Below are 54,341 nucleotides of genomic sequence, written 5' to 3' on the forward strand. Positions count from 1 at the left end.
TGCCGCAGCGCTGTTCGGCCCTCCGGAGTCAGCGTATAGATGAGCTTATTGGGTTTGCCTGACTGCACGACCTCGCGGCCCTGGATGTAGCCGCGGTCGCGCAGCTTCGAGAGCTCGCGGTAGATTTGCTGGTGGTCGGCCTTCCAGAAGAAGCCAATCGAGGAGTCGAATGTCTTGGCGAGCTCGTAGCCCGTCATCGGACGTTCCGTCAGGCATGCGAGGATTGCGTCGCCTAGCGCCATGATCGGCCCTCCTGTTCTCGACCTTAACCAATTTGCTTGACTTTATGCGCATCGGCGCATATGCGTCAATGTGCATATGAGGTGACCCAAGAACGAGGGCCAACACCGCCCCGAAAACCCCAACAGGAACAGCGTCTTCGCTACTGTGCATGGGGTTGTTTTCGCGTTTTGCCCAAAACGGCCTTTAGGGAGGCACCCGAGAATGACCGGCCTCGATTCCTGGTACGGCTACATGAAGTCGCATGACCGGGCAGCGCTCTGGGATCTCCTGCATCCCGACGCCGTCTTCGAAAGCCCCGTCGTGCACGCGCCGCAGCGCGGCCGTGACATCACCTTCAAATATCTCGCCAGCGCCGAGAAGGTGCTCGGCGGTCCCGGCTTCAGCTATGTCGACGAGTGGAAGAGTGAGCGCGGCGCCGTGCTCGAATTCAAGACCACGATCGACGGCATCGAGATCAACGGCGTCGACATCATCAGCTTCGACAGCGAGGGACGCATCACGCATTTCAAGGTGATGGTGCGGCCGCTCAAGGCGATCAACATGCTGCATCGCCTGATGGCGGAACAGCTGGCCGCCGCTCAATCATAAGCCAACATCATCACTTCAAGGCCTGCCGGGAGACCACCATGCCGATCTACAAAGCCCCCGTCGAAGACGTGAACTTCCTGCTCAACGACGTCTTCCAGATCGACCGCTATGACAATCTGGCCGGCTTCTCCGATGCGTCGAGCGACGTGCGCGAGGCGATTCTGGGCGAAGCTGCCAAGCTTGCCGAAGAGGTGCTGCAGCCGCTCAATCGCGTGGGCGATCTCGAGGGCTGCAAGCGCGCCGATGACGGCAGCGTCACCACGCCGACGGGCTTCAAGGAAGCGTTCAAGCAGGTCGCCGAGGGCGGCTGGCTCGGCCTGTCGGCCCCGACCGAGTTCGGCGGCCAGGGTCTGCCGGTGACGCTGAGCCAGGCGGTCAACGAATTCCAGATCTCCGCCAACATGGCGTTCTCGATGTATGGCGGCCTTACCATGGGCGCGACTGCGGCGCTGATCGTCCACGGCACGCCGGAGCAGAAGCAGACCTACGTGCCGAAGATGGTGGCGGGCGAGTGGACCGGCACCATGAACCTGACCGAGCCGCATTGCGGCACCGACCTCGGCATGCTCCGCACCAAGGCGGTGCGGCAGGCCGACGGCAGCTTCAAGATCACGGGCACCAAGATCTTCATTTCGGCCGGCGAGCATGACCTCGCCCCCAACATCATCCACCTCGTGCTTGCCCGCATCGAGGGCGCGCCCGCCGGCATCAAGGGCGTGTCGCTGTTCGTGGTGCCGAAATTCATGGTCAACGCCGATGGTTCCGTCGGCGCACGCAACGGCGTGGTTTGCGGCTCGATCGAGCACAAGATGGGCATCCACGGCAATTCCACCTGCGTGATGAACTACGACAACGCCGTCGGCTGGCTGATCGGCGAAGAGAACAAGGGCATGCAGGGCATGTTCGTGATGATGAACGAGGCCCGCCTCGGCGTCGCCGTGCAGGGGCTCGCGCAGTCCGAGGTCGCCTATCAGAACGCGGTCGCCTATGCCCGGGATCGCATCCAGGGCCGTTCGCTCACCGGTGCCAAGGCGCCGGACAAGCCGGCCGATCCGATCATCGTCCATCCCGACGTGCGCCGCACGCTGCTGTCGATCCGCGCCTTCAACGAGGCCGCGCGCGCCTTCGTGATGTGGACCGCGCTGAAGAGCGACGTCGCCCATCGCTCCGAGGATCCCAAGGACCGCCAGGCCGCCGACGATCACATGGGCCTGATGACGCCGGTGCTGAAGGGCTTCCTCACCGATTACGGCTTCGCCAACGCGGTGCAGGCGCAGCAGATGTATGGCGGCCACGGCTACATCGCCGAGCAGGGCATGGAGCAGTTCGTGCGGGATGCCCGCATCGCCATGATCTACGAAGGCGCCAACGGCATCCAGGCGCTCGACCTCGTCGGCCGCAAGCTGCCGCGCGACGGCGGCCGCGCCATCATGGCGTTCTTCGGCGAGGTGATGGCCTTCGCCAAGGAGAACGGCGGCGACGAGGCGATGAAGCCCTTCATCACTCCGCTGTCGGCTTCGTTCGGCCATCTCCAGCAGGCCACCACCTGGCTGATGCAGAACGCGATGGCGAAGCCCGACAATGCCGGTGCCGCCGCGACCGATTACCTGAATCTCTTCGGCTTCGTCGCGCTCGGCTACATGTGGGCGAAGATGGCGAAGGTGACCCAGGTGAAGATTGCCGAGAGCGGGGCGACGCCCTATCTCTCGACCAAGCTCGTCACCGGCCGCTTCTTCATGGAGCGGATGCTGCCGGAGACCGCCGCCAATCTCGCGCGCATCCAGGCCGGCTGCGCCACCATCATGGAATTGCCGGCGGAAGCGTTCTGAGGATTTCCGCCCACGAATGATAGCGACCGCGCGGCGGTCCTAACCAATAACTGCAATCAGGAGGCTCCCATGGCAGATGCCTATATTTACGACCACGTCCGCACCCCGCGTGGCCGCGGCAAGGCGGACGGCGCACTGCACGAAGTCACCGCGCTCGCGCTCGCGACCGTGCCGCTCAAGGCGCTGAAGGACCGCAACAACCTGCCGGAAGATTCCGTCGATGACGTCATTCTCGGCGTGGTCGATCCGGTCGGCGAAGCCGGCTCCGATATTGCGCGCTTTGCCGCGCTGAAGGCGGGCCTCGGCGAAGCCGTGCCAGGCGTGCAGATCAGCCGCTTCTGCGCCTCCGGCCTCGATGCCGTGAATTTTGCCGCAGCCCAGGTGATGAGCGGCCAGCACGAGCTCGTGATCGGCGGCGGTGCCGAATCGATGAGCCGCGTCGGCATCGGTGCCTCCGGCGGCGCCTGGCCGATGGACCCGTCCATGGCGGTGCCGGCCTACTTCATGCCGCAAGGCGTCTCGGCCGATCTGATCGCTACCAAATACGGCTTCTCGCGCGACGACGTCGATGCCTATGCGGTGCAGAGCCAGCAGCGCGCGGCGAAGTCCTGGGATGAAGGCCGCTTCGACAAGTCGGTCGTCCCGGTGAAGGACATCAACGGCCTCACCATTCTCGCCAAGGACGAGCATATGCGTCCATCGACGACGATGCAGTCACTGGCGCAGTTGCAGCCGGCGTTCACGATGATGGCGCAGATGGGTGGCTTCGACGGCGTCGCGGTGCAGTCGCATCCGGAAATCGAACGCGTCAATTACGTGCACCACGCCGGCAATTCGTCGGGCATTGTCGATGGTGCCGGCGCGGTTCTGCTCGGCAGCAAGGAAGCCGGCGGCAAGTACGGCCTGAAGCCGCGTGCGAGAATCCGCGCTTTCGCCAATATCGGCTCAGAACCCGCGATGATGCTGACCGGCCCGGTCGACGTCACCGAAAAGCTGTTTGCGCGCTCCGGCATGAAGAAGTCGGACATCGATCTGTTCGAGCTCAACGAGGCCTTCGCCTCCGTGGTGCTGCGCTACATCCAGGCCTTCGACATCGACAACGCCAAGATCAACGTCAATGGCGGCGCGATCGCGCTCGGCCATCCGCTGGGGGCGACCGGCGCGATGATCCTCGGTACCGTGCTCGACGAGCTCGAACGCACCAACAAGGCGACCGCGCTGGTGACGCTGTGCATCGGCGGCGGCATGGGCACCGCGACCATCATCGAACGCGTCTAAGGCAGGGAGCAACCACCATGGCTTACAAGAATTTCAAGGTTGAGACCGATTCCGACGGCATCGCGCTCGTGACCTGGGACATCCCGGGGCGTTCGATGAACGTGCTCGACGAGACCTCGACCAGCGAGCTCGACGCGATCGTCAAGGCGACCACGGCCGACGCGGCGGTGAAGGGCGTCGTCATCACCTCGGCGAAGGAGGCGTTCTGCGCCGGGGCGGACCTGTCCATGCTCGAGGGCATGAACCAGGCCTATGCAAAACTGTTCAAGGAGCAGGGCGAGACCGCCGCGAACCAGATGCTGTTCGAGCAGAGCCGGCGCTTCTCGCAGGTGCTGCGCTCCATCGAGACCTCTGGCAAGCCGTGGGCGGCGGCGATCAACGGACTCGCGCTCGGCGGCGGTTTCGAGATCACGCTGTGCTGCCACTATCGCGTGGCGGCGGAGAATCCCAAGACGCGCCTCGGCCTGCCCGAGGTCAAGGTCGGACTGTTCCCGGGCGCCGGCGGCACGCAGCGCGTGCCGCGCCTGGTGCCGCCGCAGGACGCGATGACGATCCTGCTCAAGGGCGATCCGGTCACGATCGAGAAAGCCAAGGCACTCAATCTGATCCACGCCATCGTTCCCGCCGGCGAGCTCATCAAGGCGGCAAAGGACTGGATCAAGGGCGGCGGCAAGGCTATTGCGCCCTGGGACGAGAAGGGTTTCAAGCTCCCCGCCGGTCCGGTGTTCTCCAAGGCCGGCATGATGATGTTTCCGGCCGGCAACGCGATCTATCGCCGCGAGACCTACGACAATTATCCGGCCGGGCGCGCGATCATGAGCTGCGTCTACGAGGGCCTGCAGCTGCCGATCGACGCCGCACTGCGCGTCGAGTCACGCTACTTCACCTCGGTACTGCGCTCGAAGGAAGCGGCCGCGATGATCCGCAGCCTGTTCCTGTCGATGCAGGAATTGAACAAGGGTGCGCGCCGTCCGAAGGATGTGCCACCGACAAAGGTGAAGAAGATCGCCGTGATCGGCGCCGGCTTCATGGGCGCGAGCGTCGGCTACGTCTCGGCCCGTGCCGGCCTCGACGTTGTCCTGATCGATCGCGACCAGGAGAGCGCCGATAAGGGCAAGGCGCATGCGCAGAAGGTGATCGAGGAGCAGATCAAGAAGGGCCGCGCCAAGCCCGGCGATGCAGAAGCCCTGCTCGCGCGCATCACGCCGACCGCGGACTATTCCGCACTGAAGGACGTCGATCTCGTCATCGAAGCCGTGTTCGAGGACCGCAAGGTCAAGGCTGATACCTTTGCCAAGGCGCAGGAGCATATGAAGCCGGACGTGATCTTCGCGTCCAACACCTCGACGCTTCCGATCACTTCGCTGGCGGAATCCTTCAAGGACCAGGGCAGGTTCGTCGGCATCCATTTCTTCTCGCCGGTCGAGAAGATGATGCTGGTCGAGATTATCCAGGGCAAGAACACCGGCGATCTCGCGGTCGCGACCGCGCTCGATTACGTCCGGCAGATCGGCAAGACGCCGATCGTCGTCAACGACAGCCGCGGCTTCTTCGCCAATCGCTGCGTCGGCCGCTACGTCGCCGAGGGCAACGAGATGTTCCTCGAAGGCGTGCCGCCGGCGATGATCGAGAACTGCGCCAAGATGGCCGGCATGCCGGTCGGCCCGCTCTCGCTGTCGGACGAGGTCGCGCTCGACCTCGGGCTCAAGATCATGAAGGCAACGGAAGCGGACCTCGGCCCCAACGCCATCAATCCCGATCAGAAGAAGCTGATGGTGGAGATGGTCGAGAAGCAGGGTCGTCTGGGCCGCAAGAACAGCAAGGGGTTTTACGACTACCCCGAGAAGGGCAAGGGGCAGAAGAGCCTGTGGCCGGGCCTCTCCGCGCTGCAGCCCAAGCAGCTCGACCCCGATACCCTCGACGTCGAGGAGTTGAAGCAGCGCTTCCTGGTGGTGCAGGCGGTGGAAGCCGCACGCACGGTGGAGGACCACGTCATCACCGATCCGCGGGAGGCGGATGTCGGCTCGATCCTCGGCTTCGGCTTCGCGCCGTTCACCGGTGGCACGCTGTCCTACATCGACTTCATGGGCACCAAGAAGTTCGTCGAGCTTTGCCACAAGCTGGAGGCGAAATACGGCTCGCGCTTTACCCCGCCGAAACTCCTCGAGGAGATGGCCGCGAAGGGAGAAACCTTCTACGGCCGCTTCGCTCCGAAGAAGGCGGCGGCCTGAGCCGCCACCGGCTCCGCATCGAGGTCGTGAAACACAAAGGCCGGATCATCGATCCGGCCTTTTCGCGTGTCAGGCCAGCCTCATCACGGTTGCGTCAGATTGTTCCCAACTTGTGGAACCGGTCACAGAACTCGCGTAGGAACCGTGCCAAGGTCCCGCTGCCGATGTCGCGCAATTGTCATAGACGCGTCAAAGCGGCGCCGTTCTTTTGCTCGGCCCTGGCACTAGTTTCGCTCCGGGTCAGGGTCATGAAACCGGTCGGGACACTTGTCGATCCATCGGCAAGTTGAAGACGAAATAAGAAAGTGTCCTTGATGAACTCTTTGGTGCTGCGGAAGACCGCGCTTGGTCGCGATCTCGCCGCGAAATCTGCTGTTGTGTCCACAACTGGCCACCTGTTGCCGCAACAGAAGCCGGCGCGCCTGCGCCGCAAGGGGCCGGTGCTTTGGGCCGCGATGGCTTTACTTGTGCTGGCGGCGGATTTTCTGCTCGCTTGTCTCGCCTGGCTCGCCGTCGATTTCGTCATGGGATGAGGCGTCACGCGTGTGCAGCACATAGGCTGCCGCGAAATAGGCGAGCTGGCAGACGGCGAGGCAGCCGGCAATGACGATCACGCCCGCCATCATCCCGAACTCGTAAACGCGAAGAAGTATCGCGGAGAAAATTGCGATCAACGGCGAGATGACGACCAGCGCCCAGATCCTGAAAACGCAACCTGTCGCTATTCCCACCAAGGCGCTTGCAACGATCAGGACGAGGGCAATCGTCAACTTCAACTCCGATGCGAGTCCAAATATTCTTCAATCAATGCCGTCAAAATCGCCCGCTTCGCGGGTGGTGACAAGACAGCACCACTTACATTTCGCGAACAATAGTTCATAAGTCTGGCGCGAGGTCCGACGATCCGGCGGAGTGGCTTCGCCCTGCGCGGCCCTGCGGCAGCAAAAAGGGCCGGATCATGGACCCGGCCCTTTGGAAATTGGTTGCCGTCGCGTCTCACGCGGCCTGGATCAGCCCTTCCTTCCTCATCGCTTCCTGCACCTGCGGCCGCGCCGCGACGCGCGTCTTGTATGCGGCAAGGTTCGGCATTGCCGAGAAGTCGAACTTCATTCGGTCGGCCCAGGTCAGCATCGTGAAGAGATAGCCGTCAGCCACCGTGAACTGCTTGCCCATGAGGTAATCGCGGCCGGCGAGCTGGCCGTCGATGTATTTCAGCTTGCCCATGACGCGATCCCTAAAGAAGGTCTTGGCCTCGTCGTTCAGGGCCGGCGCGAACAGCGGACCAAAGCTCTTGTGCACCTCCGAGGTGAGAAAATTCAGCCACTCGAGGAGCTTGTAGCGCTCGGCGCTGTCACGGGCCGGCGCCAGCGCCTTGGCTGAGGCCTGATCGGCGATCATCTGGACAATCACCGGGCCTTCGGTCACGATCTCTCCGCTATCGAGGCCCAGCGCGGGGACCTGCCCCTTGGGGTTCAGCTTCAGATAATCCTCACCATTTTCGAGCTTCTTGGCCCGGATATCGACCTTGACCAGCTCATAGGGCAGGCCGGCCTCCAGAAGCGCGATGTGGGGGGATAGCGAGCAGGCACCGGGCGAATAGTACAGCTTCATGGAATTTCCTCCTCTTGATGCTTGGTTCAGGCGAAAGAACGACTACATGCATCTGCTTGAAATAGTCAAGATTGATGCAGCTGCATCGAATAGGGTAAGACACGGGCGACGAGCTTGAGTGGGACCATGAAACGCAAACCATCGACCGAGGCGACTTCCGCCTGGATCCGCCTGATGCGGGTACAGAGCCGCGTGCTCGATTGCGTCGAGCAGGACCTGAAGAAGGCCGGCTTCCCGCCGCTGGCATGGTATGACGCGCTGCTCGAACTGTCACGGGCGCCCTCGGGCGAGCTCCGGCCGGTCGAACTCGAACGGCAGATGCTGATCCCGCAATATTCGACGTCGCGGCTGATCGACCGCCTGGTCGACGAAGGCCTCGCCTCGCGACGTGAATGCAAGATCGACAAGCGCGGCCAGTTCGTGGAGATCACGGAAGCCGGCCGCGAGTTGCAGAAGCGGATGTGGGGCGCCTATTCGGCCGCAATCGAGAAATATGTCGGTTCGAAACTGTCTGATGCGGACGCCGTGAAGCTCAGCGGTCTGCTCGACCGCCTGGGCTGCTCGTGCGGCGAGATGAAGCTGCCGCCCGCCCAGGTCAACGAAACCACGCCGCTGCGATGATCGCGCGGCAAAACCAGCTCGTCCGTGCAACCGGTGGGTTCGCGGACTGTCCCTGTCACCCACGCGCGTTCGATCGAAGCGCTTTTGATTAGAGTTTGATATGGCGCGAGATCAGATCGATATGACGCCGCTGCAATCGCGCGACGAGCTCGTCGCGTGGTTCGAGGCTGGCTGCAAGGACCCGTCCGAATTCCGCATGGGCACCGAGCACGAGAAGACACCGTTCACGCTCGAAGGCCACCGTCCGGTGCCTTACGACGGCGCGCGCGGTATCGGCGCGCTGCTCGAAGGCATGAAACTCCTGCTCGGCTGGGAGCCGATCATGGAGAAGGGCAACATCATCGGCCTCTACGACGTCACCGGCGGCGGCGCGATCTCGCTGGAGCCCGGCGGACAGTTCGAGCTCTCGGGCGCCCCCGTCGAGAACGTGCACCAGACCCAGAGCGAGCTGATGGCGCATCTGGCGCAGGTGCGCGAGATCGCAACGCCGCTCGGCATCGGCTTCCTCGGGCTCGGCATGACGCCGTCCTGGTCGCGCGCCGACATCCCGGTGATGCCCAAGGGCCGCTACAAGATCATGACCAATTACATGCCGAAGGTCGGTCAATACGGCCTCGACATGATGTACCGGACCTGCACGGTGCAGACCAATCTCGACTTCTCCTCCGAAGCCGACATGGTCAAGAAGCTGCGTGTCTCGCTCGCGCTCCAGCCGGTCGCAACCGCTTTGTTCGCCAACTCGCCGTTTACCGAGGGCAAGCCGAACGGCTTCCTCTCCTTCCGGTCCGAGATCTGGCGCGACACCGACAATGCGCGCGCCGGCATGATGCCGTGGGCATTCGAGGACGGCATGGGCTTCGAGCGCTATGTCGATTACGCGCTCGACGTGCCGATGTATTTCGTCAAGCGCGGCGAGGATTACATCGACGTCTCAGGCTCCTCGTTCAGCGCCTTCTTCGATGGACGCAACAACAATTTGCCCGGGGAACGTCCGACGCTGTCGGACTGGGCCAACCATCTTTCGACGATTTTCCCGGAGGTGCGGCTCAAGCGCTATCTCGAGATGCGCGGCTCCGACGGTGGCCCGTGGGGCCGTCTGCCGGCGCTATCGGCGTTCTGGGCCGGGCTGCTCTACGACGATGTGTCGCTCGATGCCGCCTGGGATCTTGTGAAGCACTGGACCGCGCATCAGCGTCAGGCCCTGCGCGACGACGTGCCGCGCCTCGGCTTCAAGTCGCGGATCAAGGACCGCTATCTGTTCGAGATTGCCAAGGAATGCCTCGTTCTGGCACATGCCGGCCTGCGCCGACGCGGCCGGATCGATCAGCTCGGCCGCGACGAGACCCGGCATCTGGAGCCGCTCGATCGCATCATCGATTCCGGCCGCACGCCGGCCGAGGAGATGCTCGACAAGTTTAACGGTCCCTGGAACGGCTCGGTGGAAACCGCCTACGCGGAATACGCGTTCTAGACCTGAGCGGCCAACGATACGGATCGGGGGCCGTTCATCGCCCATACAGGTTTGCGGCGATCAAATGACCGGCTGAAAAACCTGAGCGTCGTCAATAACTCGAAAGCTGTTCCGATGGGGAAGGGCCGCCTGGCCGTGATGGCAAGCGTCCTGGCAAGCGCCGTGGCATGTGCCGCGCTGCTTTCGCTCGTGTTTGCGAGCTGGCCCGTGCGCGCCCAGACGGCGTTCGACCGGCCCGGCGGAGACTATTTCAGCACGCCGGTCACGTCAGGCGATCCCGAGGATTGCGCGCTGCTGTGCGAGCGCGACCGCCGTTGCCGCTCGTGGAGCTTCAACTATCCCGATGTCGAAGGCGGCTCGGCGGTGTGCTGGCTGAAGAACGCGGTGCCTGCGCGCGTGCCGGGAAGCTGCTGCATCTCCGGTGTGCGCGGGGCCGGCGTGATCGAGCCGCGTGTCGAAGGCGTGGAGACCTCGATCGACCGCCCCGGCGGCGATCTGCGCAATTTCGAGATCAAGGACGGCGAAGGCGAAGAGACCTGCAAGGCTGCCTGCACCGCCGACAATAAATGCCGCGCCTTCACCTATGCACGCCCCGGCTACACCGGACGCGAAGCGCGCTGCTTCCTGAAAAAGGAAATCAAGCCGCCGCGCCGGAAAGCGGGGTTTACGTCGGGCGTGGTGCGGTAGCGTGCGGCCCTCGCCGTCGTCATTGCGAGCGTAGCGAAGCAATCCAGACTGATTCGCCGGTGGGAGTTGGATTGCTACGGCGTCTCACTCCGCCGCAATCACCGTGATCTCCGGCCACAGCGCCTTCCATCGCGTCGCTTTCGCCGTGTAGTTCGCCGGGGAAAAATTCAGGCCCGGATTAGGGCGTACGATCAGTCTTTCGACATCGTCGAAACCATGTGGCGCGTAGACCTCGTAGCCGTTGCCCGCGCGCCGGACGCCAATCTGCGTGTTCTGCGTCAGGAAGCGGTCAATGCCATCCGTCGAGCGCGTCAGGGGTGGATAGGGCCGGCCGTGCTTGCCGGGATACCAAAGATGCACACGCGCCTGGTTGCGGATCTCGACCTTGGCATCGAGCTCTGTAAGCCGTTCATGTAGCCTCCGGATCACTGCGTCTTCCGCCTCCCAGGAGGTATCGGCATCGAAATAGAACACGTCATAGTCGGCGATGCCGTGGCTGATCGCACGACCGGTGATCACATTCCACAAGGTCTGCACCAGGCAACCTGCGACCAGCCAAGCATCCGGCAGACCGAGCCGTGCCAGCTCGTCGATGATCGTGACGTTGGCGGGATTTTTCAGCGCGAGCGCGAGGAATTCGTCACGGTCCATCGTTCGCGAGGAGACTCAATGCACCGCGGTGAAGAACCGAGCCATCCTGAAACCGGAGAGCCAGGTCCATACCGGCTGGCCGCGAATGCCGAGATCCCAGGATCCGAGCACCGCATCCGCGCGGCCGACCAGATTGTCGATCGGCAACAGGCCGACGCCGCCGGAGCGCAAGGGCACGCGGCTGTCGGCGGAGTTGTCGCGGTTGTCGCCGAGAACGAAGAGATGACCCGCCGGCACGGTCACTTCCTGGGTGTTGTCGAGCGGACCGTTGTCGCGCATCTTGAAGATCAGATGCGAGACGCCGTTGGGCAGCGTCTCGACATAGCGATAGGCGGGTTCGCTGCCGCCATTGTCGTCCTCGGCGGCGCCAACGCCGTCCGGCTTCAGCTCGGCGGGGCGATCGTTGATGAAGAGCTGGCCCTGCCGCAGCTGGATGCGGTCGCCGGGCAGACCCACGACACGCTTGACCCAGGCCTGCGAGCGGTCGCCGGGCCAGCGGAAGACGACGACGTCGCCCTGCTTCGGCGTTTCCGCGAAGACGCGGCCGCTCTCGGGCAAGTTGATCTGGATCGGCAGCGACGAGGTGCCGTAGCCGTAGGGGAATTTCGAGGCGATCAACGCGTCGCCGATCAACAGCGTCGGCTCCATCGAGCCCGACGGAACGTAGAACGGCTCGGCCAGCGCACCCTTGGCGATGAACACCGCGGCGACGATGCCGGCGAGCTGCACGAGCTGGCCGCCCCAGCCGCTGCTCTTCCGCTTGGTAGTGACTGTTATCTTCTCGACACTCATCCGCCTGTTCCACCCACCGTAATGCGTTCCATCAGCAGCGACGGCTGGCCGACGCCGACCGGCACGCCCTGGCCGTTCTTGCCGCAGGTGCCGATGCCGGTATCGAGCGCGAGGTCGTTGCCGATCATGCGGATGCGATGCAGGTCGGTCGGTCCGTTGCCGATCAGCATGGCACCCTTCAAGGGCGCACCGATCTTGCCGTTCTCGATCTTGTAGGCCTCGGTGCACTGAAACACGTATTTGCCCGAGGTGATGTCGACCTGGCCGCCGCCGAAATTCGCGGCGAAGACGCCGTTCTTCACCGAAGCGAGGATCTCGGCCGGATCGCGGTCGCCCGCGAGCATGTAGGTGTTGGTCATGCGCGGCATCGGCACATGGGCATAGCCCTGGCGGCGGCCGTTGCCGGTCGGCTTCATGTTCATCAGGCGCGCGTTCTGGCGGTCCTGCATATAACCGACCAGGACGCCGTCCTCGATCAGCACCGTGCGGTTGGTCGGCGTGCCCTCGTCGTCGATCGACAGCGAGCCGCGGCGGGAGGCAATGGTGCCGTCGTCGACCACGGTGACGCCCTTGGCCGCGACCTGCTGGCCCATCAGGCCTGCAAACGCAGACGTCTTCTTGCGGTTGAAGTCGCCCTCGAGGCCATGGCCGACCGCCTCATGCAGCATCACGCCCGGCCAGCCGGCCCCGAGCACGACGTCCATCTCGCCGGCGGGGGCGGGAATCGATTCCAGATTGACCAGAGCCTCTCGCAGCGCACCGTCGGCGGCGTCGCGCCAGGACTTAGCTTCGATGAATTCGGCGTAGCCGGCGCGGCCGCCATAGCCCTTGCTGCCGCTCTCCTGGCGGTCGCCCTGGCCGGCGACGACGGAGACGTTGACGCGCACGAGCGGGCGGATGTCGCGATAGCTCTCGCCGTCGGGGCGCAGGATCTCGACCACCTGCCAGGTCGCGCCCAGGCTGACGCTGACCTGGCGCACGCGCGGATCCTTGTCGCGCAGATAGGCGTCGATCTCGGCGAGCAGTTTGACCTTGGTCTCGAAGCCGGGGGCATCGAGTGGATTGTCGTCACTATAAAGCCGCACGTTGGTATGCGCTGGAGGCGCGGCGAAGCTGCCGGAATAACCACCGCGCACGGCCGCGACCGCGTCCGCAGCGCGAATCAGCGCCGGCAGCGACACGTCGGAGGAATGCGCGTAGCCGACCGCGTCGTCCTTGACGGCGCGCAGGCCAAAGCCCTGCGAGGTGTCGTAGGTCGCCTGCTTCAGCCGCCCATTGTCGAACATCAGCGCTTCGGTCTGGCTATATTCCAGGAACAATTCGCCGTCGTCGGCACCGGCAAGCCCGCGCGCGAGCTCGTTGCGCACCTGGTCGCGGTCGAGATTGGCGCGGTCGAGCAGGGAGGTTGTGGCAGGGTTGGTCATGCGTCCGTCCATTATCGGGGGATGTGAGGCAAGATAATGGTTTCCCGGCGGTTCCGCGAGGCGCCTAGTCTCACATTACGGAAACAATAGGTTTGCGGGTCTTCGCTCCCTGTGCCCTACGGCAGCTTGTCATATCCCTCGCCGAGCCCGTTCAGGCTGAGCGGGAAGCCGATGCCTTCTTCCGGGGTCTCGAAAATGATGAAGGTGGCGGTCTTGGCGGTGCGGAGCTGGCCGAGCAGCTTGTCGTCCATGACGACCTCGGCGACGCAGCCATTGGGCAGGCAGCGGACAAAGCCGGCGCGGCCGACGTCCTGGTTGTCGAGCTTGAGGCCGAGGCCGGAGGGCAAAAGCACGCCGAGAGGGGCGACCACCCGCATCAGGCGGCTCTTCTGGTCGGCGGTCTTGAGCACGATCACGGTCAGGCCGGCATTGGAGCGGTCTTCGGCCACCACGCTCTGGATCAGGGCGCATTGCTCGGACTGGGCGCCCGGTGGGGTGTCGCAGCGGATCTGCCAGTCGCCATGGACGGAGCGCACCGCGCCCTGCGCATGGGCGAGGCCTGGGAGCGCCAGCATGACGACCGCCACCAGCAGGGCTGCCAGCATCGTGAGGCCGCTAGCCTGCCTTGTCGCCGGCCTTGCCACGCATCTCGAAAACCCCATCGGGTCGGTCCCTCTGCTCGCCTGGGTCGCTCGCACCTGGCGGACTGATACGGGAATGACGGCGTCTTGAAGGCGATTCGCAAGCAAATTCCACGCCGCCACGGCCGCCGCCGCCCGCACGAATCAGGTTCCGGTGCGGCTGTCTGCCAGTGCCTATCGCGGGCAATTCCGCTGTCAAGCCGCAGCATCACGGGAAACGGTATTTTTGTCTGATGTTACTAGGAAATATCTTGCGGGTGACGGCAGGCAGACGAGGCTCAAGACTGCATTGCGATAGATCAAGAATTATGGTTTGAGAGGCTTGATTTCGGCGTTCTAGCGATCTGGCCCAATTCCTCTTAGAGGTATTCTTGCGCGGCGGTTTGTCAGACGGGCGGATCGAATAAAGCGTTTCCCGCAAATAGGGGAATGCACTTGGGGTGATTTCGTTAGGGGAGCGCGAACGGCATGAAGATGTCGATGGGCCCGGTGGGCCGGCACTTGCTGGGATTGGCCGTGGCGGGTCTGACGCTGGCGACGGGCGGTGCGGCATTCGCCGAGCTCGGACAACCGGCGCCGTGGGAGTGGACGCTTCAGCAGTCCGCTTCCCCGGTGATGGACAACATCGTCTGGTTCCACAATTTCCTGTTCGTGCTGATCACGCTGATCACGCTGTTCGTTCTGGCGCTGCTCGTGATCGTGGTCGTCAAGTTCAATGCGAACGCCAATCCGGTGCCGTCGCGGACCACGCACAACACGCTGATCGAGGTAGCGTGGACGCTCGTGCCGGTGCTGATTCTGGTCGGTATCTCGGTGCCGTCGTTCCGCCTCCTGTTCCTCGAGCTCGACGTGCCGAAGGCGGATATCACCATCAAGGCGACCGGCAAGCAGTGGTACTGGTCCTACGCCTATCCGGATAACGGCAAGTTCGAGTTCGACTCGCTGATGGCCCAGGACAAGCAGCCCCGCCTGCTCGGCGTCGACAACGAGATGGTGGTGCCCGTCAACAAAGTGGTCCGGGTTCAGGTGACCGGGGCGGACGTGATTCATGCCTTTGCGATGCCGGCCTTCGGCGTCAAGATCGACGCCATTCCGGGCCGACTGAACGAGACCTGGTTCAAGGCCACCAAGACCGGGATGTTCTACGGCCAGTGCTCGGAGCTGTGCGGCAAGGACCACGCCTTCATGCCGATCGCCATACGCGTGGTGAGCGACCAGGAGTTCGCCTCCTGGGTCGAGACGGCGAAGAAGAAATATGCGAGCGGCGGCACCAACACCTACGCCTCCACGGCCGGCCCGACGCAGTAAGCGCCGGGCGACAGGTTCGAGGGAAACGAAAGCGACATAAAGGCGGGACCTCCAGGGGTCCGATTGGGACGCAAGGCAGGATTTGAAAATGGCAACGAGCGCAGCGGCACACGGCGATCACGCGCAAGACCACGGACATGACGAGCACGCCCATCCGACCGGATGGCGGCGCTACGTCTATTCGACCAACCACAAGGACATCGGCACGATGTACCTGATCTTCGCGGTCGTCGCCGGCGTCATCGGCGCCGCGATGTCGATCGCGATCCGTGCCGAGCTGATGTATCCGGGCGTGCAGATCTTCCACGAGACGCACACCTACAATGTGTTCGTGACCTCCCACGGCCTGATCATGATCTTCTTCATGGTCATGCCGGCGATGATCGGCGGCTTCGGCAACTGGTTCGTGCCTCTGATGATCGGCGCGCCGGACATGGCGTTCCCGCGCATGAACAACATCTCGTTCTGGCTGCTGCCGGCCTCGTTCGCGCTGCTGCTGATGTCGACCTTCGTCGAGGGTGAGCCCGGCGCCAACGGTGTCGGCGCCGGATGGACCATGTACGCACCGCTGTCGAGCTCCGGCCATCCGGGCCCGGCCGTCGACTTCGCGATCCTGTCGCTGCATCTGGCGGGCGCCTCGTCGATCCTCGGCGCCATCAACTTCATCACCACGATCTTCAACATGCGCGCGCCGGGCATGACCCTGCACAAGATGCCGCTGTTCGTGTGGTCGATCCTGGTGACGGTATTCCTGCTGCTGCTGTCGCTGCCGGTGCTCGCCGGTGCGATCACCATGCTGCTTACCGACCGCAATTTCGGCACCACGTTCTTCAATCCGGAAGGCGGCGGCGATCCCGTGCTGTTCCAGCATCTGTTCTGGTTCTTCGGTCATCCCGAAGTGTACATTCTGATCCTGCCCGCCTTCGGGATGGTCAGCCAGATCGTCTCGACCTTCTCGCGCAAGCCCGTGTTCGGTTATCTCGGCATGGCCTACGCCATGGTCGCGATCGGCGGCATCGGCTTCGTTGTGTGGGCGCACCACATGTACACCGTCGGCATGTCCTCCGCGACGCAGGCCTATTTCGTCGCCGCCACGATGGTCATCGCGGTTCCGACCGGCGTGAAGATCTTCTCGTGGATCGCCACGATGTGGGGCGGCTCGATCGAGTTCCGCGCGCCGATGATCTGGGCGGTGGGATTCATCTTCCTGTTCACCGTCGGCGGCGTCACCGGCGTCGTGCTGGCGAATGCCGGCGTCGACCGCGTGCTCCAGGAAACCTACTACGTCGTCGCGCACTTCCACTACGTGCTGTCGCTCGGTGCGGTGTTCGGTATCTTTGCCGGCTGGTACTACTGGTTCCCCAAGATGTCGGGCTACATGTACAACGAGACGCTGGCAAAGGCGCACTTCTGGGTCACCTTCATCGGCGTCAATCTGGTGTTCTTCCCGCAGCACTTCCTCGGCCTGTCGGGCATGCCGCGCCGCTATGTCGATTATCCCGACGCGTTCGCGGGCTGGAACCTGGTCTCGTCGCTTGGCTCCTACATCTCAGGCTTCGGCGTGCTGATCTTCCTCTATTGCGTGATCGAAGCTTTCGCGAAAAAGGTGCCGGCCGGCGACAATCCGTGGGGCGCCGGTGCGACCACACTGGAGTGGACGCTGCCCTCGCCACCGCCCTTCCATCAGTTCGAAGTGCTGCCCCGCGTGCAGTAAGCCAACGCTCGCGGCGCCCGTGACGGGCGCCGCGGCTCGACAACGAAGCGAGTCAATCTGGTGTCCGTCCTCGACCACAACGCCGTCGACCTCAATCCCCGCATCTCCGAAGCGGAGGTTGGCGACTACATCGCGCTCCTGAAGCCGCGCGTGATGTCGCTGGTGATCTTCACCGCGCTGGTCGGAATGGCGATGGCACCCGGGCATTTCCACCCGGTGCTGGCCATCACCTCGCTGCTCTGCATCGCCGTCGGCGCCGGCGCTTCCGGGGCGCTCAACATGGCGCTCGAAGGCGACATCGACGCCAAAATGTCGCGCACGGCGAATCGGCCGATTCCGCGCGGCCGCATCACCCGTCCTGAGGCGATGACCTTCGGCATGACGCTCGCCTTCTTCTCGGTGATGACGCTCGGCATCCTCGTCAACTGGATCGCGGGCGCGCTGCTCGCCTTCACCATCTTCTTCTACGTCGTGATCTACACGATCGTCCTGAAGCGCTGGACCGCACAGAACATCGTGATCGGCGGTGCCGCCGGCGCGCTGCCGCCGGTGGTGGCCTGGGCCGCGGTCACAGGCACGGTCGACGTCGAGCCGCTGCTGCTGTTCGCCATCATCTTCTTCTGGACGCCGCCGCACTTCTGGGCGCTGGCGCTGTTCCGCTCCGACGATTACGCGCGCGCCGGCATTCCGATGCTGCCCAACGTCGCCGGCCCCGACGCGACGCGGCTTCAGATCCTGCTCTACACCATCGTGCTGATCGCGGTCGCCGCCGCGCCCTGGGCGCTCGGCTATTTCGACGCCATCTACGGCATCGTCTCCCTGATCCTCGGCGCAGGCATGCTGGCGTTCGCCATCAACGTCTATGTCCGCCGCGAGCGCAGCCAATCGTTGCGTGCGACCCGCAAGCTGTTTGCGTTCTCCATCCTTTATCTGTTCGCGCTGTTTGCGATCTTGCTGGCCGAGGTCGTGTTCCGGGCGCTTGCTCCGATGGCAGGGGGCGCATGATCGCAGGAATGGCCGACAAACCCGAGACAGATGGAATCGTCCTCACCGAGGCGCAGAAGAAGAGCCGTCGTCAGCGCTCGATCGCGATCGCGCTCGCGCTCGGCGTGCTCGTGGTGCTGTTCTTCGCCGTGACCATGGTCAAGGGACCGGCCGTGCTCGTCCGGCCGATGTAGGAAACATGGATCAGAAGCCGATCATATCGCTGGATCAGAGCCGGAGGGCCGCCAAAGCGCGTGGGCCTTCCAAGGGGCTTGGCCGCGACGTGGTGGTCGCCTCGATCTGCGGCGGCGTGGTCGCGCTGATGGTCGGCGCCTCCTACGCGGCGGTGCCGTTCTACAACTGGTTCTGCCGTGCCACCGGCTTCAACGGCACGACCCAGGTCGCGACCTCGGCGCCGGCGAGCGGCCCGATCGCACGAAAAATCGCGGTGCGCTTCGATTCCAACGTCGCGCCCGGCCTGCCCTGGAAGTTCGAGCCCGAGCAGAGCGAGATCGAGGTCAATATCGGCCAGGTCGTGACGGTCTTCTACACGGTGACCAACCAGGCCGCGCGGACCACCGCAGGCCAGGCCGCCTACAATGTCGCGCCGCTGACGGTCGGATCCTATTTCCAGAAGATCAACTGCTTCTGCTTCACCGAGCAGACCATGGCGCCCGGCGAGAAGCGCGAGATGCCGGTCGTGTTCTACGTCGATCCGTCGATCGCCGACGACCACGAGAACGACGGGCTGAACACCATCACGCTGTCCTACACGTTCTATCCCGTGCGCGATCCGGTGGTGAAGCCGCTCGCCTCTGGTGAGAACGACAAGCGCAAGGGAAATCTCTGATCGCCGGGCTCACGCCCGGAGGGTTGGAAACGAGGGGATAAGTGCCGGACAGGCACGGGATTGAGGAGCGAGACCGCAAATGGCAACGGCGCACACCAAGCATCACGACTACCACCTGGTCGATCCCTCTCCGTGGCCGGTCGTCGGCTCCATCTCGGCCTTCATCATGGCGGTCGGTGCGATCACCTGGATGCACCACATGTTGTCGGCTGCGCCGATCATCTTCGGCGTCGGCACCGTCGGCGTGCTCTACACCATGGCGAGCTGGTGGGGCGACGTGATCAGGGAAGCCCAGTACAAGGGCGACCACACCCGCGTCGTGCAGCTGCATCACCGCTACGGCATGATCCTGTTCATCGCCTCCGAGGTGATGTTCTTCGTCGCCTGGTTCTGGGCCTATTTCAACGCAGCGCTATTCCCAGCCGACGCCGTCCATGCCACCCGCGATGCGGTGTTCGGCTGCGGTCTCGGTACCGCGGCTGGCGCTTGCTCCGTGCCGGGCACCTGGCCGCCGCACGGCATCGAGACCTTCGATCCCTGGCATCTGCCGCTCCTGAACACGCTGATCCTGCTCACCTCCGGCACCACGGTGACCTGGGCCCACCATGCGCTGCTCGAGAACGATCGCCAGGGTCTGAAGTACGGCCTGATCCTCACTGTCGTGCTCGGCGCGCTCTTCACCTGCGTGCAGGCCTATGAGTACAGTCACGCCGCATTCTCCTTCGGCGGTAACGTCTACGGCGCGACCTTCTTCATGGCGACCGGCTTCCATGGTTTTCATGTGCTGGTCGGCACCATCTTCCTGCTGGTCTGCCTGTTCCGCGCCTATGCCGGCCACTTCACGCCGACCCAGCATCTCGGCTTCGAGTTCGCCGCCTGGTACTGGCACTTCGTCGACGTGGTCTGGCTGTTCCTGTTCCTCTGCATCTATGTGTGGGGACACGGCGCCGAGACCATGGCCCACGGCGCGCACTGAGCAGCGCTGGATCGATCAAAAAGGGCGGCCGCAGGGCCGCCCTTTCGCTTTTGCGCCGCCGAGGTTTGGCGGAAACCGTGCTAGAGTCCGCCGTCATGAACGACACCGCCGGCCCATCCGAACCCGAGACGACCGTCCTGCAGAGCGCGCTGCGAGGGTTTGCCTGCAAATGCCCGCGCTGTGGCCAAGGCAAGCTCTACGCGGGCTTCCTGACGCTCGCGCCGTCCTGCGACCATTGCGGCCTCGACTACGCCTTCATCGATGCCGGTGACGGTCCGGCGATCTTCATCATCATGCTGGCCGGCGCGATCGTTGTTGCGTGCGCGCTCATCGTCGAGGTCAAATACCAGCCGCCGTACTGGCTGCACGCGGTGCTGTGGCTGCCGCTGATCCTCGCGACCACGCTGCTGCCGTTGCGTGCCATGAAGTCGCTGCTGATCGCGCTGCAATTCCACCACAAGGCGGCGCCGGGCCGGCTGGTCGACCGCGCGAAATGAACGAGACCGCGCGCAAGCCTCGCGTGGTCGGCTTCGCGCTGTTCACGCTTTTCCTGACGGCGGTCTGCGTCGCGCTCGGCCTCTGGCAATTGCAGCGTCGTCTCGCCAAGCACGAGCTGATCGCCGCGCTCACCGAGCGTCTTGCGGAGGCACCGGTCGCGCTGCCGCCGCCGGAACGATGGGCCGCGCTCAGTCCCGCACGCGATGAATTCCGCCGCGTCAGCTTTACCGCGACCTATGCCCCGTTGCCCGATGCGATGGTCTATTCTCCCGGGTCCGCCGTGCGCAAGGACGCTTCAGGCCCCGGCACCTGGGCGTTCCTGCCGGCACGGCTGCCGAGCGGCGAGACGGTCGTGATCGATGCGGGCTTCGTCGAAAACACCATGCAGGATCGCAGCGTCGAGGATCGCGCGGTTAAGAAGCTCGTCACGGGGCAGGTGCTCGCGTTCACCGGCTATCTGCGTTTCCCCGAGGCACGGGGCTGGCTGACCCCGGCGGAGAACCGCGACAAGCGGCTGTGGTTCGTGCGCGATCATGTGGCGATCGCGAGCACCCTGAGCTGGGGCGCGGTTGCGCCATTCTATGTCGACCTTGAGCAGCCGGTGCCTGAGAACGGCATTCCGCGGCCGGGGCCGCTCGACGTGCATCTCAAGGACGATCACCTGCAATACGCCATCACCTGGTTCACGCTTGCAGGCGCCGTGCTCATCGCTTTCGCTGTGTGGGCAAGAGGGCGGCGGCGGGGCTCGGCTCCGTAAATCCCTCGAGGGAACCCGGTATCGCCCGGGGTTTACCATTCAGCGCATATTCACGAGTGTGGTCCTAAGCCGCCAATGATTTTCCGCGGGCAGACAGGATTGCGGCGTGAGCGATTTCGACCAGATGGGAATTGTCGTCGACTGGGTGGATGCCTGCAGGAAGGGCGACCTCGCGACGCTACTCGATCTCTATGCGGACGACGCCCAGGTCGAATGCACGTGTAACGGTACGCAGCGTTATCGCGGCCGGAGCGAGCTCGAAGCCTATTGGCAGCCCCGCCTCAGCGCTTTCTCGTCGGCAGGTTTCGGGCTGGAGGAAATCCATCCAGCGCCCGACGGCGTCGATCTCGAATATTCCGTCGCCGGTGCGCTGCGCATCCGCGCCTCGTTTTGTTTCAGCCCGGACGGCAAGATCCGCACCACGCTGTGCGAGCCGGCGCGACAGAACGCACACCTTGGGTGTGCGTGCTAATCGTTGACCGGCGCCTCACGTGCCGGATCGACCGGAAGGCGGCAGCGCACATAGGTCCGGTCGTCCACACGCAGCAGTGACAGCGATCCGCTGAGCGCGCGCACGCGCTCGTGCATGCCGGTCAAGCCACGGCCGAACAAATTGCCCTCGGGAAAGCCGCCGCCGTCGTCGGAAATCTCGATAACGAGGGCGTCTGCGACGACTGTCGCCCGCACATGCGCATTGCTGGCGCTGGCGTGGCGCAGCACGTTGGTCAGCGCCTCCTGAATCACGCGATAAACGGTCTGTGCCAGCGGCCCGTCGATCCCGTTGAGATCCGGATCAATCGTGTCCGTCAGGCCGATATACGGTGCCTGCTTGCGAAACTTACGGAGCAGCGTCTGCAAACTGGTCTCCAGACCCAATTCCTCGATGTAGAGCGGTCGCAACCTGTCGAGGATGCGGCGGTTGGTCTGCTGCAGCGCCTCGACCGATTGCAACACCTCCTGTGCCGAACTGCCGGGATTTCCCGCCGAAGGCGAGGCCTCGACCAATGCGATCGTGCCGGCGCGGATACTGAACAGCAGCGGGCCGAGTTCGTCATGCAGTTCGCGCGCGAGATCGCGCCGCTCGTCATCCTGGAGTGACACCAGGCGATGCAGCAGGTCGCGATTGTCCTGGCTCAATTGCGCCAGCGTTTCGGCCAGCGCATTGGCCTCCTCGCAGCTTTGCCGGATTTCCGGCGGTCCTCCGACCGGGATCGGCGTTGCGTAGTCGCCGCGTCGTATCCGTGTGAGCCCTTCGCCGAGATCTTGCAGCGGGCGCAGGGCCGATCCCGCGAAAACATAGGCAATGGTGCCGGTGAGCACCATCAGCACGGCAACGAGGCTGGTCAGCGCCAGAAAGCCGATCCACTTCTCGAATAGGTCGGCCGACAGGTCGGGCAGGAAGACGAGATCGCCGACACGCTGGCCGTCGATCGTCACCGGAGCTGCCGTGTCCATGTCCGGGATGGTGAGCAGGTCGACAAACCATTGCGGCACGCCATGCGGCTTGCGCAGGCCGTCCCTCGCTGAGGACGCGGGACCCGTCTCCGCGGCACGGAATTGGATATCGGAGGTGTCCAGAGAATGGACAAAGGCGTCGAGCGTTTGCCGCGGATCGCTCGAGGTGCGCAGGGTGTTATTGAGCGCGGCGGCAACCGTCCGGATCGAACGCCGCCCCGGCTCGTTCTCGTCGGCCAGTTGGTCGGTCGCGAAGGTTTGGAGCAGCACGCCGCTCATGATCAGCGCGGCGAGGAAGCTCATGCCGAGCGGCAGAAACAGTTGGGTTCTGAACGAGAGGCGTTTCCACATTAGGTCAATTCTAACGCGCATCGGGCGGATTTGCTCTTTCCATTTGTTCCCGTCGGTTTATGAGTCGAAAAACTAGAGAGTTACAATGCAAGATACTGCCAAGCCGGCGACCCGCGTCCTGATTGTCGACGACCATCCCGTGGTGCTGTCCGGTTGCCGCACCCTGTTCGCCTCCGACCATTCGATCCGGATCGACGAGGCGACCGACGCCAAATCCGGGCATCGCGCCTATGTCAGCAAGCGGCCCGACGTCACGGTGATCGACATCAGCCTGCCCGACGTCTCCGGCTTTGAACTGATGAGACGCATTCGCAAGGACGATCCCGACGCCAAGATCATCATGTTCAGCATGAACGACGATCCGGCCTTCGTGGTGCGGGCGGTCGAGCTTGGGGCGCAGGGTTACGTCTCCAAGGGCGACGATCCCCGGATCCTGCTCAAGGCGGTGCGCAAGGTAGTTGCGGGCGACAATTTCATCTCACCGCAGCTCGCAGAAGCCGTGACGTTCTCAGGCGCGGCGATCAAGGCCAATCCGGCCTCGCAGATGACGCCGCGGGAGCTCGAGATTCTCCGCCTGCTGGGGCGAGGCGACAAGATCGTCGAGGTCGCCGAGGCACTCGGTATCTCCTACAAGACCGTCGCCAACACCACGTCCCTGCTCAAGCAGAAGCTTGGCGCCAAGAACCATTCCGACCTCATCCGGATCGCGGTGGAAATCGGGATGAACTGACGTCCCGGGCGCCGAACCGGCTGCTCCAGGATGCTGCCGGTTCGGCGGGGCGGACCGGTCTCGGCGCTCAGCCGGGCAATGCATGGATAGCGCCGACACCATCCGCCGACACAATGGGTCCAGTCGGCGTTCGTTCCCTGAACTGTCCGGTCATTCGGGAATTAATGGCAATGCGCGGCGAGGCTGGCCTCAAAAATGTCTGTCGGAGCCGAAACGCGTCGGGAAAAATAGGAACATTTTCTCGCCCGCACCGTTTTGGCCCTTGACGATTTCGTGACAGGCGACGAAAGCTTGCGCAAACAGTTTTAGCGGGGTCAGCCACCCCAAAGAGGCAAACTGGTCTGCACACATCAACGACAGACCTTCCAAGAGAAAGGGCTGCGGCATTGCCGCAGCCCTTTTTCGTTGGCAGCCCTTTTCGCTGGATCGGCAGGGGCGCGAAGCGGTTTCCCGATGCCGCAAAACACTTTATGGTGGCCCAAAGCCTCTGGCTGTTAACAAGTAGTTTCGTAAAATCAAAGGCTTGCGGATCGAGCTCAAGCTCGGCCGGCCTTTGGAGGGCAGTTTGACTCGTTATATCTCGACCCGGGGCGAGGCCCCCGAACTCGGCTTCTGCGACGTGATGCTGACCGGGCTCGCCCGCGACGGCGGCCTGTATGTGCCGGCCGCCTGGCCGCAACTCTCGACGAACGCCATCGCCGGCTTCTTCGGTCGTCCCTATTGGGAGGTCGCGGTCGAGGTGATCCGCCCCTTCGCCGTCGGCGAGATCTCGGACGCCGAGCTCGGCCGCATGGCGAACGAGGCCTACGCCACCTTCCGCCATCCCGCGGTGGTGCCGCTGCGCCAGATGGCGCCGCACCAGTTCGTGCTGGAGCTGTTCCACGGTCCGACGCTCGCCTTCAAGGACGTGGCGATGCAGCTGATCTCGCGGCTGATGGATCATGTGCTCGCCAAGCGTGGCCAGCGCACCACCATCGTGGTCGCGACCTCCGGCGACACCGGCGGTGCTGCGGTTGACGCGTTCGCAGGGCTCGAAAATGTCGATCTCATCGTGCTGTTTCCGCACGGCCGTATCTCCGAGGTGCAGCGGCGGATGATGACGACCACGGGCGCGGCCAACGTCCATGCGCTCGCCGTCGAGGGCAATTTCGACGATTGCCAGGCCCTCGTGAAGGCGATGTTCAACAACCATCGCTTCCGGGATGCGACGTCGCTGTCCGGCGTCAATTCCATCAATTGGGCGCGCATCGTCGCCCAAGTGGTCTACTATTTCACCTCTGCCGTTGCCGTTGGCGCACCGGCGCGCGCGGTGGACTTCGTCGTGCCGACGGGTAATTTCGGCGACATCTTTGCCGGCTATGTCGCCAAGCGCATGGGTCTTCCGGTGCGGACCCTGAGCATCGCCGCCAACGTCAACGACATCCTGGCGCGCACGCTCAAGACCGGGATCTACGAGGTGCGCGAGGTCCACGCGACGGCGTCGCCGTCGATGGACATCCAGATCTCCTCGAACTTCGAGCGGCTGCTGTTCGAGGCTGGCCGGCGTGATGCCGCCGGCGTGCGCCGTCTGATGGATTCGCTGAAGCAGTCGGGGCGCTTCGTGCTGCCCGATGCGACGCTGGCCGCGATCCGCGAGGAATTCGACGCAGGCCGCGCCGACGAAACCGAGACCGCGGCCGCGATCCGCGCCGCCTGGCGCGAGGCGGGCGAGCTGGTCGATCCCCACACCGCGGTCGCGCTTGCGGTCGCCGACCGCGACACCACCGACACGACGGTGCCCAGCATCGTGCTATCCACCGCCCACCCGGCCAAATTCCCCGATGCGGTCGAAGCTGCCTGCGGCCAGCGGCCGCAACTGCCGGCCTGGCTCGATGGTCTGATGACCAAATCCGAACACATGAAGGTGATGAAGAACGACCAGGCCGAGGTCGAGCGGTTCGTGCTGTCGGTCAGCCGTGCCGCAAAACAGGGAGTTGCCGGATGAGCGTCGAGATTTCCAAGCTTGCGTCCGGCCTGACCGTCGTCACCGACAAAATGCCCCATCTCGAGACTGCGGCGCTCGGCGTCTGGGCCGGCGTCGGCGGGCGCGACGAGAAGCCCAACGAGCACGGCATCTCGCATCTCCTGGAACATATGGCGTTCAAGGGCACGACCAAGCGCACCTCGCGCGAGATCGTCGAGGAGATCGAGGCGGTCGGCGGCGACCTCAATGCCGGCACCTCGACCGAGACCACGTCCTATTATGCGCGGGTGCTGAAGGCCGACGTGCCGCTCGCGCTCGACGTGCTCGCCGACATCCTGGCCAATCCCGCCTTCGAGCCCGACGAGCTCGAGCGCGAGAAGAATGTCATCGTGCAGGAGATCGGCGCGGCGCAGGACACGCCCGACGACGTCGTGTTCGAGCATCTCAACGAACTCTGCTATCCCGATCAGCCGATGGGCCGGTCGCTACTCGGCACTGCGAAGACGTTGCGTGCCTTCAGCCGCGACTCGCTGCGCGACTATCTGTCGACGCATTACCGTGGCCCCGACATGGTGGTCGCGGCGGCCGGCGCGGTCGATCACAAGCAGGTGGTCGCCGAGGTCGAGCAGCGCTTTGCCAGTTTCGAGGCGACGCCGGGCCCCAAGCCGCAACCCGCACAGTTCGGCAAGGGCGGCACCAAGGTGGTGCATCGCGAACTCGAGCAGGCGCATCTGACGCTGGCGCTGGAGGGCGTGCCGCAGACCGATTTGTCGCTGTTCTCGCTGCAGGTCTTCACCAACATCCTCGGCGGCGGGATGTCGTCGCGGCTGTTCCAGGAGGTGCGCGAGAAGCGCGGCCTCTGTTACTCAATCTACACGTTCCACGCACCCTATACCGACACCGGCTTCTTCGGGCTCTACACGGGCACCGATCCGGCCGATGCGCCGGAGATGATGGAGGTCGTGGTCGACATCATGAATGATTCGGTCGAGACCCTGACCGAGGTCGAGATCGCGCGGGCCAAGGCGCAGATGAAGGCGGGCCTGCTGATGGCGCTGGAGAGCTGCTCGTCCCGCGCCGAGCAGCTCGCCCGGCATGTGCTGGCCTATGGCCGGCCCCAGACGGCCGAGGAGCTGGTGGCCCGGATCGACGCCGTCAGCGTCGAATCGACCCGTGATGCGGCGCGTGCGCTGCTTTCGCGGAGCCGCCCTGCGGTTGTCGCATTAGGCAGTGGCAGGGGTCTGGACACGGCGGTGTCTTTTGCGGAAGGATTGACCCGGGCACGCGCCAAGGCGCGGCTGCATTAGGAGCCGCGCACGGGCTGATCTGCCCCGGGAAGCATCACATGGCCCTCTTTCGCCTGCCATCCAGTGGACCCGCCGCTCTCGCGCCGCGCGGCAACGGCCTGTTGCTACGCGCGCCGCAGATGTCGGACTTCTTGCAGTGGGCACATTTGCGCGAGTCCAGCCGCGATTACCTGACGCCCTGGGAGCCGATCTGGCCGTCGGACGATCTCACCCGCTCCGGCTTCCGCCGTCGCCTGCGCCGCTATTCCGAGGACATCGCCGCGGACCGTTCTTATCCCTTTCTGATCTTCCGCGAGCTCGACGGCGCCATGGTCGGTGGCATCACGCTCGCCAATGTCCGGCGCGGCATCGTCCAGGCCGGCACTATCGGCTATTGGGTCGGGAAGCCCCACGCCCAGCGCGGCTACATGACCGCCGCGCTGCGGGTGCTGCTGCCGACACTGTTCGGCGAGCTCAATCTGCACCGGGTCGAAGCCGCCTGCATCCCGACCAATGCGCCGTCGATCCGGGTGCTGGAGAAGTGCGGTTTCTCCCGCGAGGGGCTGGCGCGCCGCTATCTCTGCATCAACGGGATCTGGCAGGACCATCTGCTGTTCGGCCTGCTGCACGAGGATTTCCGCGGCTGAGCCCGTTCATCGATGTGGCCAAAGTCCCTTTGTTTCGCGCCTTGGGTTCGCCGGTTTTGACGATATAACGGCGCGAGGTATGGTCATGGAGTATGGGCGTTGATGGTGCAGGGGCTTCGGTCATCGCGGAATGCGTTGCGGCGGGGGGCAGCGGTCGCGCTGGCGTTGTCGGTTGCGCTCGCCTCCGTCTCGCCGGTCGCGGCGCAGTCGCTGACCGATCGTTTCAAGGGGCTGTTCGGTGGCAAGTCCGACGAGCCGGCCCAGCCTAAGCCGGCACCGGTGCCCGGTCAGCCGGCGGATGACGACGTCGATTGCCCGCAGGTTACCGTGCGCGCGGGGGCCTCGACCTACGCGGTTGGCGCCACCGGCAAGCCAGCCGTCGGCAATGAGATCCGCTTCCAGGCCACGATCACCAAGATGGCACGCGAATGCTTCCGGAACGGTGCCGATATCACGGCCCGGATCGGCGTTCAGGGCCGCGTTATCGCCGGTCCCGCCGGTGCGCCTGCGACCGTCGAGGTGCCCTTGCGCGTCGCCGTGGTGCAGGGCGGCGTCGGCGAGAAGGTGATCGCTTCCAAGGCCTACCGGACCACGGTCGGAATGTCGGAGGGCGGCAGCGTGCCCTTCACCTTCGTCGCCGAGGATCTGGTCTATCCGATGCCTTCGGCCAAGGACGCCGATACCTACATCTTCTATGTCGGCTTCGACCCGCAGGCGCTCTCGCCCGAGCCGAAGGCCCGGGCGAAGAAGAAGTAGATAGCCGCAAATCCAGCTGGCATTGTCCGCTTCGCGGGCGATGACATCCATGGAAACAAAAAAGCCGGCGCTCATTGCGCCGGCTTTTGATTGGTGAAGGCGAAACCCCTCAGTTCAGCTTCTGCCGAACCTCGGTGATGCCCTTGGCGAGCAGATCGTCGGCGATGCGGCCCTTGACCGACTGCGACAGGATCGTGGAGGCGGCCTGGACGGCGGCTTCCGCGGCTGCGGCGCGAACATCGGCCACCGCCTGGGCCTCGGCGAGCGCGATCTTGCCCTCCGCAGTCTTGGTGCGGCGGGCGACGAAGTCTTCCACCTTGGCCTTGGCCTCAATTGCGATGCGCTCGGCTTCGCTCCTCGCGTTGGCGATGATGTCGGCGGCCTCGCGTTCGGCCGAGGCGGTGCGCGCCTTGTAATCGGCGAGCACCTTGGCGGCTTCCTGCTTGAGGCGCGTCGCGTCGTCGAGCTCCGCCTTGATGCGATCGGCGCGATGGTCGAGCGCAGCCATCGCTTTCTTGAAGACCCCGAGATAGCCGAACACGACCATCAGGATCACGAAGGCGATGGCGACCCAGGTTTCAGGATCGAAGAACATATCGATTAACCCTTCAAGGACGCATCAACGGCGGCATTGACCAACGCCGCGTCCGGAACCACGCCGGTAAGCTGCTGCACGATGGTGCCTGCCGCCTCGGCCGCGATGCCGCGGACGTTGCTCATGGCGGTCGTACGGGTCGAGGCGATGGTCTTCTCCGCCTCTGCGAGCTTGGCTGCCAGCTGCTCTTCCAGCGCCTTGCGCTCGGCGTCCGCCTGCGCATTCGCCTTGTCGCGGGATTCGTTGCCGATGGCCTGCGCGCGCGAGCGTGCCGAAGCAAGCTCGCTTTCATAGGCCTTCAGCGCCGCTTCGGACTGGTCCTTCAGCTTCTGCGCTTCGGCGAGGTCGCCCTCGATCTTGTCCTGACGCGCCTCAATCGCACCGCCGACGCGCGGCAAAGCGAGCTTGGACACGATCACGTAAAGCGCGACGAAGAAGATCGCGAGTGACACCAGCTGTGAAGCATAGGTGCCGCTCTCGAACGGCGGAAAACCGCCACCGTGACCGCCTTCGGCCCCGGTGTGGGCGCCCGCCGCCGGACTTTTCGCCCCGCCATGACTCTCAGCCATGGATTACTCCTGTTGCTGTCAAACGCGCCGCTTCGGTTGAAGCGGCGCGAAAATTCGTTCTCAGAGCGGAACGAACAGCAGCAGCAGCGCGATCAGCAGCGAGAAAATGCCGAGCGCTTCAGTCACGGCGAAGCCGAAGATCAGATTGCCGAACTGGCCCTGAGCGGCCGAGGGGTTGCGAACGGCTGCGGCAAGGTAGTTGCCGAAGATCACGCCGACGCCGACGCCCGCGCCGCCCATGCCGATGCATGCGATGCCCGCGCCGATAAGTTTTGCTGCTGCCGGATCCATTTTAGACTCCTTGGAAGAAAGATTGGGTTTTGGGTGGAAATTCCCCGGACCGCTCAGTGTCCCGGATGAATGGCGTCGTTGAGGTAGATGCAGGTCAGGATCGCAAACACGTAGGCTTGCAGGAACGCGACCAGAATTTCGAGGGCGTACAGCGCGACCGTGAGCGCCAGCGGCAGCACGCCGCCGACCCAGCCGAGGGCGCCGAGCGAGAAGCCGAGCATGGCAACGAAGCCCGCGAACACCTTCAGCGCGATGTGGCCGGCCAGCATGTTGGCGAACAGACGGACGCTGTGGGAGACCGGCCGCAGGAAGAACGACAGGACCTCGATGAACATCACCAGCGGCAGGATGTAGCCGGGGACGCCGTGGGGCACGAAGATCGAGAAGAATTTCAGGCCGTTCTTGGCAACGCCGTAGATCAGGACCGTGAAGAAGACCAGCAGCGCGAGGGCCGCGGTGACGATCAGATGGCTCGAGATCGTGAAGGTATAGGGGATGATGCCGACCAGGTTCGAGACGCAGATGAACATGAACAGCGAGAAGATCAGCGGGAAGAACTTCATGCCTTCCGCGCCCGCGGTCGAGCGGATGGTCGAGGCCACGAATTCGTAGGAGATCTCGGCGACCGACTGGAGGCGCCCGGGAACCAGCTGCGTGCCGCTGGCGAGCATCAGGATCGAGATGATCGCAACAGCCACCAGCATGTAGAGCGACGAATTGGTGAAGGCGATCGTGTGGTTGCCGATATGGCCCAGGGTGAAGAGAGGCTCGATGTTGAACTGGTGGATCGGATCGATTTTCATCAGCGCGGCATCTCTTGGTCTGCCGGGCGACGCCGGCGGGTCTCGGTCTGCCGGTCGGGCCGGCCCGTACCGGCGAAGCCGGCACGATCATTCCTCTCCTGGTGCGGACCGCTTAAGACCCACCGCGCCTGTTTTGACCCGCACCTGCCGTTCTCACCACATTCACCACGCCGGCCACGAAGCCCAGCAGCAGGAACACGATAAATCCGAAAGGCGACGTCGACAGCAAGCGGTCGAAACCCCAGCCAATCCCCGCTCCGACAACGACCCCGGCGACCAACTCGGAGGATAACCGGAAACCAAGCGCCATCGCCGAGGCTCTGGCCGCTCTGTCCTCACCGTCACCTGCGGGTTGCTCGGTCTTGATGTGGCGGCCGCGAAATTCGGACAACCGCTGATCAAGATTTCCGAGCCGTTCGGAAAGCGCAGCTTCCTCGGGCGATCTATCGCGATCTCCATTCTCGCCGTGTCCCGTGCCCTGTGTCATGCAACGAAGACCCGAAACGCCGCGGCTGAATGGAAATTACGCCCGCCACCCTCAAAAGCCGCGCGGACCATACTGATGGCCCATAATCAAGTCAAGCCAAGTCACGATTGTGTCCATTCCTGTTATGTATCTGATCTATTTGACAATATCGGCGCGCGCGGCAGCGCTGCACACAGCGTGACGCCGCACCGCAGCAGGTCTCCGCCTGATCCACGGATGCGCTCGCCATTTCGCCCGGCTGCCGGGATCAAAGGGGGCGCCGCGATCGTTGATGTCAGGGGCGCGTTTTGGGCGGCGGATCGTCTCGCCGGGGTGTAGAATCTGCGAGAGTGCCACCTGCACGTCGTGGCGGAGAGCGCGATGAGACCAGCGAATCCATCCACAGCCTCATGGCTTGCGGCGGCGGCGTTCGCCGCGGCGATGACCATCAGCGGCGGCCTCGGTGCCGCGCAAACCGCGCCCGACAGCGAAAACGGGCGCTACAGCATGACGCCCATCCCCGAGGGCGTACTGCGGCTCGACACCCGTACCGGCACGGTGTCGACCTGCACCAGGAACGGCGCGGGCTGGGCCTGCTACGCGGTGCCCGACGAGCGCTCCGCGCTCGATTCCGAGATCGGCAGGCTTCAGGCCGAGGTCGAGAAGCTGAAGGGGCAGCTCGCGGCGGGGCCGACCGTATCAGGCAAGATCGACGAGGCGCTGCCCAAATCCGATCCGATGAAGAAGGCGGAGCCGAAGGTCGCCGAGCGTGACCGCACGATCGAGATCCCGCTGCCGACCGACCAGGACGTCGATCGCGTGATGTCGTTCCTGGAAAAGGCCTGGCGCCGGCTGATCGACATGGCCAACCGCGTGCAGAAGGACGTGGCGGGGAAGATCTAGCGCGTGGCGAGACAGCGTTCCATAGATCGAGGCCTCTTATGACATCAGCCAAATCCGTGACGCGTGCGGCGCCATCGTCGGTGCAGGCCACCACCATCGCTTCGTCGTTGCTCACCGTGCAGACGCCGGGCCGCGGCTTCACCGATCTCACCGGCGAGGCTGCGAAGTTCGTCGCCGAGGCCGGCGCGCGAGACGGCGCGTTGACATTGTTCGTCCGTCATACCTCGGCGTCCCTGACGATCCAGGAGAACGCCGACCCGTCCGTGCTCGTGGATCTCACCACGGCGCTGTCCCGGCTCGCGCCGGAGAACGCCGGCTGGACGCATGATACCGAGGGCCCCGACGACATGCCGGCGCACGTCAAGACCATGCTGACGCAGACGTCGCTGCAGGTCCCAGTCCTGGACGGCAAGCTCACGCTCGGCACCTGGCAGGCGATCTACCTGATCGAACACCGCAAGCGCCCGCACCGGCGCGAAATCGTGCTGCAATTCATCGGCGGCAATCAATAGAGCGTTTTCGAGCGAAGCGGATACCGGTTCGCATAAAGAAATAAAGAAAACGCGTCAAAACAAAGGATCTGGAACCAAAACAAAACCGGCCGCGGGGGGGCCGCGGCCGGTTGGTGTTGATCTGGATCTGCCGTCGATCAGGTCGCCTTGATGTCGACGTCCTTGGTTTCCGGCAGGAAGAACAAGCCGATCACGACGGTAATCGATGCGAAGATGACCGGATACCAGAGGCCCGCATAGATATCGCCCGTGGAAGCCACGATGGCGAAGGCGGTCGCCGGCAGCAAGCCGCCGAACCAGCCGTTGCCGATGTGGTAGGGCAGCGACATCGAGGTGTAGCGGATGCGGGTCGGGAACAGTTCGACCAGCATCGCGGCGATCGGGCCGTACACCATGGTGACAAAGAGCACCAGGACGAACAGCAGTCCGATGACCGCGGCCACCTGCGGACGGAAGATGTCGAACGGATGCGCCATCTTCACGATGCTCGCGTCGCCGGGCTTCGGATAGCCGGCTGCCTGCACGGCGGCGAGGATCGCCGGATTGCCGTCCTTGGCGTTGGCGTAGGCGACTTCCTTGCCGCTCACCATCACCTTCACGCCGGAGCCCGCCGCACCTGGCGTGGTCGAGTACTTGACCGACGACTGCGCCAGGTAGGCACGTGCGGTGTCGCAAGGCGAGGTGAAGACGCGGGTGCCGACCGGGTTGAACAGGTCGCCGCAACCTGCGGGATCCGCCACCACGTCGACCTTGACCGACTCGATCGCCTTTTCCAGCGCCGGGTTGGCGTTGGTCGTGATCATCTTGAAGATCGGGAAGAAGGTCAGCGCCGCGATCAGACAGCCGCCGAGGATGATCGGCTTGCGGCCGATCCTGTCGGAGAGCATGCCGAACACGATGAAGAAGCCGGTGCCGAGCAGGAGCGACCAGGCGATCAGCAGGTTGGCGGTGTAGCCGTCGACCTTGAGGATCGATTGCAGGAAGAACAGCGCGTAGAACTGGCCGGTGTACCAGACCACGCCCTGGCCCATCACGCCGCCCAGCAGCGCCAGCAGTACGAGCTTGCCGTTCTGCCAGTTGCCGAAGGCTTCGGTCAGCGGGGCCTTCGAGCTCTTTCCCTCGTCCTTCATCTTTTGGAAGATCGGGGATTCGTTGAGGCGAAGCCGGATCCAGACCGAGACGCCGAGCAGCAGCACCGACACCAGGAACGGAATGCGCCAGCCCCAGGCCGCGAAGTCGGGCTCGCCGAGCGCGGAGCGCGTGAACAGGATCACCAGCAGCGACAGGAACAGGCCGAGCGTCGCCGTGGTCTGGATGAAGGAGGTGTAGTAGCCGCGCTTGCCGTTCGGAGCATGCTCCGCGACGTAGGTCGCCGCACCGCCATATTCGCCGCCGAGCGCCAGGCCCTGGGCGAGACGCAGCGCGATCAGGATGATCGGGGCCGCGATGCCGATGGTCGCCGCATTCGGCAACAGGCCGACGATGAAGGTCGACAGACCCATGATCAGGATGGTGACGAGGAAGGTGTATTTGCGGCCGACGATGTCGCCGACGCGGCCGAACACGATCGCGCCGAACGGACGCACCAGGAAGCCCGCCGCGAAGGCCAGCAGCGCGAAGATGTCGCGGGTTGCCGGGGGATAGGCCGAGAAGAATTGCGCGCCGATGATGCCGGCCAGCGAACCGTAGAGATAGAAGTCGTACCACTCGAAGACGGTACCGAGCGAGGAGGCGAGAATGACGAACCGTTCGTCCTTCGTCATCCCTCCCGCGCCTGCTTGAGACACAGCCATTGTCGACATGTTGAGTCGCTCCCCGAAAAATCGTTTCCTCGTGCCCTGGATGTCCGGTGATGCCGGAACAACCCAGGCCTTGCCCTCAAGGTAACATTGGCGTGAAACCCGCCCCAATACGACTTTCGGCCTTTCGCACTGACGCTCGCCTGACACCGCGGGCGTTCCATCCGGCAACATAGTGCCTGCCTGCGGATTAACCCCGTTCCAGCAAAGGGATAATGTGCACTTGCATGCCACGGCTGGTCGGGAAAGAATTGACCAGGGCCGCGCCCCGGCTTACTGGCCCGGTGCGATTGCCAGCAAGAGATCGATGAACGCTCCCTCGACCCATCTCGTCATTGCCGATGACCATCCGTTGTTCCGCGACGCGCTGCGCCATGCCGTGGCGGGCGTCCTGAGCTCGGCCAGGATCGACGAGGCCGGATCGTTCGAGGACCTGACCAAGCTTCTGGAACAGGCCTCCGACGTCGATCTGATCCTGCTCGACCTCTCGATGCCCGGGATCTCCGGCTTTTCCGGCCTGATCTATCTGCGCGCGCAATATCCGGCGATCCCGGTGGTGATCGTCTCGGCCTCCGACGACAGCGCCACGATCCGCCGCTCGCTGGATTTCGGCGCTTCCGGCTTCATTCCGAAGCGCTTCGGGGTCGAGACCCTGCGCGATGCGATCCTCAAGGTGATGGAGGGCGACGTCTGGGTTCCCGCCGACACCGACATGTCGGCCGCCGCCGACCCGGACATGACGAAGCTGCGCGACCGTCTGGTGACGCTGACGCCGCAGCAGGTGCGGGTCCTGATGATGCTGTCGGAGGGGTTGCTCAACAAGCAGATCGCCTATGAGCTCGGCGTGTCCGAGGCGACCATCAAAGCGCACGTCTCGGCGATCCTGCAGAAGCTCGGCGTCGAAAGCCGGACGCAAGCCGTGATCGCGGCCGCCAAGATCGCCGGCGGCCAGTGGAAGCAGGGCACCCCGACGGGGTGAGTCTGTCGCGAGCGCCGGGCGTTCCTGTGTCGCCCCTGTCAATCCGCTCACGCAAATATATTCCGCTTTACCGAAATTCGGAAACGGCGTATGTGTCGCCCATCCCGGCTCACCCAAGAGGGGCGATCGTACGTCGTCACGATATGCGAGCCGGGCTTGCGGTGGACGCGGCAGCGTCGGGCGCGAGGCTAAGGGCAGGGCGGATTGCTCTCCGTGAGCCCAAGGCGTCGCGCGGACGGACGGCGCTGTCAGGTTCGTCTCGCCAGTAAGTTTCCGGCTCCGTCGACAGGGCTGGAAAAACTGCGGCGAAATGGCGGGCCGTGCGTACGGCAAAACCGTGTGGTCCTGGCCGTCGTTGCTACGGTCAAGCTCTTGCGGAGGCGGCATTCGCGTCAACCGGCGCGGTGTCCGTGACTTTCGCGAAAGCGAGGGAGGCCAGAACGAACTCGGCTCCCGGGAGAGCACGGCATAAGCCGTAAAGCCACTGCGCAGGGAAGGCCGAGTGATTGGCTACACCTGTATGCTGCTGTGCGGTTTTCCTGCGTGTGCTTTCGCGCAGCGGACCGCGGGTGCCAGCCGGCACCCGGCCTTCCCTGCGCCCTTTTGGACAAGAGGGCGGAGCGACCAAGCAAAGCTCGGGCGAAATGCGCCGCGGGAACGGGAAGGCATGTCTGCGATTCAAAATGCAAGTTGGAACAGCGGCGCTGCCGCCCCATACTCCGTCATTGCGAGCGCAGCGAAGCAATCCAGAATCCCTCCGCAGCGGCAGTCTGGATTGCTTCGCTGCGCTCGCAATGACGACGTAGAGAGCAGCCGGGGTCAACGACTGCGCTTCCGCATCCCCTCGTCATCCACCACCACCTCCGGCGCCATCGCCTCCCACGCACTCGACGCGAATTGCCGCCGCCAAGTCACGATCACCACGGCTGCCGTAGTCACGAACAGCACCCAGGGGCTGACGAACCAGCCGAGATAGCCGAGTGCGAAGAAGAAGGCGCGCTGGCCGCGGTTAAAATGACGGCCGGCGGATTCGAACAGACGGGTGGTGCGGATGACATGGGCTTCGGCTTCGGGCGTGTCACGCTGCGAGGCCGCCGGCATCCCGCCGAACAGGATCGCGACATAGTTGAACAGGCGATAGGACCAGGCGAATTTGAAGAAGGCGTAGACGCAGATCAACACAAGGCCGACGCATTTCAGCTCCCACATGGCCGGCGAGGTGCTGAGATCGATCGGCAGCTTGCTCAAGATGGTGATCGCGTCATTGGTCGCGTGCAGCAGCGCCAGCGCGCCGCCGAGCGCGATGAGGCTGGTGGAGGCGAAGAAGGCGGTGCCGTTCTGCAGCGAGGCCATGATCTGCATGTCCACCATGCGTGCGTCGCGGTCGAGCAGCCGGCGCACCCAGACCTCACGGTAGCGATTCATGCGCGCCGACAGGCTGTCGCGGCCATAGGCCGAATGCTCCAGCGTCAGGGCGTAGACCAGCCATTCGATAATGAAGAAGCCGACGGCGGTGATGTCGACCCAATGCCTGCTCATGTCTGTCTCCTGGCGAGGATCGCAACGCTTGCCACGCATGGCGAGGTGCGGCAACGATTGATTGGCGGCAGGCGATGGCGTTAAAAGCAGCCCGCTTCAAGGCGTCTTCGGAAGGACTGATGACATGGCTGGGCTGAAACTCGCAATCGGCAACAAGAATTACTCGTCATGGTCGATGCGGCCCTGGCTCGCGCTCCGCGCCAACGACATTCCGTTCGCGGAGACCGTCATCCCGCTCTACACCGACAATCCCGCGGACAAGGAGCAAATCCTCGCCTTCAGCCGCGCCGGCAAGGTGCCGGTGCTGGTCGACGGCGACATCACCGTGTGGGATTCGCTCAGCATCATCGAATACATCGCCGAGCGCTACCCGGAAGCGAAGCTGTGGCCGGATGACGCTGCCGCCCGCGCGCATGCCCGCTCCGTGTGCGCCGAGATGCATTCCGGCTTCATGGCCCTGCGCAACGAATGCGGCATGAACCTGCATCGTCCCGTGCGCCCCGTGGCGCTGTCGGCGGATGCACTGGCCAACATCGCGCGCGTGCAGGAGATTTGGCGCGAGTGCCGGACGCGTTATGGCGCCGAAGGCTCGTTCCTGTTCGGCCGCTTTGGCGCGGCGGATGCGATGTACGCCCCCGTCGTGCACCGCTTCCGCACCTACGCGATCGAGGTCACGCCGGAGACCAAAGCCTACATGGACACGATGCTGGCGCTGCCGGCGTTCCAGGAATGGACCCGGGACGGGCTCGCCGAAACGCTTGTCATCGAAAGGTTCGAGAACGTGTAACCCGCGATTGTGATGGCGGCGTCGCTTGACGTCGAGCAAGCCGGCGGCGCGCAATCGCTCGAATGATCGGCAAGGAGAGGCGACATCATGGGAATCCTGGACTCGCTCGGCCGACCAGCTCCGCAGCGTGCTCGGCAGCGATACCGTCCGCCAATTGGCCGCGCGGTACCACATCCCGGTCGACCAGCTGGGCCAGATCCTGGCCCAGGAACTGCCGAAGGCCGTGGATCACGCCAGCCCTGACGGCCATTTGCCCCATACGCCTGAGGAACGGTTCCAGCGGTAGCACCGGCCGACCGGCATCACTCTGAAATAACTGCAAAATTGGCATGTTGGCCACGTCGTATACTGCTGGCCAAAAACGCCGGCCCCATGCTATACAGCGGCCGGGTTTCCGGCCGGCCGACGCAGTGGGACCATGGGCGTGGCAGGTGTTGTTTGAGTGATGGAGAGGGTGTTGAAGCACAAATTCCCTATTGGATCGCGCGTGTTGTTCACGGCCAGCAATGTCGCACGCCCCGCTGCCAGCGGCTCGTATGAGATCATCCGCCTCCTGCCGACGGATGGTGACGACTGCCAGTACCGGATCAAGAGCTCGACCGAAGCCTTCGAACGCGTCGCCAAGGAAAGCCAGCTCGCGCTGTCCTGAGGGCCGACGCTATCCGCGCATTGGCGCGTCCCGGGAGTTGTATCCTGCCGCCGTCAAAAGGCCCGCTTCAGCTTCACAAGGTGGGCCGGGGGCAGTTGCCGACTCTCGGTGCTCGCTTTGACCATTCGCTCTCTGCTCGCGTGAGGGGACGTCGCGCATGAACTGGGCATGGGCCTCGTCGCTCGACCAAATCTGGAGCTCGTCGGCCTTTCCAATGTGGATGACGCTGGCGGCTGCCGGCTTCTTCGGGCTGATCCTCCTGGTCACGCTGCTGCGCGCCGAGAGGTCGGTCGCTAACGGCGCGCTGACCATCATTACATTGCTCGCCATTGCTACGGCGCTGGCAGCCACCGTGCGCGTCGATGGACCGGCGGGCCAGACCACGCCGAGCGGGGCGCGCGCGCAGGTCGCGATTACCGCGAGCTTGCCGGCGCTGTCCTGTCTCGACGATCTCGCCGGCGATGCCGTGGCCATTGGCTGCGAGAAGGCGCTGTTCGGCGCGCCTGACGCGGCGGCTGCGGCCGTCTCCGCCACCGCGGCCAGGATCGACCGGCTGATGGCGCTCGGCGATGCCGCGACCGCCGAGAAGAGCCTGACACCCGACGTCAAGGTGCTGCGCAAGTCGCTGGAGCGTGATCGCTACGGCCTGGTCGCGCACGTGCTGGTCGCGCGCGACGGTTGCACGCGGTTCGACTGCGCGGCCTTCCGCTCGCTGACCGATCAGCAGCAGGTCGCCGCCAACATGGATTCCCATCTCTACGACACGCTGGTCGCGCGCTACGCGCCGACCTGGAATGCGCCTGCGACGGCGCAATCATTGCCGGCCACTGCCGCGCTTGCCGGACTGCCGCCGTCGATGCCGACGGGCAAGCCGACCAATGCGGAGTTCCCGAGTGCCTCGTCGACGCCGCCGGTCAGCATCATGAATCCGGAGCCGCCGACGCGCCAGGCGGCGCCCGCCGCAAACGCAGCGGCCGCGCCGGCGCCGCGCGCGCCGGCATCGTCCTCGGCACAGGCCGCTGCGCCCGCGGCACCGGCCGCGAAGAAGCCGCCCGCGCCGAAGTCTGCGCGGGCGCCGGCGGGGGCACCGGTTCCGCTCGCGCCGCCGGCCGCGGCTCCCGCGGCTGCGGATAACGAGTAGATCGGCATTCCAAATGGATGGCTGCCCGGCTAATGCTGGGGCATGCCACTACATCTGATCAAGCTCGCCGTCGGTTGCGAATCCGTCAAGGAATTGAAGGAGTGGATCGCCGAACGGATGCAGACCGCCAAGAAGAAGGGTCTGCCGCAACATCACATCCACATCACCCGCATGGTGCCCAAGCGCGACGCCGAGATACTGTCGGGCGGGTCGCTCTACTGGGTGATCAAGGGCGAGGTCGCCGCGCGCGAAAAGATCATCGGCATCGAGCCGTTCCGCGACAAGGACGGCATCGGACGCTGCCGGATCGTGATGCAGCCGAAGGTGATCGCGGTGTCGCCGCGGCCGATGCGCCCGTTCCAGGGCTGGCGCTATCTCGCCGATGATTCCGTGCCGCTCGATCTCGGCAAGTCCGCCGCCGGCTCGATCGCGGCGATGCCGGAGCCGATGCGGCGCGAGCTGCGCGATCTCGGGCTGCTCTAAACCGCGATATTGTCGATCAGCCGGGTCGTGCCGAGCTTGGCCGCGACCAGGATGCGCAAGGGGCCGTCGTTGCGCGAGGCGACCTGCGCCAGCGTCGCTGCATGGCGCACCTCGAAATAGTCGAGTTCAAAGCCGGCGGCCGTGATCATCGCTGCACCGCGCGCCGTCGCGGACACGACCGCTTCGCCGGCGCGGATGCGCCCGGCGCTCTCCTTCATGGCGCGGTACAGCGTGGTTGCGGTCTGCCGCTCCTGTGGCGACAGGTAAACGTTGCGCGAGGACATCGCGAGCCCGTCGCGCTCGCGTACGGTGCGGGAGCCGATCACCCTGACGCCGAGGTCGAGGTCGCGGGCCATCTGCGCCACCACCCGCAACTGCTGAAAATCCTTCTCGCCGAAGATCGCGACGTCCGGCCGGCATTGCGTGAACAGCTTGCCGACGACGGTGGCGACCCCGCCGAAGAAATGCGGACGGAAACGATCCTCGAGGCCGGCGAGCGCCGGTCCCTCCGGTACGATGCGGGTCGCAAAGCCCTCCGGATACATGGCCTCGGCGCCGGGATGCCAGACGATATCGACGTCCTCGGCGGCGAGCCTAGCGAGATCGGCCTTCCACGTTCGCGGATAGGCGCCAAAATCCTCGGTTGGTGCGAACTGGGTCGGATTGACGAAGATCGACACCACGACGTGGCTTGCGCGCCGCCTGGCGAGGCGCACCAGCGACACATGGCCGTCATGGAGGGCCCCCATCGTCGGGACCAGCGCGATCGTGGCCTTTCGCTTGCGAAGATTGTCGACGGCGCGTCGCAAGGCGGGGACCGTGCGGGCGATCAAGGGGCTGCGTGACATCAGAACTCGACGGGTTGGGAATCGGCGGGCGCGTCCCGGCGCCCGGCAGGCTAACCTTAACAAGCGGCGACCGTGGACGCCATGCATCCGGATGCGGCACAGCATCCCGCGCAAAGTCGCGAAGGATATGGCGACGTTGTGGGCTGGATCACAGACGCGAAGCGGCGCAACGATTCATGATGAAGGATGGCACGACGCGATTTGCATGACCTGTCACGCATTTCACTTGACCGCAGACGCGGCCAACTCGAAGATATTCGTCAGGGGTGTTGAGGATCGCGATGCTTGTGCAAGCTAGCCAAGGCCAGTCCGGCTCGGCGCATGTGGTCGTGCTCGGCAACGAGAAGGGCGGCTCCGGCAAGTCGACCACCGCCCTGCACATTGCGGTCGCGCTTCTGAAGGCCGGCCAGCGCGTCGCCACCATCGACCTCGACTGCCGTCAGCAGAGCTTTACTCACTACATCAACAACCGTTCCGCCTGGGCGCGCCGCACCAAGCTTGACCTCGAACTGCCGCTGCATCGCTGCATCAAGCTCGGCGAGACCATGCAGGTCGCCGAGAACGAGAATTCGGAGTTCCTTCAGTTCATGGAGGCGGTCTCCGCGGTCGAGAGCAGTTTTGACTTCATCGTCATCGATACGCCCGGCACCGACAGCTATCTGATGCGGCTTGCGCACTCGATGGCCGACACGCTGGTGACCCCGATCAACGACAGCTTCCTCGATTTCGATGTCCTCGGCACCGTCGATCCCGCCAATTACGCGGTGACGGGCGAGAGCCACTACGCCGAGATGGTGCGGGATACCCGCCGCAAGCGCCGCCAGCTCGACGGCGCAACCACCGACTGGATCGTCGTGCGCAACCGCCTCTCGATGCTCGGCTCGCGCAACAAGCAACTCGTTGCCGAGGGGCTGAAGGATTTGTCGCTGCGGCTCGGCTTCCGCTACGTCGATGGCTTCGCCGAACGCGTCGTCTATCGCGAGTTCTTCCCGCGCGGCCTCACCGCGCTGGACGAGATCGACGAGGCCACGCTCGGCATGCGGCCCAATCTCGGCCATCTCACTGCGCGGGAGGAGGTGACGAGCCTGCTCCGCCAGCTCAAGCTCCCGCTCGACGAGCGCGGACGCCGCCGCGCGGCCAACCGCGCCGAGTGGTTCAATCAGGTCGACAAGCCGCTCGAGGTCCACGACATCCTCGGCGCTTGAGGCGGCGGTATACCGCTATTTCCAGTTGACCAAAGCGGCCGGTCCCGTGGGAACCGAGCCTGCGCTCGGCCGTTTTCACCCCGCGTTTACTGCAAAATTGAACCCGATCGAGACAGGTTGCGTCGGATGGTGACGTGCACCCCGACGTAGCCGTATGAGAGCGGATGCCCAAGAAACGTGTGCGCCGCACAATGAAAGGGCTGCCAGTTCACAATATTTAGCCTTCCTGTCACGCGGCTGTGACATATATTAGGGAATAGGCGACCAGGGGCCGAAGAGCCCCGGAAGAACACGATTTTCAACAGGGATTCAGGCCGCAAGAGCCTGAGGCTGAGGACGAAAATGAAGCGTGGAATTGCCGTTCTGGTTTCGGTTAGTGCCCTCTGCGGTGTCGCCTATGTCACGGCGAGCAAGTGGGCAATCAAGCACGAGACCATCACCTTCTACGACGCCTCGCGCGATAACCGTGCGGTGCCCGTCGACATCGCGATCCGTCGTGACAAGGAAATGCAGGCCAATGCCGGCATGATCACGATGCCGGTCGCGGTGATCAACCATGGCAACACCGTCAAGAACACCGAGTACGGCTTCCTCGCCAACATTTTCGCTGCGCGCGGCTATCTCGTCGTCAGCCCGCAGCATGATTTGCCGACTGATCCTCCCATGGTGACCAAGCCCGGCGAGATCTATGTCGGCCGGCTGCCGCAGATCCTGCGCGGCGTCGCCAACATCCATCTCGCCATGCAGGAGATGAAGAAGGTTCAGCCCAACGCCGACTACGACCGGGTGACGATGGTCGGCCACTCCATGGGCGGCGACATCACGATGTATTTCGCCAAGCAGTATCCGGATGAGGTCAAGAAGGTCGTCACGCTCGACAATCTTCGCGTGCCCTTCGTCACCGCCGGGAAGTTCAAGATCCTGTCGTTCCGCTCCACTGACCCGCAGTTCAAGGCCGATGCAGGCGTGATCCCGACCGACGAGGAATGCGAGAAGGCCGGCATCCAGGTCGTGAGGACCGAATTCCAGCACAACGACATGCGCGACACTGGTCCGGACGCGGCTAAGAATTCGATCCAGGGCATGCTCGACAAATTTCTGAGCTCGACCGACAGCGAAGTCGGGCCGGTCGACACGCAATCGTCCCCGCCCAAGATTCTCGAGCCCGGCCCGGTCGCTTTGATGGCGCCTGCCAAGAGCTGATGTTTTCCAGGAGCTGACCTCTCCCAGGATCTGACGTCTCCTCCTCGGTCCGATTTTCAAAGCCCCTGCCGGCCTCAGCCTGCGGGGGCTTTGCGCATTGACCGGGCTGCATGCGCTGACCACATTAGCTGCTCAAGCAAGGGTCAAGTGATGTCGGGCGAACCCATCAAACCGCGCGGCCGCGATGCCGTCTCGTCGCAACCAGGCGGCGCGGTGCCGCAGGCGGGGACGTCGACGTCGGAGGACATCGCCGCCTTCGTCGCAAACGCGCGCGCGCTGTCACCGCATGCTCCCGGGGCGAAAGGCCGGCTGATCTTCGCGCTGGATGCGACGATGAGCCGGCAGCCGACCTGGGACATGGCCTGCGCGCTTCAGGCCGACATGTTCCGCGAGACCGCCGCGCTTGGCAGTCTCGACATCCGGCTCGTCTACTATCGCGGCTTCAACGAGTGCCGCGCCACCGGATGGATCTCCGATAGCGCCAGGCTTGCGGCGCTGATGAGCAAGATAGATTGCCGCGGCGGCGACACCCAGATCGGCAAGGTGCTGAGCGAGGCGCGGCGCGAGGCGGTCGCATCCGGCGTGCGCGCCGTTGTCTTCGTCGGCGACGCGATGGAGGAGAACGTCGACGATCTCTGCGCCAAGGCCGGCGAGCTCGGCATGCTCAAGGTGCCCGTGTTCGTATTTCAGGAAGGCCACGACGCAGTGGCCGAGCAGGCCTTTCGCGAGATCGCGCGCCTGACCAGCGGCGCGTGGTGCCGGTTCGACCCGGGCGCGGCGGCGCAGTTGCGCGAGCTGTTGCGTGCAGCCGCCGCCTACGCCGCCGGCGGACGGGAGGCGCTGTTACAATTGGCGAAGACCGCCAGTGGCGCGGCCAGGCTGATCGGCCAGATGAAGTAGCCTTGGCGCGGTCTGCGGGGGGACAAGGACACGATGCTTTTCGACGATAGGCCGACTATATTCCGGCCATGACCCTGATCGCCGGCGCTATCGCCGTTATCACCCTTTATCTGCTGCTCCAGATGTTCCGTTCCGCCAACCCGGCCGTGCTGGCACGCGCGATCAGGTTCGGTGGGGGCGTGGTGGCGCTGGCGGTTGCAGCGTTCACGGGCTTGAAGGGCGAACTGGTGGTTGCGATCCCGCTCGGGATATTCGGCGCCGGGCTCTTGGGCTGGACACCGCTGGCAAACGCCGGCTTCGGCAATGTCGGCGGGCTGTTCGGCGGGGGCGCGACGCGCCCGGCCGGTCAGGCCTCGCGCGTGCGCTCGCCATTCCTGGATATGCGACTCGATCACGATTCCGGCCAGCTCGGCGGCCGGATCGTCGCCGGGCCTCACGCCGGGCGTGATCTCAATGAGTTCGATCTCGCAGCCCTGCTGGCAATGGTCCCGGCCTTCGACGCCGAGAGCGTCGCCTTACTTGAAAGCTATCTGGACCGCCGGTTTCCCGCTTGGCGTCAGAACGCGCAGGGCGACGCGGCAGGGGGGCAGCGCCGCACGGTGGCGAGCGGCAAAATGACGGCGGAGGAGGCCTATCAGATCCTTGGCCTGCAGCCTGGGGCGGGGCGCGACGACATTAGCCGGGCTCACAAGTCCCTGATGAAGAAACTGCATCCCGACCAGGGGGGCTCGACGTATCTCGCTGCCCGTGTAAACGAGGCCAAGGATACTCTGCTTCGTACGCATAACGGCTAACTCCGGCACCACGCTACAAACGCCCGTCCCGTGTGAGCCCCGCTTGCTCTGTTTGCCGTCGCCTCGATGCCCGCCATTGTCGGCGTGGTCGATCCCTTGTGTAAAGTTTTAACCGTAAATCCTTGACGAGAGGTTGTCGTGGAACAGCCCCGGCATCGAACAGCCTTGACCATCCCCACATCCCGAAAATCAAAATGCCCGCGCAAAGCGCGGGCATTTTGATTGGAGCGGGGCGAAAGATCAGTTGCGGACGGTCATACAGGAGATATCGGCACGCTTCAGGGTGCGACAGACGGCTTCGGCCTGGTCGCGGTCGAGCCCGGCGAAGCGGGCGCGGTAGAGCTTGCGATTGTCTTTCGCGACGACCGGCTCGGTGAACGGGTCGGCCTTGCTGAGCAGGCCGCGGGCCGAGCTGCGCGCGGCGTCGATGCGCTGCTGGGCTTCGTTCTCGCTCTCGAGCGCGCCGACCTGGACGATCCAGCCGCTATGGGTGACGACAGGCCTGGTGGTGGCGCTCATCTGGATCGGCTGCGGCGCCGGGTCGGCTGAAGCGAGCTTCGCAGCAGCCGGGGTGGGCGCGGCAGCCGTTGCGGCCGGCAATACGCCGAGGATGCCGTTGCCGGTGCCGAAGCCCGCCGGCTGCCGCGGCAGTTCGGTACGGGCGAGTTCGGCCCTCGGCGCTTCCGGTTGGCTGGCGACGTCGGGCTTGTTGATGAGGTCTGCCCGGGCGACGACGGCGCCGGAGGTTTCCGCGACGTCGGAGCGGGGCGCAATCGTGCTCGTGACCTGCGGTGCGACCTGAGCCGGGGCGGCGGAGGCGACCTTCACGGTGCCGGCCTTGACCTGGACGGTCTTGACCCGGACCGGCTTCATCGGCTCGGACGAGCCGGGGACCATGGAGAGCGGCTGGCTCGAGATCACGCCATTGGTAAGCGGCGCAGGCTCGATCTTGGATTCAGTTGGCCGAACTTCAGGCTTGTTGGCTTCGGATCTGGGCTGAGCGGGCGGCACCGCGGCAGTCGCAGCCGCTAGCGTCGACAGGCGCGCGGCGAGACGCGACGGGGCTGCTTCGGGAGCAGGGGCAGCCGCAGCCTGGACCTGCGGAGCGGAGCGGGCCGGGGTATCCGACGCATCGGCGACCTCGGCAGCGGCGTCGGAGCCGTTGCGCTCGGTAACCGCGGCGACGGTGTGGGTGGTCGCGCCCTTATCGAGGTTCTCCGCGAGCAGGTTGCGCATGATGGCGTCGCGCGAGCCGCCGCTGCGGCCGCCCAACACCACGCCGATCAGGTGGCGGTTGCCGCGGCGCATCGAGGTCACGAGATTGAAGCCGGAGGCGCGGGTGTAGCCGGTCTTGATGCCGTCCACGCCCTCGACATTACCGAGCAGATGATTGTGGTTCCGGATCGACTGTCCGCGCCAGTTGAACGTCGAGGTCGCGAAATATCGATAGTAGCGCGGGAAGCGCTCCTGGATGGCGCGGCCGAGCGTGGCCTGGTCGCGCGCCGTCGTGACCTGCTCGTCGTTGGGAAGGCCGTTGGCGTTGCGGTAGACCGTCCTGGACATCCCGAGCGAACGCGCCTTGCGCGTCATCATCTGGGCGAAGTCGTCCTCGTCGCCGCCAATCGCTTCCGCGATCACAACGGCTGCGTCGTTGGCGGAGCGGGTGACGAGACCCTTGATCGCGTCCTCGACGCGAATGGTCTGGCCGGCGCGCAGGTTCAGCTTGGTCGGATCCTGATCGGCGGCGTGCTGCGACACCGGCATCTCGGTGTCGAGCTTCATCTTGCCGGACTCGAGGCGCTCGAACAGCAGATAGAGCGTCATGATCTTGGTCAGCGACGCCGGATGGCGGATCCCGTCGGGACTCGTTGCCTGAAGCACGGAGCCGGAATTGCCGTCGACGATGATCGACGCGAATTTCGGACTGGAACTCTCGGACACATCGCGCTGTACGCGGTGGTGCGCGTAATGACGCCGGTGGCGCCGCGCCTCGGCAGCATCGGTAGTGAAGATGACTGCAGTGGTGACTGTAAGAAGCCCAAAAACGCTAACCCGCGCCAAGCGCGAGGAAGACAAGTTTTTACGAAGCATGAAACCCCGTCCCCGTTTCTGACTTGATCACCGGCCCGTGAGGCGAAATTGTGCCCAAGGGACCCGGGATCATTACCTGCTCAGGCTGTCCCTCCGCTGGTGTTCGCCGCGGGGGACGTTGGGCCTGGGCCGCTATTCTGGCTAAGGTGATGTTCTCATTACGCTTTTGGCCGTTCGCGGAAGATGAACGCGTCCAGAGAATCAAGGTAGGGCTCCGCGGTTTCCAAAAGCTTAAGGAAACCTTGCGGGAACCCCGGGAATCGTCGCGATTTGCATTCAAATTTGTGCGTCGCACAAGATTCTTGACTTTTTTGTGCGTTGCACTAATTGTGGGCAAGGTCAGGGAGCCGGGGCTTCCGACGAGCTAGGGAAAAGGATTCCAAGATGTTCAAGGTCGAAGACTTCCAGAACTACGGGAAAGAGCATTTCGAGCAGTACGTCGCCTCCGCGACCACGGTGCAGCACGGCCTCCAGGCAATCGCCAGCGCCTATGGCGACTACACCAAGAAGTCGTTCGAAGACACCAAGTCCTTCGTCGAGAAGCTTTCCGGCGTGAAGTCGCTGGACAAGGCCGTCGAAGCGCAGACCGATTTCGCCCGTTCCGCCTACGAGACCTTCGTCGCGGAATCGCAGAAGATCGCCGGCCTCTACAGTGACCTTGCCAAGCAGGCATTCAAGCCGGTCGAGACCATTGTGTCGAAGTTCACTCCGGCCGCCAATTAACGTTTCCTGACGTCCTGGAATCAAAAGCCCGGCTGAAGCAGCCGGGCTTTTTTGTTGGTCGGGGCGTGTCGGTCTCAGCGCGCCACGCGCAGCTTCGACGGCGACCTACCGATATCCTTGAACACCGAGACACCGAGACGGTCTGATCTGCCGACGTCACCAGATAGAACTTGTATTGCAGCACGCTGGAAGTCGGATCACTGCCGGTGTTCACCTGCACCGTATAGATCGTGATGTTCGCCGCCTTGGCGTTGTCGCACAGCTTCCAGATACTTGGAGAGCATCAGCGCAGTGGAATCGAGGGCCGCCTGCATCGCGGAACGGGCCTGGGCCGCGCGGCTGTAATCGACCGCAGCTCCGACGAAGCAGAACCGGAAGCAGCGCGATGGCGAAGATCACGGCGATATTGCTTTGTTCGGCCGCTGCAAAGCGGGCGAGCTGTCCACCAATACGGCTGACGAGGGGCAGGCGAGACATGACGAACCCCGGAATCTGTGACTTTGCCCGTTTTCGCGCCACGCCATCGAACGCCGGGTAAATTGGTCCGTAGAAGACCGGAGATATCCCGCGCGAAACCGTCGCAGCCGCGTTCCCGGCCGGTTCCTGGTCAGCCTGTTCTAAACGGATAGGGCGGAAGTTTTTGTCAAATCAGTCCGGATTGATTAACCTTGGTGGGGATCGCCCCGGACCTCGAATCGGGACCGCCGTGGCCGCATCGGCCGAGCCGTCGCATGCTTGCGGCGAGCCGGAGGCAGGCCCATATTCGGTGAAGCCGATCTGGCTTGGACCGGACCGGATGGAAGCGGCGATCCAACAAGGCGGTCCGCCTGTGCAAAGCTCCGGAGGCCGGGGCTGCGCGGTGAACCGTCACACGCTTCCGTGGGGAATTTGAACGCCTGAGCCATGCCGCAATTGTCTTCCAGCCCAGATCTGTCCGCGGCCGCCGCCGCCCGCGCTCCCCAAATGAGCAACGACGAGAACCGTTCCGGCGGCCCCTCCGCGCCTAACACGTCCGTCATCACCAAGGTCAAGCCGAAGACCAAGCGGCCGAACCTGTACCGTGTGCTGATCCTGAACGACGATTACACGCCGATGGAGTTCGTCGTTCATGTGCTGGAGAAGTTCTTCCAGAAGGACGCCGAGGCCGCAACCAAGATCATGCTGCACGTCCATCATCACGGGATCGGGGAGTGTGGCGTGTTCACCTACGAGATCGCCGAGACCAAGGTGACGCAGGTGATGGATTTCGCTCGCAAGCACCAGCATCCGCTGCAATGCGTGATGGAAAAGAAGTAAGACACGTTACTGCGCGTTCGAAGCAGGTTCTTGTCCATGTCGCAGTGTGATTGCCACGTGATGTCTGCGCGCGATGTTCATGCAGACGGCAAAATTACGGAATTCCGGACCGGCGCCGATCGCGCCTGAATCGGAACGGGTTTTGCATCGAAAAATACCGCAGCTGTGCAGCCGCCTGTGTCGCGGAACCGGTCTTTCGCCGCGATTTTGTATAACTATATGTGACAAAGGTTGTTGTTGCCTGACCGGGCGATGACGATCATGATGGTGGGGGCCATAGAGGACGCGAATGCCGACTTTTTCCCAAAGCCTTGAACAATCCCTGCATCGTGCACTGGCGATCGCAAACGAGCGTCATCACCAATACGCGACGCTCGAGCATCTTTTGCTCTCCCTGATCGACGACTCCGATGCAGCCGCCGTCATGCGCGCCTGTAGCGTCGACCTCGACAAGCTCCGTACGAGCCTCGTCAATTATCTTGAGACCGAATTCGAGAACCTGGTGACGGACGGCGCCGACGACGCCAAGCCGACGGCAGGCTTCCAGCGCGTGATCCAGCGCGCGGTGATCCACGTGCAGTCGTCCGGTCGCGAAGAGGTGACCGGCGCCAACGTGCTGATCGCGATCTTTGCCGAGCGCGAGAGTCATGCCGCGTATTTCCTGCAGGAGCAGGACATGACGCGCTACGACGCCGTCAACTATATCAGCCACGGCATTGCCAAGCGGCCGGGCGTCTCCGAGGCGCGGCCGGTGCGCGGTGTCGACGAGGAGACCGAGACCAAGGGCAGCGAGGACGCCAAGAAGAAGGGCGAGGCGCTAGAGACCTATTGCGTCAACCTCAACAAGAAGGCGCGCGACGGCAAGATCGATCCGGTGATCGGACGCAATTCCGAGATCAACCGCGCGATCCAGGTGCTGTGCCGCCGGCAGAAGAATAATCCGCTGTTCGTGGGCGAGGCCGGCGTCGGCAAGACCGCGATCGCGGAGGGCCTTGCCAAGCGCATCGTCGACAGCGAGGTGCCGGAGGTGCTGGCGGCTGCGACCGTGTTCTCGCTCGACATGGGCACGCTGCTCGCCGGCACCCGCTATCGCGGCGACTTCGAGGAACGCCTGAAGCAGGTGCTCAAGGAGCTCGAGGCGCATCCCAACGCCATCCTGTTCATCGACGAAATCCACACCGTGATCGGTGCGGGCGCGACGTCGGGCGGGGCGATGGATGCCTCGAACCTGCTCAAGCCCGCGCTCGCTTCCGGCACCATCCGCTGCATGGGCTCGACCACCTACAAGGAATACCGCCAGCACTTCGAGAAGGACCGTGCGCTGGTGCGGCGCTTCCAGAAGATCGACGTCAACGAGCCGACGGTCGAGGACGCGATCGCGATCCTCAAGGGCCTCAAGCCGTACTTCGAAGACTACCACAGGCTGAAATACACCAATGAGGCGATCGAGGCTGCGGTGCAGCTCTCTTCGCGCTACATCCACGACCGCAAGCTCCCGGACAAGGCGATCGACGTGATCGACGAATCCGGCGCGGCGCAGATGCTGGTCGCCGAGAACAAGCGCAAGAAGACCATCGGCATCAAGGAGATCGAGACCACGATCGCCTCGATGGCGCGGATCCCGCCGAAGAGCGTGTCGAAGGACGATGCCGAGGTGCTCAAGCATCTCGAGCAGACCCTGAAGCGCACCGTGTTCGGCCAGGACAAGGCGATCGAGTCGCTCGCCGCTTCGATCAAGCTGGCGCGTGCCGGCCTGCGCGAGCCGGAGAAGCCGATCGGCTGCTATTTGTTCTCGGGCCCCACCGGCGTCGGCAAGACCGAGGTCGCAAAACAGCTCGCGGCGTCGCTCGGCGTCGAGCTGTTGCGCTTCGACATGTCCGAATATATGGAGCGGCACACCGTGTCGCGCCTGATCGGTGCGCCTCCCGGCTATGTCGGTTTCGACCAGGGTGGCCTGCTCACCGACGGCGTCGATCAGCATCCGCATTGCGTGGTGCTGCTCGACGAGATCGAGAAGGCGCATCCCGACCTCTACAACGTGCTGCTCCAGATCATGGATCACGGCCGGCTCACCGACCACAACGGCAAGCAGGTCAACTTCCGCAACGTGATCTTGATCATGACCACGAATGCAGGTGCTTCGGATCTCGCCAAGCAGGCATTCGGCTTCACGCGCTCGAAGCGGGAAGGCGACGACCACGAGGCGATCAACCGGCAGTTCGCGCCGGAATTCCGCAACCGTCTCGATGCCGTCGTCTCGTTCGGCCATCTCAGCGTCGAGGTGATCGGTACGGTGGTCGAGAAGTTCGTGCTGCAGCTCGAAGCACAACTCGGCGATCGCGACGTCACGATCGAGCTGTCCGAGCCCGCCAAGACCTGGCTGGTGAAACACGGTTACGACGAGCAGATGGGCGCACGTCCCATGGCTCGCGTGATCCAGGAGCACATCAAGAAGCCGCTGGCCGACGAGGTGCTGTTCGGCAAGCTCAAGGGTGGCGGCCATGTCCGCGTCGTTCTGGTCAAGGACGAGGCCGACGAGACCAAGGACAAGATCGGCTTCGAATTCGTCGAGGGCCCGGTCACGCCGAAGCAGGAGAAGCTCCCGGGGGCCCGCAAGCGTCCGCCGGGCAAGTCCAAGCCGGGCGGCCCCGGCGGCTCCAAGGGTCCGACCAAGAGCCCGCTGGTCAAGGCTTGATCCGCACGCGATGAATTGAAAAGGCCGGCTGAAGAGCCGGCCTTTTTATTTGGAGAACCACTTTGGTTGAGGCAGGGGGCGCTGACGCTCCCGTGAGAGCGAAGCTTACTTTTGCTCTACTGGCACCGCCGCAGCAGTAGGAGGAGGCGCGGCCCTCAGTTTCGCCTTGGGTTTCTTCGAAGGCTCTGCAACCACCTTTTGCGCCTCTCCGGTGTCTTCTCCGCAGCGGCGTTGCTCAGCGAGCGCTGCCAAATACTGTTGGCGAGCCTGAAGTGCTTGTATTTCGGTGTCAGCTGTACCTTGGAAATCCATGCCGAACCAAAGCACGGGAATAACCAAGCCCGCGACTCCCGCCGCGACGTTTTGAGCGACCTTCAAGCCCTTGTCGGAAGCGAGTTGCTGAACCTTGGTATTGTTGGTCTGGACCTCGATCGCGATGGCCGCGCAGTCCATGTACCGGTCCTGAGATTGCACCACCGAAACCGGGGCTGGAGCACGACCCGCGCATCCGCTTGCAGCCGTAGCCACGACGCAAAGCGCCACAACTTTAAAATAACTCACAAAATATCCCCCAGCTTGGTTGCAATGAAGCGCAGCTAAAGCGCGAGCGCAATACTTGCATGCCATCGTAAGACTACGGATGGCTCCGGCCGGAGATGGGGCGCAGCTATTCGCCGCGCAGGCGCTGGTCGTCTTGCACGCGGACATGCTCGGCGCCGCGCGCGCCCCCGGGCGACAGCCGCAACATGCTCAGCGCCGCGCCGCAGAGCGCGAAGCCGACGCCGGTCAGCAACGCGATCCTGGTTCCCTCGATCGGATAGCGGCCGAGGAACAGCGCGACCAGCGCCGCGCCCGTAGTCTGGCCGAGCAGCCGGGCCGTGCCCAGCATGCCGCTGGCGCCGCCGGCGCGCTCACGTGGGGCGGCCGCGATCATGGTGCGGTTGTTGGGGGTCTGGAACAGGCCGAAGCCGGCACCGGCCAGCGCCATCCGCCAGATCACGTCGAGCGACGTCGGGGCTGCCGGAAGCAATGCCAGCGCAGCGAGGCCGCAGGCGAACAGCGTGAGCCCGATGCCGCCAAGCAGGCCCGCCGGATAGTGCTCGACCAGGCGGCCGGCCAGCGGTGCTGCGAACGCCACCGCGATCGGCCACGGCGTGATCAAGAGGCCCATGTGCACCGCCGAATAGCCGAAGCGGCTCTGGAGGTAGAAGGGGATCGCGACGAAGGCCAGCATCTGCCCGCAGAACGATGCGATCGAGGTTGCAATCGACAGTGCGAACACCGGGATGCGCAACAGGTCGACCGGCAAAAGCGGCGAGGCCATGTAGGTCTCGCGGTAGATTAGCAGCGCGCCGGCGACGAGAGCGATGGCGAACTGCACGAGGCAGGTGATCGCCGCTTCGCCATGGCCGACACTGTCGACGGCCGCAATGCCGACGCCGAAGGTGATTGCCGACAGCCCCGCGCTCTGCCAATCGAAGGAATGGCTCGCAGGTCTGGTATGCGGCAGGCTGCGCCAGCCCAGGACCAGTGTCACCACGCCGAGCGGGACGTTGATGGCAAACAGCCAGGGCCAGCTGCCGAATGCGAGGATGCCGGCGGCAAGCGTCGGGCCGATCGCGGCCGAGAAGGCGACGACGAGTGCGTTGAGCCCGATGCCGCGGCCGAGCTGGTTGCGTGGATAGGTGAAGCGAACCAGCGCCGCGTTGACGCTCATGATGCCGGCCGCGCCAAAGCCCTGGATAATGCGGGCGATCGTCAGCAGCGGCAGGGTATGCGCCAGCGCGCAGAATGCGGAGGCAAGCGTGAACAGCGCCAAGCCGACCAGATAGACTCGGCGATAGCCGACGATCTCGCCGAGTGAAGCCAGCGGCAGCAGCGAGATCGTGATTGCGAGCTGGTACCCATTGACGATCCAGATCGAAAACGCCGGGCTCGCGTCGAGGTCGGCCGCGATCGTCGGCAGCGCGACGTTGGCGATGGCGCTGTCGACCACTGCCATGATGATACCGAGCGCAATGGTCAGGATCGCCTGATTGCGCTGCGGCTGCGGCAGGCCGTCGGCGTGCTCCATGGGGGCTGGCGACATGATGGCGGCGAGCTTGATTCGAGCCGTGGTTCGTCTCCGGATTAGGAAATTGCGAGATGCATCGCAACCCGGCAGGATACGGGCGGTTCCTGCGCAGGGAGCGGGTCTCCCGGCACTGCGGGCATGGGTCAGGACGCCTTCGCCCTCGGCGCTAAAAGCGATTGAGTGGGCTTCTATACCGCAGGCGGATTGCGATCGGTGAAGGTCGTGCGCTGGTGCCAGTAGGGATAGGGCAGCGTCACCTTGCTCGCCGCATCGAGCTTCGCGACCTGCTCCTTGGTCAATGACCAGCCGACCGCGCCGAGATTTTCACGCAGCTGCGTCTCGTTGCGCGCGCCGATGATAAGCGTCGAGACGGTTGGACGCTGCAGTAGCCAGTTCAGCGCGATCTGCGAGACGCTCTTGCCCGTTTCCTTGGCGACCTCGTCGATCGCATCGACGACGCGATAGACGTGCTCGTCCGGCACGGGCGGGCCGAACTCGGCCGTCTTCGGCAGGCGGCTCAATTCGGGCTTTGGCTGGCCGCGGCGGATCTTTCCAGTGAGGCGTCCCCATCCGAGCGGCGACCAGACCACCGCGCCGAGCCCCTGGTCGAGGCCGAGCGGCATCAATTCCCATTCGTAGTCGCGCCCGATCAAT

The 54,341-nt window shown here is 64.2% G+C and carries 56 protein-coding genes and 2 pseudogenes (2 of these 58 cut by a window edge); 36 read left to right on the plus strand and 22 right to left on the minus strand.

Annotated features, from left to right (window positions below):
• Positions 1-242: the 5' portion of a PadR family transcriptional regulator gene (locus tag IVA88_RS18045; protein WP_247498583.1), read on the minus strand. It extends 349 nt beyond the left edge of the window; the window shows 242 of its 591 coding nt (coding positions 1-242); its start codon is at positions 240-242; its stop codon lies beyond the left edge, outside the window.
• A gap of 202 nt (positions 243-444) precedes the next feature.
• Between IVA88_RS18045 and IVA88_RS18050 the strand changes: the two genes are divergently transcribed.
• From IVA88_RS18050 to IVA88_RS18065, 4 genes are all read left to right on the plus strand, one after another.
• Positions 445-831, plus strand: a complete 387-nt coding sequence (locus IVA88_RS18050; RefSeq protein WP_247498584.1) for a nuclear transport factor 2 family protein — start codon at positions 445-447, stop codon at positions 829-831.
• Positions 832-869: 38 nt separating this feature from the next.
• The gene (locus tag IVA88_RS18055; RefSeq protein WP_247498585.1) at positions 870-2,660 is read left to right on the plus strand and encodes an acyl-CoA dehydrogenase C-terminal domain-containing protein; all 1,791 of its coding nucleotides are present in this window, start codon (positions 870-872) and stop codon (positions 2,658-2,660) included.
• A gap of 69 nt (positions 2,661-2,729) precedes the next feature.
• Positions 2,730-3,938: an acetyl-CoA C-acetyltransferase gene (locus IVA88_RS18060; protein WP_247498586.1), complete on the plus strand. Its 1,209-nt coding sequence runs from the start codon at positions 2,730-2,732 to the stop codon at positions 3,936-3,938.
• A gap of 17 nt (positions 3,939-3,955) precedes the next feature.
• A complete protein-coding gene (locus tag IVA88_RS18065; RefSeq protein ID WP_247498587.1) occupies positions 3,956-6,169 on the plus strand; it encodes an FAD-dependent oxidoreductase in 2,214 nt (737 codons plus the stop codon).
• A 461-nt stretch (positions 6,170-6,630) separates the two neighbouring features.
• On the opposite strand, the gene IVA88_RS18070 is transcribed toward IVA88_RS18065, so the two are convergent.
• The gene (locus IVA88_RS18070) at positions 6,631-6,939 is read right to left on the minus strand and encodes a hypothetical protein (protein WP_247498588.1); all 309 of its coding nucleotides are present in this window, start codon (positions 6,937-6,939) and stop codon (positions 6,631-6,633) included.
• Between the two features lie 226 nt (positions 6,940-7,165).
• Positions 7,166-7,780: a glutathione transferase GstA gene (gene gstA / locus IVA88_RS18075; protein WP_247498589.1), complete on the minus strand. Its 615-nt coding sequence runs from the start codon at positions 7,778-7,780 to the stop codon at positions 7,166-7,168.
• Positions 7,781-7,906: 126 nt separating this feature from the next.
• On the opposite strand from gstA, the gene IVA88_RS18080 reads away from it, so the two are divergent.
• From IVA88_RS18080 to IVA88_RS18090, 3 genes are all read left to right on the plus strand, one after another.
• Complete coding sequence (locus IVA88_RS18080) at positions 7,907-8,401, plus strand: MarR family winged helix-turn-helix transcriptional regulator (protein ID WP_247498590.1); 495 nt, start codon at positions 7,907-7,909, stop codon at positions 8,399-8,401.
• A 100-nt stretch (positions 8,402-8,501) separates the two neighbouring features.
• Positions 8,502-9,872, plus strand: coding sequence for a glutamate--cysteine ligase (locus IVA88_RS18085; RefSeq protein WP_247498591.1), 1,371 nt, complete (start codon positions 8,502-8,504; stop codon positions 9,870-9,872).
• Between the two features lie 114 nt (positions 9,873-9,986).
• Entirely contained in the window at positions 9,987-10,559 is a 573-nt protein-coding gene (locus IVA88_RS18090) for a PAN domain-containing protein (RefSeq protein WP_247498592.1), read from the plus strand.
• Between the two features lie 84 nt (positions 10,560-10,643).
• On the opposite strand, the gene IVA88_RS18095 is transcribed toward IVA88_RS18090, so the two are convergent.
• The 4 genes from IVA88_RS18095 to IVA88_RS18110 all read right to left on the minus strand — a co-directional run bounded on the left by IVA88_RS18095 (position 10,644) and on the right by IVA88_RS18110 (position 14,088).
• Entirely contained in the window at positions 10,644-11,210 is a 567-nt protein-coding gene (locus IVA88_RS18095) for a nucleotidyltransferase family protein (protein ID WP_247498593.1), read from the minus strand.
• Positions 11,211-11,225: 15 nt separating this feature from the next.
• Entirely contained in the window at positions 11,226-12,002 is a 777-nt protein-coding gene (gene lepB / locus IVA88_RS18100) for a signal peptidase I (protein ID WP_247498594.1), read from the minus strand.
• A complete protein-coding gene (gene tldD / locus IVA88_RS18105) occupies positions 11,999-13,426 on the minus strand; it encodes a metalloprotease TldD (protein ID WP_007605058.1) in 1,428 nt (475 codons plus the stop codon). The genes lepB and tldD overlap by 4 nt, the downstream gene beginning before the upstream one ends.
• A gap of 116 nt (positions 13,427-13,542) precedes the next feature.
• Positions 13,543-14,088: an invasion associated locus B family protein gene (locus tag IVA88_RS18110; RefSeq protein ID WP_247498596.1), complete on the minus strand. Its 546-nt coding sequence runs from the start codon at positions 14,086-14,088 to the stop codon at positions 13,543-13,545.
• 447 nt (positions 14,089-14,535) lie between these two features.
• On the opposite strand from IVA88_RS18110, the gene coxB reads away from it, so the two are divergent.
• The 9 genes from coxB to IVA88_RS18155 all read left to right on the plus strand — a co-directional run bounded on the left by coxB (position 14,536) and on the right by IVA88_RS18155 (position 21,626).
• Positions 14,536-15,375, plus strand: coding sequence for a cytochrome c oxidase subunit II (gene coxB / locus IVA88_RS18115; protein WP_247498597.1), 840 nt, complete (start codon positions 14,536-14,538; stop codon positions 15,373-15,375).
• 88 nt (positions 15,376-15,463) lie between these two features.
• Complete coding sequence (ctaD, locus tag IVA88_RS18120; RefSeq protein ID WP_247498598.1) at positions 15,464-17,089, plus strand: cytochrome c oxidase subunit I; 1,626 nt, start codon at positions 15,464-15,466, stop codon at positions 17,087-17,089.
• A gap of 60 nt (positions 17,090-17,149) precedes the next feature.
• Positions 17,150-18,094 (plus strand): heme o synthase, encoded by a 945-nt coding sequence (locus IVA88_RS18125; RefSeq protein WP_247498599.1) that lies wholly within the window; start codon positions 17,150-17,152, stop codon positions 18,092-18,094.
• Positions 18,091-18,267, plus strand: a complete 177-nt coding sequence (locus tag IVA88_RS18130; protein ID WP_247498600.1) for a CoxF protein — start codon at positions 18,091-18,093, stop codon at positions 18,265-18,267. The genes IVA88_RS18125 and IVA88_RS18130 overlap by 4 nt, the downstream gene beginning before the upstream one ends.
• Before the next feature lie 5 nt (positions 18,268-18,272).
• On the plus strand, positions 18,273-18,923 hold the full coding sequence (locus tag IVA88_RS18135; protein ID WP_247498601.1) for a cytochrome c oxidase assembly protein: 651 nt from the start codon (positions 18,273-18,275) through the stop codon (positions 18,921-18,923).
• Positions 18,924-19,002: 79 nt separating this feature from the next.
• Positions 19,003-19,899, plus strand: a complete 897-nt coding sequence (locus IVA88_RS18140; RefSeq protein ID WP_247498602.1) for a cytochrome c oxidase subunit 3 — start codon at positions 19,003-19,005, stop codon at positions 19,897-19,899.
• 95 nt (positions 19,900-19,994) lie between these two features.
• On the plus strand, positions 19,995-20,396 hold the full coding sequence (locus tag IVA88_RS18145) for a DUF983 domain-containing protein (RefSeq protein WP_247498603.1): 402 nt from the start codon (positions 19,995-19,997) through the stop codon (positions 20,394-20,396).
• Positions 20,393-21,154: an SURF1 family protein gene (locus IVA88_RS18150; protein ID WP_247498604.1), complete on the plus strand. Its 762-nt coding sequence runs from the start codon at positions 20,393-20,395 to the stop codon at positions 21,152-21,154. The genes IVA88_RS18145 and IVA88_RS18150 overlap by 4 nt, the downstream gene beginning before the upstream one ends.
• Positions 21,155-21,260: 106 nt before the next feature.
• A complete protein-coding gene (locus IVA88_RS18155; protein ID WP_247498605.1) occupies positions 21,261-21,626 on the plus strand; it encodes a nuclear transport factor 2 family protein in 366 nt (121 codons plus the stop codon).
• Here the strand turns inward: IVA88_RS18155 and IVA88_RS18160 are convergent.
• The gene (locus IVA88_RS18160; RefSeq protein WP_247498606.1) at positions 21,623-22,960 is read right to left on the minus strand and encodes a histidine kinase; all 1,338 of its coding nucleotides are present in this window, start codon (positions 22,958-22,960) and stop codon (positions 21,623-21,625) included. The genes IVA88_RS18155 and IVA88_RS18160 overlap by 4 nt on opposite strands.
• An 85-nt stretch (positions 22,961-23,045) precedes the next feature.
• Here IVA88_RS18160 and IVA88_RS18165 point away from each other — a divergent pair, with 85 nt between their 5' ends.
• The gene (locus IVA88_RS18165) at positions 23,046-23,690 is read left to right on the plus strand and encodes a response regulator transcription factor (protein WP_008541266.1); all 645 of its coding nucleotides are present in this window, start codon (positions 23,046-23,048) and stop codon (positions 23,688-23,690) included.
• 189 nt (positions 23,691-23,879) lie between these two features.
• Here the strand turns inward: IVA88_RS18165 and IVA88_RS18170 are convergent, their stop codons facing one another.
• Positions 23,880-24,077, minus strand: a complete 198-nt coding sequence (locus IVA88_RS18170; RefSeq protein WP_247498607.1) for a hypothetical protein — start codon at positions 24,075-24,077, stop codon at positions 23,880-23,882.
• A 178-nt stretch (positions 24,078-24,255) separates the two neighbouring features.
• Here IVA88_RS18170 and thrC point away from each other — a divergent pair, with 178 nt between their 5' ends.
• The 4 genes from thrC (at position 24,256) to IVA88_RS18190 (ending at position 28,342) form a co-directional block, all read left to right on the plus strand.
• Positions 24,256-25,674 (plus strand): threonine synthase, encoded by a 1,419-nt coding sequence (gene thrC / locus IVA88_RS18175; protein ID WP_247498608.1) that lies wholly within the window; start codon positions 24,256-24,258, stop codon positions 25,672-25,674.
• Complete coding sequence (locus IVA88_RS18180; protein ID WP_247498609.1) at positions 25,671-26,960, plus strand: pitrilysin family protein; 1,290 nt, start codon at positions 25,671-25,673, stop codon at positions 26,958-26,960. Before thrC ends, IVA88_RS18180 begins: the two co-directional genes overlap by 4 nt.
• 38 nt (positions 26,961-26,998) lie before the next feature.
• On the plus strand, positions 26,999-27,586 hold the full coding sequence (locus IVA88_RS18185; protein ID WP_007605081.1) for a GNAT family protein: 588 nt from the start codon (positions 26,999-27,001) through the stop codon (positions 27,584-27,586).
• 102 nt (positions 27,587-27,688) lie between these two features.
• Positions 27,689-28,342, plus strand: a complete 654-nt coding sequence (locus IVA88_RS18190; RefSeq protein ID WP_247498610.1) for a hypothetical protein — start codon at positions 27,689-27,691, stop codon at positions 28,340-28,342.
• 109 nt (positions 28,343-28,451) lie between these two features.
• Here IVA88_RS18190 and IVA88_RS18195 read toward each other — a convergent pair whose 3' ends face one another.
• The 5 genes from IVA88_RS18195 to IVA88_RS18215 form a co-directional block, all read right to left on the minus strand.
• Positions 28,452-28,937, minus strand: a complete 486-nt coding sequence (locus IVA88_RS18195; RefSeq protein ID WP_247498611.1) for an ATP F0F1 synthase subunit B — start codon at positions 28,935-28,937, stop codon at positions 28,452-28,454.
• 5 nt (positions 28,938-28,942) lie between these two features.
• Positions 28,943-29,506 carry a F0F1 ATP synthase subunit B' gene (locus tag IVA88_RS18200; protein ID WP_247498612.1) on the minus strand — a complete coding sequence of 188 codons (564 nt, stop codon included), beginning with the start codon at positions 29,504-29,506 and terminating at the stop codon, positions 28,943-28,945.
• A 60-nt stretch (positions 29,507-29,566) separates the two neighbouring features.
• The gene (locus IVA88_RS18205) at positions 29,567-29,797 is read right to left on the minus strand and encodes a F0F1 ATP synthase subunit C (RefSeq protein WP_007599451.1); all 231 of its coding nucleotides are present in this window, start codon (positions 29,795-29,797) and stop codon (positions 29,567-29,569) included.
• A 53-nt stretch (positions 29,798-29,850) separates the two neighbouring features.
• Positions 29,851-30,600: a F0F1 ATP synthase subunit A gene (locus tag IVA88_RS18210; RefSeq protein ID WP_247498613.1), complete on the minus strand. Its 750-nt coding sequence runs from the start codon at positions 30,598-30,600 to the stop codon at positions 29,851-29,853.
• A gap of 112 nt (positions 30,601-30,712) precedes the next feature.
• Complete coding sequence (locus tag IVA88_RS18215) at positions 30,713-31,087, minus strand: AtpZ/AtpI family protein (protein ID WP_211395574.1); 375 nt, start codon at positions 31,085-31,087, stop codon at positions 30,713-30,715.
• A 360-nt stretch (positions 31,088-31,447) separates the two neighbouring features.
• On the opposite strand from IVA88_RS18215, the gene IVA88_RS18220 reads away from it, so the two are divergent.
• Positions 31,448-31,969, plus strand: a complete 522-nt coding sequence (locus IVA88_RS18220) for a hypothetical protein (RefSeq protein ID WP_247498614.1) — start codon at positions 31,448-31,450, stop codon at positions 31,967-31,969.
• Between the two features lie 38 nt (positions 31,970-32,007).
• Positions 32,008-32,481, plus strand: coding sequence for a secondary thiamine-phosphate synthase enzyme YjbQ (locus tag IVA88_RS18225; protein WP_247498615.1), 474 nt, complete (start codon positions 32,008-32,010; stop codon positions 32,479-32,481).
• A 137-nt stretch (positions 32,482-32,618) separates the two neighbouring features.
• Here IVA88_RS18225 and IVA88_RS18230 read toward each other — a convergent pair whose 3' ends face one another.
• On the minus strand, positions 32,619-34,244 hold the full coding sequence (locus IVA88_RS18230; RefSeq protein WP_247498616.1) for an MFS transporter: 1,626 nt from the start codon (positions 34,242-34,244) through the stop codon (positions 32,619-32,621).
• A 343-nt stretch (positions 34,245-34,587) separates the two neighbouring features.
• On the opposite strand from IVA88_RS18230, the gene IVA88_RS18235 reads away from it, so the two are divergent.
• On the plus strand, positions 34,588-35,259 hold the full coding sequence (locus tag IVA88_RS18235) for a response regulator transcription factor (RefSeq protein ID WP_247498617.1): 672 nt from the start codon (positions 34,588-34,590) through the stop codon (positions 35,257-35,259).
• An 819-nt stretch (positions 35,260-36,078) separates the two neighbouring features.
• On the opposite strand, the gene IVA88_RS18240 is transcribed toward IVA88_RS18235, so the two are convergent.
• Positions 36,079-36,798, minus strand: coding sequence for a DUF599 domain-containing protein (locus IVA88_RS18240; protein WP_247498618.1), 720 nt, complete (start codon positions 36,796-36,798; stop codon positions 36,079-36,081).
• 124 nt (positions 36,799-36,922) lie between these two features.
• Here IVA88_RS18240 and IVA88_RS18245 point away from each other — a divergent pair, with 124 nt between their 5' ends.
• The 5 genes and pseudogenes from IVA88_RS18245 (at position 36,923) to IVA88_RS18265 (ending at position 39,858) form a co-directional block, all read left to right on the plus strand.
• Positions 36,923-37,585 (plus strand): glutathione S-transferase family protein, encoded by a 663-nt coding sequence (locus IVA88_RS18245; protein ID WP_247498619.1) that lies wholly within the window; start codon positions 36,923-36,925, stop codon positions 37,583-37,585.
• Between the two features lie 106 nt (positions 37,586-37,691).
• Positions 37,692-37,871, plus strand: a pseudogene (locus IVA88_RS18250) (YidB family protein); the annotation flags it as partial.
• A 159-nt stretch (positions 37,872-38,030) separates the two neighbouring features.
• Complete coding sequence (locus IVA88_RS18255) at positions 38,031-38,234, plus strand: hypothetical protein (protein ID WP_007603227.1); 204 nt, start codon at positions 38,031-38,033, stop codon at positions 38,232-38,234.
• Positions 38,235-38,391: 157 nt separating this feature from the next.
• Positions 38,392-39,375: a hypothetical protein gene (locus tag IVA88_RS18260; RefSeq protein WP_247498620.1), complete on the plus strand. Its 984-nt coding sequence runs from the start codon at positions 38,392-38,394 to the stop codon at positions 39,373-39,375.
• Between the two features lie 42 nt (positions 39,376-39,417).
• The gene (locus tag IVA88_RS18265; protein WP_247498622.1) at positions 39,418-39,858 is read left to right on the plus strand and encodes a DUF1489 domain-containing protein; all 441 of its coding nucleotides are present in this window, start codon (positions 39,418-39,420) and stop codon (positions 39,856-39,858) included.
• Here IVA88_RS18265 and panC read toward each other — a convergent pair.
• The gene (panC, locus tag IVA88_RS18270; protein ID WP_247498623.1) at positions 39,855-40,706 is read right to left on the minus strand and encodes a pantoate--beta-alanine ligase; all 852 of its coding nucleotides are present in this window, start codon (positions 40,704-40,706) and stop codon (positions 39,855-39,857) included. The two genes, IVA88_RS18265 and panC, sit on opposite strands and share 4 nt — an antisense overlap.
• Positions 40,707-40,987: 281 nt before the next feature.
• Between panC and IVA88_RS18275 the strand changes: the two genes are divergently transcribed.
• From IVA88_RS18275 to IVA88_RS18290, 4 genes are all read left to right on the plus strand, one after another.
• The gene (locus IVA88_RS18275; protein ID WP_247498624.1) at positions 40,988-41,911 is read left to right on the plus strand and encodes a division plane positioning ATPase MipZ; all 924 of its coding nucleotides are present in this window, start codon (positions 40,988-40,990) and stop codon (positions 41,909-41,911) included.
• Positions 41,912-42,253: 342 nt separating this feature from the next.
• On the plus strand, positions 42,254-43,114 hold the full coding sequence (locus tag IVA88_RS18280; protein ID WP_247498625.1) for an alpha/beta fold hydrolase: 861 nt from the start codon (positions 42,254-42,256) through the stop codon (positions 43,112-43,114).
• A gap of 150 nt (positions 43,115-43,264) precedes the next feature.
• Complete coding sequence (locus IVA88_RS18285; protein WP_247498626.1) at positions 43,265-44,014, plus strand: VWA domain-containing protein; 750 nt, start codon at positions 43,265-43,267, stop codon at positions 44,012-44,014.
• 68 nt (positions 44,015-44,082) lie between these two features.
• Positions 44,083-44,808: a DnaJ domain-containing protein gene (locus IVA88_RS18290; protein ID WP_247498627.1), complete on the plus strand. Its 726-nt coding sequence runs from the start codon at positions 44,083-44,085 to the stop codon at positions 44,806-44,808.
• Positions 44,809-45,048: 240 nt separating this feature from the next.
• On the opposite strand, the gene IVA88_RS18295 is transcribed toward IVA88_RS18290, so the two are convergent.
• On the minus strand, positions 45,049-46,899 hold the full coding sequence (locus IVA88_RS18295; protein ID WP_247498629.1) for a D-alanyl-D-alanine carboxypeptidase: 1,851 nt from the start codon (positions 46,897-46,899) through the stop codon (positions 45,049-45,051).
• Between the two features lie 384 nt (positions 46,900-47,283).
• On the opposite strand from IVA88_RS18295, the gene IVA88_RS18300 reads away from it, so the two are divergent.
• Complete coding sequence (locus IVA88_RS18300) at positions 47,284-47,622, plus strand: phasin family protein (protein ID WP_247498630.1); 339 nt, start codon at positions 47,284-47,286, stop codon at positions 47,620-47,622.
• Positions 47,623-47,894: 272 nt separating this feature from the next.
• Here the strand turns inward: IVA88_RS18300 and IVA88_RS18305 are convergent.
• Positions 47,895-48,099 (minus strand): annotated as a pseudogene (locus tag IVA88_RS18305) (pilus assembly protein TadG-related protein); the annotation flags it as partial.
• 486 nt (positions 48,100-48,585) lie between these two features.
• Here IVA88_RS18305 and clpS point away from each other — a divergent pair.
• Both clpS and clpA read left to right on the plus strand, forming a co-directional pair.
• Positions 48,586-48,918, plus strand: a complete 333-nt coding sequence (gene clpS, locus IVA88_RS18310; RefSeq protein ID WP_018455182.1) for an ATP-dependent Clp protease adapter ClpS — start codon at positions 48,586-48,588, stop codon at positions 48,916-48,918.
• A 289-nt stretch (positions 48,919-49,207) separates the two neighbouring features.
• The gene (gene clpA, locus IVA88_RS18315; RefSeq protein ID WP_247498631.1) at positions 49,208-51,613 is read left to right on the plus strand and encodes an ATP-dependent Clp protease ATP-binding subunit ClpA; all 2,406 of its coding nucleotides are present in this window, start codon (positions 49,208-49,210) and stop codon (positions 51,611-51,613) included.
• Between the two features lie 105 nt (positions 51,614-51,718).
• On the opposite strand, the gene IVA88_RS18320 is transcribed toward clpA, so the two are convergent.
• The 3 genes from IVA88_RS18320 to IVA88_RS18330 form a co-directional block, all read right to left on the minus strand.
• Positions 51,719-52,066 carry a hypothetical protein gene (locus tag IVA88_RS18320; protein ID WP_247498632.1) on the minus strand — a complete coding sequence of 116 codons (348 nt, stop codon included), beginning with the start codon at positions 52,064-52,066 and terminating at the stop codon, positions 51,719-51,721.
• Between the two features lie 214 nt (positions 52,067-52,280).
• Complete coding sequence (locus IVA88_RS18325) at positions 52,281-53,702, minus strand: MFS transporter (RefSeq protein WP_247498633.1); 1,422 nt, start codon at positions 53,700-53,702, stop codon at positions 52,281-52,283.
• Positions 53,703-53,875: 173 nt separating this feature from the next.
• On the minus strand, positions 53,876-54,341 hold the 3' end of the coding sequence (locus tag IVA88_RS18330; protein ID WP_247498634.1) for an aldo/keto reductase. The gene runs 560 nt beyond the window's last position; only the last 466 of its 1,026 coding nucleotides appear in the window; its start codon lies off the right edge, out of view — the gene reads right to left on this strand; it ends in the stop codon at positions 53,876-53,878.

The organism is Bradyrhizobium sp. 149 (assembly GCF_023073915.1).
Lineage (GTDB): Bacteria > Pseudomonadota > Alphaproteobacteria > Rhizobiales > Xanthobacteraceae > Bradyrhizobium.

What these genes read in the sequence shown, in the direction of transcription:
- IVA88_RS18050 (WP_247498584.1), top strand. Translation starts at nt 445, where the DNA reads ATGACCGGCCTCGATTCCTGGTACGGCTACATGAAGTCGCATGACCGG.
- IVA88_RS18055 (WP_247498585.1), top strand. Translation starts at nt 870, where the DNA reads ATGCCGATCTACAAAGCCCCCGTCGAAGACGTGAACTTCCTGCTCAAC.
- IVA88_RS18060 (WP_247498586.1), top strand. Translation starts at nt 2,730, where the DNA reads ATGGCAGATGCCTATATTTACGACCACGTCCGCACCCCGCGTGGCCGC.
- IVA88_RS18065 (WP_247498587.1), top strand. Translation starts at nt 3,956, where the DNA reads ATGGCTTACAAGAATTTCAAGGTTGAGACCGATTCCGACGGCATCGCG.
- gstA (WP_247498589.1), bottom strand. Translation starts at nt 7,780, where the DNA reads ATGAAGCTGTACTATTCGCCCGGTGCCTGCTCGCTATCCCCCCACATC.
- IVA88_RS18080 (WP_247498590.1), top strand. Translation starts at nt 7,907, where the DNA reads ATGAAACGCAAACCATCGACCGAGGCGACTTCCGCCTGGATCCGCCTG.
- IVA88_RS18085 (WP_247498591.1), top strand. Translation starts at nt 8,502, where the DNA reads ATGGCGCGAGATCAGATCGATATGACGCCGCTGCAATCGCGCGACGAG.
- IVA88_RS18090 (WP_247498592.1), top strand. Translation starts at nt 9,987, where the DNA reads ATGGGGAAGGGCCGCCTGGCCGTGATGGCAAGCGTCCTGGCAAGCGCC.
- IVA88_RS18095 (WP_247498593.1), bottom strand. Translation starts at nt 11,210, where the DNA reads ATGGACCGTGACGAATTCCTCGCGCTCGCGCTGAAAAATCCCGCCAAC.
- lepB (WP_247498594.1), bottom strand. Translation starts at nt 12,002, where the DNA reads ATGAGTGTCGAGAAGATAACAGTCACTACCAAGCGGAAGAGCAGCGGC.
- tldD (WP_007605058.1), bottom strand. Translation starts at nt 13,426, where the DNA reads ATGACCAACCCTGCCACAACCTCCCTGCTCGACCGCGCCAATCTCGAC.
- IVA88_RS18110 (WP_247498596.1), bottom strand. Translation starts at nt 14,088, where the DNA reads ATGGGGTTTTCGAGATGCGTGGCAAGGCCGGCGACAAGGCAGGCTAGC.
- coxB (WP_247498597.1), top strand. Translation starts at nt 14,536, where the DNA reads ATGAAGATGTCGATGGGCCCGGTGGGCCGGCACTTGCTGGGATTGGCC.
- ctaD (WP_247498598.1), top strand. Translation starts at nt 15,464, where the DNA reads ATGGCAACGAGCGCAGCGGCACACGGCGATCACGCGCAAGACCACGGA.
- IVA88_RS18130 (WP_247498600.1), top strand. Translation starts at nt 18,091, where the DNA reads ATGATCGCAGGAATGGCCGACAAACCCGAGACAGATGGAATCGTCCTC.
- IVA88_RS18135 (WP_247498601.1), top strand. Translation starts at nt 18,273, where the DNA reads ATGGATCAGAAGCCGATCATATCGCTGGATCAGAGCCGGAGGGCCGCC.
- IVA88_RS18140 (WP_247498602.1), top strand. Translation starts at nt 19,003, where the DNA reads ATGGCAACGGCGCACACCAAGCATCACGACTACCACCTGGTCGATCCC.
- IVA88_RS18145 (WP_247498603.1), top strand. Translation starts at nt 19,995, where the DNA reads ATGAACGACACCGCCGGCCCATCCGAACCCGAGACGACCGTCCTGCAG.
- IVA88_RS18150 (WP_247498604.1), top strand. Translation starts at nt 20,393, where the DNA reads ATGAACGAGACCGCGCGCAAGCCTCGCGTGGTCGGCTTCGCGCTGTTC.
- IVA88_RS18160 (WP_247498606.1), bottom strand. Translation starts at nt 22,960, where the DNA reads ATGTGGAAACGCCTCTCGTTCAGAACCCAACTGTTTCTGCCGCTCGGC.
- IVA88_RS18165 (WP_008541266.1), top strand. Translation starts at nt 23,046, where the DNA reads ATGCAAGATACTGCCAAGCCGGCGACCCGCGTCCTGATTGTCGACGAC.
- IVA88_RS18170 (WP_247498607.1), bottom strand. Translation starts at nt 24,077, where the DNA reads ATGCCGCAGCCCTTTCTCTTGGAAGGTCTGTCGTTGATGTGTGCAGAC.
- IVA88_RS18180 (WP_247498609.1), top strand. Translation starts at nt 25,671, where the DNA reads ATGAGCGTCGAGATTTCCAAGCTTGCGTCCGGCCTGACCGTCGTCACC.
- IVA88_RS18185 (WP_007605081.1), top strand. Translation starts at nt 26,999, where the DNA reads ATGGCCCTCTTTCGCCTGCCATCCAGTGGACCCGCCGCTCTCGCGCCG.
- IVA88_RS18190 (WP_247498610.1), top strand. Translation starts at nt 27,689, where the DNA reads ATGGTGCAGGGGCTTCGGTCATCGCGGAATGCGTTGCGGCGGGGGGCA.
- IVA88_RS18195 (WP_247498611.1), bottom strand. Translation starts at nt 28,937, where the DNA reads ATGTTCTTCGATCCTGAAACCTGGGTCGCCATCGCCTTCGTGATCCTG.
- IVA88_RS18200 (WP_247498612.1), bottom strand. Translation starts at nt 29,506, where the DNA reads ATGGCTGAGAGTCATGGCGGGGCGAAAAGTCCGGCGGCGGGCGCCCAC.
- IVA88_RS18205 (WP_007599451.1), bottom strand. Translation starts at nt 29,797, where the DNA reads ATGGATCCGGCAGCAGCAAAACTTATCGGCGCGGGCATCGCATGCATC.
- IVA88_RS18210 (WP_247498613.1), bottom strand. Translation starts at nt 30,600, where the DNA reads ATGAAAATCGATCCGATCCACCAGTTCAACATCGAGCCTCTCTTCACC.
- IVA88_RS18215 (WP_211395574.1), bottom strand. Translation starts at nt 31,087, where the DNA reads ATGACACAGGGCACGGGACACGGCGAGAATGGAGATCGCGATAGATCG.
- IVA88_RS18220 (WP_247498614.1), top strand. Translation starts at nt 31,448, where the DNA reads ATGAGACCAGCGAATCCATCCACAGCCTCATGGCTTGCGGCGGCGGCG.
- IVA88_RS18225 (WP_247498615.1), top strand. Translation starts at nt 32,008, where the DNA reads ATGACATCAGCCAAATCCGTGACGCGTGCGGCGCCATCGTCGGTGCAG.
- IVA88_RS18230 (WP_247498616.1), bottom strand. Translation starts at nt 34,244, where the DNA reads ATGACGAAGGACGAACGGTTCGTCATTCTCGCCTCCTCGCTCGGTACC.
- IVA88_RS18235 (WP_247498617.1), top strand. Translation starts at nt 34,588, where the DNA reads ATGAACGCTCCCTCGACCCATCTCGTCATTGCCGATGACCATCCGTTG.
- IVA88_RS18240 (WP_247498618.1), bottom strand. Translation starts at nt 36,798, where the DNA reads ATGAGCAGGCATTGGGTCGACATCACCGCCGTCGGCTTCTTCATTATC.
- IVA88_RS18245 (WP_247498619.1), top strand. Translation starts at nt 36,923, where the DNA reads ATGGCTGGGCTGAAACTCGCAATCGGCAACAAGAATTACTCGTCATGG.
- IVA88_RS18255 (WP_007603227.1), top strand. Translation starts at nt 38,031, where the DNA reads ATGGAGAGGGTGTTGAAGCACAAATTCCCTATTGGATCGCGCGTGTTG.
- IVA88_RS18260 (WP_247498620.1), top strand. Translation starts at nt 38,392, where the DNA reads ATGAACTGGGCATGGGCCTCGTCGCTCGACCAAATCTGGAGCTCGTCG.
- IVA88_RS18265 (WP_247498622.1), top strand. Translation starts at nt 39,418, where the DNA reads ATGCCACTACATCTGATCAAGCTCGCCGTCGGTTGCGAATCCGTCAAG.
- panC (WP_247498623.1), bottom strand. Translation starts at nt 40,706, where the DNA reads ATGTCACGCAGCCCCTTGATCGCCCGCACGGTCCCCGCCTTGCGACGC.
- IVA88_RS18275 (WP_247498624.1), top strand. Translation starts at nt 40,988, where the DNA reads ATGCTTGTGCAAGCTAGCCAAGGCCAGTCCGGCTCGGCGCATGTGGTC.
- IVA88_RS18280 (WP_247498625.1), top strand. Translation starts at nt 42,254, where the DNA reads ATGAAGCGTGGAATTGCCGTTCTGGTTTCGGTTAGTGCCCTCTGCGGT.
- IVA88_RS18285 (WP_247498626.1), top strand. Translation starts at nt 43,265, where the DNA reads ATGTCGGGCGAACCCATCAAACCGCGCGGCCGCGATGCCGTCTCGTCG.
- IVA88_RS18290 (WP_247498627.1), top strand. Translation starts at nt 44,083, where the DNA reads ATGACCCTGATCGCCGGCGCTATCGCCGTTATCACCCTTTATCTGCTG.
- IVA88_RS18295 (WP_247498629.1), bottom strand. Translation starts at nt 46,899, where the DNA reads ATGCTTCGTAAAAACTTGTCTTCCTCGCGCTTGGCGCGGGTTAGCGTT.
- IVA88_RS18300 (WP_247498630.1), top strand. Translation starts at nt 47,284, where the DNA reads ATGTTCAAGGTCGAAGACTTCCAGAACTACGGGAAAGAGCATTTCGAG.
- clpS (WP_018455182.1), top strand. Translation starts at nt 48,586, where the DNA reads ATGAGCAACGACGAGAACCGTTCCGGCGGCCCCTCCGCGCCTAACACG.
- clpA (WP_247498631.1), top strand. Translation starts at nt 49,208, where the DNA reads ATGCCGACTTTTTCCCAAAGCCTTGAACAATCCCTGCATCGTGCACTG.
- IVA88_RS18320 (WP_247498632.1), bottom strand. Translation starts at nt 52,066, where the DNA reads ATGGACTGCGCGGCCATCGCGATCGAGGTCCAGACCAACAATACCAAG.
- IVA88_RS18325 (WP_247498633.1), bottom strand. Translation starts at nt 53,702, where the DNA reads ATGTCGCCAGCCCCCATGGAGCACGCCGACGGCCTGCCGCAGCCGCAG.